The organism is Nocardia coffeae (assembly GCF_019890715.1).
In the GTDB taxonomy this organism is placed as follows: domain Bacteria; phylum Actinomycetota; class Actinomycetes; order Mycobacteriales; family Mycobacteriaceae; genus Nocardia; species Nocardia jiangxiensis.
The window spans coordinates 1-57,671 of sequence record NZ_JAINZY010000020.1; the positions used below are offsets into that span (position 1 = coordinate 1).

A 57,671-nucleotide genomic window follows, 5' to 3' on the forward strand; every position below is an offset into this window, starting at 1 on the left:
GTGATCGGCGCCGCCGATGAGGCGCCCGCCGCAGCTCCGGCCCCCGCACCCGCCCCGCCCGCTCCGGCCCCGCAGCCTGCCGCCCCCGCACCTCAGCCCGCCGCACCCGCACCGGCTCCCGCGGCCGCCGCTCCGGCCCCCGCCGCATCCGGCACCTCGGTGAAGATGCCCGAGCTGGGCGAGTCCGTCACCGAGGGCACCGTCACCCGCTGGCTCAAGCAGGTCGGCGATTCGGTCGAGGTCGACGAGCCACTGCTCGAGGTGTCCACCGACAAGGTCGACACCGAGATCCCCTCGCCCGTCGCGGGCACCCTGCTGGAGATCAGCGCGAACGAAGACGACGTGGTCGCCGTCGGCGGCCAGCTCGGCGTGATCGGCAGTGGCGTCCCGGCCGCGGCTCCCGCACCTGCTCCGGCGCCGGCACCCGCGCCGACTCCGCCCCCCGCACCTGCTCCGGCGCCTGCGCCCGCTCCGGCCCCTGCCCCGGCACCCGTCGCCGCAGCCCCGGCACCCGCCCCGGCACCGCAGCCCGTTGCCCCGGCCCCCGTCGCCACCGCCCCGGCGCCCGCCGCGGCCCCGGCCCACGCCGCGCCTTCCAGCGGCAACGGCGACGCCCCCTACGTGACCCCGCTGGTCCGCAAGCTCGCCGCGGAGAACAACGTCGACCTGGCTTCCGTCACGGGGTCCGGCGTCGGCGGACGGATCCGCAAGCAGGATGTGCTCGCAGCAGCCGAGGCGACCAAGGCCCCCGCGCCTGCCGCAGTGCCCGCAGCCGCCCCGGCCGCACCCGCGAGCGCGGCGCCCGCCGGGGTCCGCCCGCAGTTGCAGGCGTTGCGCGGCACCGTGCAGAAGGCCAGCCGCATCCGGCAGATCACCGCGACCAAGACGCGTGAATCGCTACAGACCACCGCACAGCTGACCCAGACCCACGAGGCCGACGTCACCAAGATCGCGGCACTGCGCGCCAAGGCCAAGACCGCTTTCGCCGATCGCGAGGGCGTCAACCTGACCTTCCTGCCGTTCTTCGCGAAGGCGGCCGTGGAGGCGCTGGGCGTGCACCCCAACGTCAACGCCTCCTACAACGAGGACACCAAGGAGATCACCTACCACTCCGCGGTGCACCTGGGTATCGCGGTGGACACCGACCAGGGTCTGCTGTCCCCGATCATCCACAACGCCAGCGACCTGTCGCTGGCCGGTCTGGCCCGCGCGATCGCCGATATCGCCAACCGCGCCCGCACCGGCGGCCTCAAGCCGGACGAGCTGGCCGGTGGCACCTTCACCATCACCAATATCGGCAGCCAGGGCGCCCTGTTCGACACCCCGATCCTGGTTCCGCCGCAGTCGGCGATGCTGGGTACCGGCGCGATCGTCAAGCGCCCCATCGTGATCGCCGACAACGGCAACGAGTTCATCGGCATCCGCTCGATGTGCTACCTGCCGCTGACCTACGATCACCGGCTCATCGACGGCGCCGATGCCGGACGCTTCCTCACCACCATCCGGCACCGGCTGGAGGAAGCGGCGTTCGAGGCGGACCTCGGTCTGTAACAAGAAAATTCGGTAACACCGCATGAGGGTTGTGATCGCCGGTTCGTCCGGTTCGATCGGAACGGCACTGGTGGCGGCGCTGCGCCGGGACGGACACGACGTGGTCCGGCTGGTGCGGCGCCCCGCCGCCGCGCGCGACGAGTTCAGCTGGGATCCGATTCGCGCCCAGGTGCCCGAGCGCGCCCTGCGGGGCTCGGACGCGGCGATCAACCTGTGCGGCGCGGGCGTCGGCCGACGACGCTGGAACGGCAGCTACAAACAGGAGCTGCGGGACAGCCGGATCACTCCGACCGACGTACTGGCCACGGCGGTCGCCGCCGCCGGGGTGCCGACGCTGATCAATGCCAGCGGCGTGCACTACTACGGCGGCGCGACCGGCGACCGGGTCGTCACCGAAACCTCCCCTGCGGGAACGGGTTTCCTGGGCACGCTGTGCCGTGACTGGGAGGCCGCGACCAAGCCCGCCGACGACGCGGGTGTGCGCGTGGTGCACATCCGCAGCGCTCTCGTGCTGTCCCGGCACGGCGGACTGCTGAAACTGCTCGAACCGCTGTACTCGCTCGGCCTGGGCGGACGCCTGGGCAACGGCCGTCAGTACGTACCGTGGATCTCCCTCGCCGACGAGATCGGCGCGATCGCCTTCGCGCTCACCCACGACACACTGCGCGGCCCGGTCAACATGGCCGGACCCGCGCCGGTCACCAACGCCGAATTCAGCCGGGCCCTGGCCCTCGCCCTGCACCGCCCTGCCCCGCTGGTGGTGCCGTCGGTCGCACTGCGGCTGCTGATCGGCGAGTTCGCCGAAGAGGCGATCCTGCACGGCCCCAGGGCCATCCCCACCGCGCTCGAAGAGGCGGGCTATCCCTTCCGGCATCACACCATCGGCCAAGCCTTGGCCTCGATCTTCGCCGACTGATCGCCGCGGCCTCGGCGAATATCACATCTCGACCACTCTGTCCCGAGGTCGACGCCGGTTACCGTGAGCTGGTGACGGAGAACCCATCGTCCGAGCCGCTGATCCGCGATGCGCGTGAGACGGATCTGCCGGAGATCTTGGCGATCCACAACAACGCGATCGCGGAGACCACCGCGATCTGGGATACCGAGCCGGTCGATCTGCCGGAGCGGCTGGCCTGGTGGCGGGCGCGCACCGCGGGCGGATTCCCGGTGCTGGTCGCCGAGATCGACGGCGCGGTGGCCGGATACGCCAGTTACGGACAGTGGCGGCCCAAGTCGGGATACCGCTTCACCGTGGAGAATTCGGTGTACGTGGCCGACCGGTTCCATCGCCGCGGACTGGCCACCGCACTGCTGACCGAGCTGCTGGCGCGTGCCGAACGCGCCGGAACCGTGCACGCGGTGATCGCCGCGATCGAATCCTCGAATACGACCTCGATCACGTTGCATGAGAAGTTCGGATTCCGCACCGTCGGGGTACTACCGGAAGTAGGTCATAAATTCGGCGGATGGATGGACCTGACATTGATGCAGCTCACATTGGGCACCACGGAGCTCGCGGGCGCGGGTCACGATAGCGTAACGTCCCGACGATGACTGAGCCCGCCAGCGCAGCCTTACGGGGCGAGCACGAGAACACCCCGGATCCGTTCGGTGACGGCGTAACCGAGACGTCCGCCCTGCCGGTGATCCCACCGGCCCGCCGACGCACCGACTCCGCCCGCATGGACGATGCGCCCATCGAGATCGACTACCTCGGCGTGGTCGAGTACGAGCGCGCGCGGGATATGCAGCGCGGCATCGCCGCCGAACGCGCCGCAGGTCAGGGCCGCGATCACCTTCTGCTCCTGGAACATCCGCCGGTCTACACCGCGGGCCGCCGCACCGAACCGCAGGACATGCCGACCGACGGCAGCCCCGTGGTGATGACCGATCGCGGCGGCAAGCTCACCTGGCACGGTCCCGGCCAGCTGGTCGGGTATCCGATCGTGCGACTGGCCGAACCGGTCGACGTGATCGACTACGTGCGCCGCCTCGAGGAGGCCCTCATCGCGGTCTGCACCGGCCTGGGACTGGTCTGCGGGCGGGTTCCCGGACGCTCCGGCGTGTGGGTTCCGGCGAACTCTCTGCAATCCGCGCGCAAGGTCGCGGCGATCGGCGTGCGCGTCGAACGCGGTGTCGCGCTGCACGGCATCTCGCTCAACTGTGATTCGCCGCTGGACGCCTACGACGTCATCGTGCCCTGCGGGATCCGCGACGCCGGGGTGACGACGCTGAGCCGCGAACTGGGCCGCGAGATCACCCTGGCCGAGGTGCTTCCGTCGGTGGCCGATTCGATCGCGCGCGCCCTGGACGGCCGACTGCCGATTTCCGATCACGATATTGCGCATGTCACACCGGCCGGAGCCGCACCGGGCGCTTGATCGGGCGGGCGTAGCATCGGTCGGGTGACCTCCGTCGACACCCCGACATCGACCGCTCCGACCGGCACCACCCCGCCCGGATCGGGTCCCGCCGCAACCCCGGCTCCCGCGCCGGGTGTGCCATTGGCCAACGGCCGCAAGCTGCTTCGTATCGAGGCGCGCAACGCCGAGACGCCGATCGAGCGCAAACCCGCGTGGATCCGCACCCGCGCCACGATGGGCCCGGAATACTCCGAGCTCAAGGGCCTGGTGAAACGTGAAGGGCTGCACACGGTCTGCGAGGAGGCGGGCTGCCCGAACATCTTCGAATGCTGGGAGGACCGCGAGGCCACCTTCCTGATCGGCGGCGAGCAGTGCACGCGCCGATGCGATTTCTGCCAGATCGATACCGGTAAGCCGGCCGAGCTGGACCGCGACGAGCCGCGCCGGGTGGCCGAGAGCGTGCAGGCGATGGGCCTGCGCTATTCCACGGTGACCGGTGTGGCCCGCGACGATCTGGACGACGGCGGAGCCTGGCTCTACGCGGAGACGGTGCGCGCGATCAAGCAGCTCAACCCGAATACCGGTGTGGAGCTGTTGATCCCGGACTTCAACGCCGATCCCGATCAGCTGGCCGAGGTGTTCGCCACCCGCCCCGAGGTGCTCGCGCACAACCTGGAGACGGTGCCGCGCATCTTCAAGCGGATCCGTCCCGCGTTCCGCTATGAGCGTTCGCTGGCGGTGCTGACCGCGGCCCGCGAGGCCGGTCTGGTGACCAAGTCGAATCTGATCCTGGGCATGGGCGAGACCCCCGAGGAGGTCACCCAGGCGATGCGCGATCTGCACGAGGCCGGGTGCGACATTCTGACCATCACCCAGTACCTGCGCCCCTCGCCGCGCCACCATCCGGTGGACCGCTGGGTCAAGCCCGAGGAGTTCGTGGAGCATTCCCGCGTCGCGACCGAGATCGGTTTCGCCGGCGTGATGGCAGGCCCCCTGGTCCGCTCCTCCTACCGCGCCGGCCGCCTCTACGCCCAGGCGATGGCCCACCACGGCCGCGAGATCGCCCCAGAGATGGCCCATCTGGCCACCGAAGGCTCCGCCTCCCAGGAAGCCACCTCGGTCCTGGCCCGCTTCGGCTCCTAGCCGACCCGTCCTCCGTGTCGAAACCGTGGACCACATCGTCGGCGTCCACGGTTGAGCTCACGACACGGGGGACGGATCACACCAGAGGCGTCACGACACCGGTACGAGGTCGCATATCTTCCACGGCGTGGCAGATGTGTCAAATTCTGCCCGTGCCTTTCTCGTCAGAGGCTCTTCGGAATCTTCGGACCGCTCTGCCCGTACCGTGACGACGGCGGTGGCATGCTTGTCGGAAGATTCTCGGACCTGCTCGACGGCGGTAACGCGAACCTTTCCGTATTGCCCGGCATACGCTCCCCCTGCGTAACGTTCTCCCGATTCGGTCATGGCGGCCAACTGATCGTGGATTTTTCCGCAGGTGAGATTCATCATCTCGGCGTACGCGGTATCGGGAGCAGCCGTTATCACGGCTTCGAGAGCCGGAGTGTAATCCGCGGGTTGCGCGGCAGCGTCGGTCACACTTGTGTTTTGGCGGGAATCAGAGTGCTTTGCTTCAGAGCAGGCACCAAGCGAAACCATCACAAAACAGGCCACCGAGACAGCGGCCGCGATGATTGGTAATGATCCACGCCGTTGTCGCCCACGGATTCCGACCGGATCCACGATATTTTCACAGTTCATTTCGAGCCTCGGCTTCTGCAACCCGGCGAGGAAGCTCATCGTCGAGCTGTCCCAGCAGCCATATGATTCGGCCGGGATCGCCAGTATGCAGGGAGTACGGAACTCCGTATATGTCGGACAAGAGATACCAGCCGGCCGCATCCGCCGCACTACGCCACGGGGAGAGCTTGTCCGGCCTGCCAGTGTCCTTCACGATCCCGAACGTCAACGGCGATTCGTCTGTCCGGTACACGAAATACATCCACGAACCGGCGGTCCATGCCGCAACCGGCTCTATCGCCACATCGCGGAGTGGATCCGGCGCGTTCGCAAGGCGGATCAATTCCGAAATAACCTGTTTCGCAAAGTCGGAACCGCTCGATGCACCCATGGATCTCGCATTCTCAGTTGATCGGTACGTTCGTATTCACCCAGCTCGGACAGAGCGTACCGGTTCCCCATTGATTCAGAGTGACACCGGAGCCGCCTTTTTCACAATACATCGTGATCAGCCCGAGCGGGTGACCATCGGGCTTCTCATCCTCGACATCGACAACGGCGCGAATCCAGACGGATTCACCGGTATTCCGGCAGGAAGTAGGAATCCCCAGAAATGATCCGCAGCGCCATCGCTGAATCTGGGTGCGATATATGCGCCTCATCTCCCCGGACTCCGGATCGATCTGATACGTCGAAGGGGTGTGTCGAATTATATCGTCGAATACGTTCGGGTTGGTGATGCCATGTTTATGAAACATCTTGTCGAACCCGAAGCCACTGTTCGTCGTCGGATCGTAGTATCCGCGCCGAAGCGGAACCTCATCACCGAACTGATCGTGCGAAGTCATGAGGATCTCGTTCAGCGCATAGCCGGAGTCGACGAGATGCGGGGCGGGAATGATGATCGGTACCGGTACACCGCTGTGCGCGGAACCGCCCGACGAGCAAGGGGCGTTGACCGCATGTCCGGGCAAGGCAGGCGGAACATAGCCGGGCACCGGGATGATCGCCTGACACGGATCCAGGACCGGAGGCGCAGACGGCGGTGTCAGCGCCGCGGCCGGCGGCGATGCCTGGGTTGTCGGCGATGGAGTGGCCGGGACGGCCGACTGCGGAGTCGGCGGCGCCGGTGGCGGAGGCCCCGGGACCGTAGGTTCCTCGATTTCGGGAAAATTTCCCCAACACGGCCAGCCGGGGTGCATCTGCTGCCACTGGTCACACGGAATGTAGGGGTTGATCGGCCTGGCGTCGGCAGTTCCACGGATCCCTGCCACCAGTCCGGCAGCGACAACCATCACCACGGCGACGAAACCGATCCCGAGGCGTTGCCGTACGAACCGCGGCGGCATCCTGTTCGGATACATCGGTCAACTCACAGGTAGATCGGATCGCCATACACGGCCAGCGAGTTGTCCGCGGTCGGGGTGGTGATCTTGATCTGCGCGTAGGACCGCAGACTGACCGGGCCCAGACAGCCATCGATCTTGATGTGCACCTGGTCGGCGGTGATCGAACCGTGGCGCCCGGTCAAAGCTTTTGTCCCGAAAGGGATGTCGGTGATCGTGCCGGGCTTGATGTACACCGTCGGCGACAGCATCGCACTACCGCCGATGCTGGAGAAGACGCCGATGCTCACGGTCGGCCCGATAGCCAGTCCGATGGCGGCACCGCTGGTCACGTCCGCCTGGCAACCGATCTGGTAGCCGAGGGTGATGCTGCCGGAATTCACCGGAGCGGAGCCGCTACCGCTTACATCGGCGGCCGCTTTGAGCGTGACGAATCCTTCACGGGTGAACAATGTGGCGGCGAGATTCGGGTATCTGTCGAGGTTTTCGTCGGTCTTCGTTATTCGAATGTGCCAGCCGTCGTCCGTAGTGGTCTCCCGGGACTTGTCGGCCAGCGGGTCCGCGGCAGCGGTGCCGGTGGCCACAACAGCAATCAGGACGGCGGCCAGCGCACCGGCAAGTCCTGTGATCACACCCCGAATATGCATCTGTTCCCCCACGCTCAGTTATGGACGAGCAACTTCGACAGGGCGAATGTGCCTGCGCCACAGGCGAATCCCCCCCACGAAGACTGATTTTCAGCTGCCCGACTCTATCACGACACCAGGGCTCGAGTCGATGGAACGACGAGCCATTCCGCACAGCGGCAAGGCGACACCTCGGTTTGCCGGTAAGCCGAAAGCTGTTGGGGTGCAGTGAAACTGCGTAAAAAACTCAATGTTCGGGCGGGAGAATCCGACGTCGCCGACATGAATGGCCCCGGCGGTGACCGACGGATGTGATCAGCGCACGGCCGCCACCGGTTCCGCCGGAGACTCGTCCGATCGCCCCAGTAGCGCGGTTCGCGAGGCGAGGCTGTCGGTCCGGTGCGACGAACGCGCAAGACCGCGCGCCCGGAAACCAGCGACACCGACCGCACGTACTTCGCGGAGGAAAGGGTGCGGTATCCCGATTGATCTGTCGAATGGGTGACACACGGTGGTCGCCGGTGGGAAGCTCTGATTAACCACACGTGTCGACTTCGGGAGCACAGATGGTCGAGAGAGCGAGCACACCGGCCGGGCCCACTGGGAAGGCGGTCACCGCCGACCGGCCCGAGGACATTCGCAATGTGGTGCTGGTCGGGCATCCGGGTTCCGGGAAGACGACGTTGGTGGAGGCGCTCGCCGTCGCCACCGGTGCGCTCACCCGGGCCGGCCGGGTCGAGGACGGCACCTGCGTCTCGGACTACGACGACATCGAACAACGCCAGCACCGGTCGGTGCAGCTGTCGGTGGTGCCGGTCGCCTGGGACGGGATCAAGGTCAATCTGGTGGACACACCAGGTTATGCCGATTTCGTCGGAGAGCTCAGGGCCGGTCTGCGAGCAGCGGATGCGGCCCTTTTCATCATCTCGGCCGCCGCGGGCGCGGACGGCATCGGCGGGCAGACGCTGGCGCTGTGGGAGGAGTGCGCGTCGGTCGGCATGCCGCGTGCGCTGGTGATCACCCATCTGGATGCCGCGCGCGCCGACTTCGACGACATGGCCCGCACCTGCCGCGAACGGCTCGGCGGCGGTGCGACCGAAAGCGTTCTGCCCCTGCACCTTCCGGTCTACGGACCGGCGGGCGCGGACGGGCACCGCCCGGTGACGGGTCTGATCGATCTGCTCACCCAGCAGGTGTTCGACTATTCCGCGGGCGAGCACACCCGCACCGAGGCCACACCGGAGCAGGCGGCGCTGATCGAGCAGGCGCGCGGGCAACTCATCGAGGGCATCATCGCCGAGAGCGAGGACGAGACCCTGATGAACCGCTACCTGGAGGGCGAGGAGATCGACCTGGACACGCTCGTCCCCGATCTGGAACGCGCGGTGGCGCGCGGTACCTTCCATCCGATCCTGCTCGCCGCGCCGCCGCCCGAGGGTGCGCGCGAGGGCCTGGGCATGGTCGAGGTGCTCGATCTGATCACCCGCGGATTCCCCACACCCGCAGAGCATTCGGTGGCGGCGGCGCGTCCGGGCAAGGGCTCGGCCCCCAAACCGCTGGCCTGCGATCCGGCCGCGCCGCTGGCCGCGGAGGTGATTCGCACGACGTCCGATCCGTACGTCGGCAGACTCTCGCTGGTGCGGGTGTTCGCGGGCACGCTGCGTCCGGACGACACGGTGCACGTCTGGGGTCACACCCCCGGCGGCAACGGCGAGCCCGAACCCGATCACGACGCGGACGAACGAGTGGGCGCGATCTCGGCCCCGTTCGGCAGGCAGCAGCGCCCGGTCGGGGAGGCCGTGGCCGGGGATATCGCCTGCGTCACCAAACTCGGACACGCCGAGACCGGAGATACCCTGTCCCAGAAGGATTCTCCGCTGCTGATCGAACCGTGGCCGATGCCCGAACCGCTGCTGCCGGTCGCGGTGCAGGCGCACAGCAAGGCCGACGAGGACAAACTCTCCCAGGGCCTGACCCGGCTCGTCGCCGAGGATCCGGCCCTGCATCTGGAACAGAACGGCCGGACCCATCAGCTGGTGCTGTGGTGCCTGGGCGAGGCGCACCGCGACGTCGCGCTGGAGCGGCTGCGGTCGCGGTTCGGGGTGCAGGTGGATCTGGTCGATCACCAGGTGGCGCTGCGGGAGACGTTCGCCTCCGGCGCGACCGGGCGCGGGCGGCACGTCAAACAGTCCGGCGGGCACGGCCAGTACGCGATCTGCGAGATCGAGGTGGATCCGCTGCCGGAGGGTTCGGGCATCGAGTTCGTGGACAAGGTGGTGGGCGGAGTCGTTCCGCGACAGTTCATTCCGTCGGTGGAGAAAGGGGTGCGCGCGCAGGCGGCCCGCGGTGTGGCGGCCGGATATCCGCTGGTGGACGTGCGGGTGACGTTGTTCGACGGTAAGGCGCATTCGGTCGACTCCTCCGACGCGGCCTTCCAGACCGCCGGTGCGCTGGCCCTGCGCGAGGCCGCCACCGCCGCCCGGCTGAATCTGCTCGAACCGATCGCCGAGGTGAACGTCACGGTCCCGGACGACCATGTCGGCACCGTCCTGAGCGATCTGTCCAGCCGCCGCGGCCGGGTACTGGGCACCGAACCGATCTCCGGTGCGCGCACGGTCATCCGCGCCGAGGTTCCCGAACTCGAACTGGACCGGTACGCCATCGATCTGCGCTCCCTCGCCCACGGCGCGGCGCAGTTCACTCGCGCCTACGTCCGGCACGAGGCGATGCCCGGCCAGCTGGCCGACTCGATCCGCAACCGGGCGCACGTCTCGACCTGAGCTCCGCACACTATTCTGAGAACCATGGCAGCAGGCAAGGGCGGCGCCAAGCCGTCGAAGGAAGCGAAGGCCGCGGAGAAGGCGGCGCGCAAGCAGGCCTCCAAGGAGCGGCGCAAGCAGCTCTGGCAGGTATTCCAGATGCAGCGCAAGGAAGACAAGCTGCTGCTGCCCCTGATGATCGGCGCCTTCGTCGGCATCACGGTGATCATGGTGGTCATCGGCCTGCTCGTGCACATGCAGTGGTACCTGCTGCCGATCGGCCTGGTGCTGGGTGGTCTGGTGGCGTTCATCATCTTCGGCCGCCGCGCCCAGAAGAACGCCTATGCCCGCATGGACGATCAGCCCGGCGCGGCCTGGTGGGTGCTGGACAATCTGCAGGGCAAGTGGCGGCCCACCCAGGCCGTCGCCGCCACCGCGCAGCTCGACGCGGTGCACCGGGTGATCGGCCTGCCCGGCGTCATCCTGGTCGCCGAGGGTTCCCCGCATCGGGTCAAATCGCTGCTGGCCCAGGAGAAGAAGAAGACCGCCCGCCTGGTCGGCGACACCCCGATCTACGACGTCGTGATCGGCAACGAGGAGGGTCAGATACCGCTCAAGACCCTGCAGCGCTACCTCACCAAACTCCCCCGCAATATCGACGCCAAGCGGATGGATCTCATCGAGGGCCGGCTGTCGGCCCTGGCTACCCGCGGCGGCCCGGCGCTGCCCAAGGGCCCGCTGCCCGGCGGCGCGAAGATGCGGGGTGTCCAGCGCACGGTCCGCCGCCGCAGCTGAGTCGGCCGGCTCCGAGACGACGAAGGCCCGCGTTCATTCGAACGCGGGCCTTCTGCTGTTCCGGATGCGCTCAGCGAGTGCGGGCCAGACCTGTTCCGGTGGCGCGGTCGTGCATGCCGCGGCCGTCCGAATCGGCGAACAGGGCGGGCACCACGAAGATGAGCAGCACCTGGCGAACCAGGGCGCGCACGAATCCGACCGCGGCGTCGAACCCCGGCGGCTTGGCCTGACCCGCGGCCGACCCGGATCTGCCCTCGGCCATGGCCTCGATCACATCGACACGCACCACGCGCATCCGCAGGAAGTACTGCCCCGGCGTGAACCCGAACAGCGTCACCGTGGCGACACCGAGCACGAACCACACCAGGAAGGTCGGCGTGGACAGGGCGCTGGTCACGGCCTCGAAGTTCGTCGGAGGCTGTTGACCGGCGGCGACGTGCGTGCGGGCGATGATGCGCGCGGGATCGGGCCGGACGATCAACGCCGCGATACCGGTCGCGATGATCCAGTCCACGAACATGGCCACGATGCGTCGCGACATCGGCGCCAGCGAGCCGACACCGGATTTCGGCAGTCCCAGCAGTTTGCCCGGATATTCGTCCGGCAGCGGATCCCCCGAGTCCGCCGCATTGGGCCCCGACAACCAGGAACCGGTGATACGTGCCATGCGAGAATCGTATCCCCGGCCCGCGAGGCCACTGTCGAGGGTGGTGCGCGGCCTACCTCGGCGGCTCGCCCGGATCGGCCCAGACCTCCATCGGAACGACCGTCTGGCTGCGCCCGGCCGCATCCAGCACGCGGCCCATCCGCTTGATGAACCGCAGCACGATCGACGTGCCCAGAATCGTCAGCCGCGGCGCCTCGACGGACAGCCGCGACTCCACCACCGGCACCTCGTGCACCGTGCGCAACGAGAAGCCGACGACGAGATTCGGCTCACCTCCGGACACCCGCATGCACACCCGCGCACCGGTGATGGCGAGCAGCGCCTCCACGGTGCGCCGATCGTTCGGATCCGCCCTGGCCCACACCCACATGCCGACCGGCCACCCCGACAGGGACAGCGCCATATCGCATCGCACCTGAAGCTGCCCGCCCGCGACCATTCCGTCCATCCTGCGGCGGACCGTGCTGATGCTCAGGCCGGTCTCCCGGGCGAGGTCCGACAGGGCGGCCCGGCCGTCCTGCCCCAGGCGCAGGACCAGGGTGCGATCCGTGGCGTCCAGGGGACGCGGGCGGGGTGGCCGCTCGGGCCAGGGGCGCACGCCCGCCGCCAGCCGCGCTCGCTGGGCGGCGTCCAGCACGTTCAACTGCCAGTGGTCACCCAGCCGGAAGGTCCGCGTGATCAGCAGCGTCCGGGTGGCGACGACGCCGGGCACCGCCGAGAGCGACTCCAGCAGCAAGCGCGAGAGCGCACCCAACCCGGGCACCGTGATCAGCAGTGACAGATCGTGACTGCCGCTGATGTGCTCGACGCTGAGCACATGCGGCCAGCGCGCCAGGCGCTGCGCGGTATCGTTCGCCGCCCCGGTCGCGCAGTCGACCAGCACGATGGCCTGACAGGCCTCGGGCAGACCGGACGCGCGACCGCTCACCCAGGCCGCGCGGCCTCGGCTCAGCCGCTGCCAGCGTCGTGCGATGGTCGCCGGGTCGACCTCCAGGGCGGCGCCGATCCGCTGCCACGAGGCCCGCGGAGCGATCTCCAGGCAATTGATCACCGCCAGATCCAGCTCGTCCAGAGCGATGGCAGAATCCTGCATCGGGACACCAATTTTCGAAATATCCGGCAGATTTACCGACTCTTCTGCTCCTATCGCCATCCTGTCACGATTCCGCACGACAGGAGGGTCCGGCGATGCCGACATCGACAGAAAGTCAAGCGCTGCAGGAAGATCTGGTGCGCCTACGTCGCCGGATCCACGGCGACCCGGAACTCGGACTCGACCTGCCCCGCACCCGGCGACGGGTGCTCGACGCGCTCGCGGGCCTACCGCTGGAAATCACCGTCGGGCGTGAAATCGGCTCTGTGACAGCGGTGCTGCGCGGCGGACGCGCGGGCCCGGCGGTCCTGCTGCGGGGAGATATGGACGCGCTGCCCCTGGCCGAACTCACCGGACTGGACTATGCCTCGCGCACCGAGACCATGCACGCCTGCGGGCACGATCTGCACACCGCGATGCTGGTCGGGGCGGCGCAGCTGCTCGCGCGACGTCGCGAAAGGCTCACGGGTGACGTGATTTTCATGTTCCAACCCGGTGAGGAAGGCCAGGACGGGGCCGCGCGGATGATCGAGGAGGGAGTACTCGAAGCAGCGGGCGCGCCGCCGATCGCCGCCTATGCGATCCACGTGATGTCGGCCCGCTTCCCGCACGGGACCTTCACCACCCGCCGCGGGGCCGTCCTCGCCGGGGGTGACCTGCTTCGTGTCACGGTACGCGGCACCGGCGGGCACGGCTCGGCGCCACACCTGGCCCGCGACCCGATTTCGGCCGCGGCCGCGATGATCGGCGCGCTGCCCGGCCTGCTCACTCGAACTGTCGCGCCACAGGACACCGCGGTGCTCACCATCGGGGCGATCCACGCGGGCAGTGCCGGAAACGTCATCCCCGGCAGCGCCGAATTCCGCGGCACACTGCGCTGGCACACCCCGCAGATCCGGGATGCGTTGCGCGCGAACCTGTCCGGAATGTGCCGCTCGATCGCGCACGCCTTCGGGGTCGAGGCCGAAACCCAGATCACGCCCTATGTCGGGGCCACCGTCAACGATGCCGCCGAGGCCGACTTCGCCGCCGGCGTCGCGGCCGATCTGCACGGTCCGCACCGCTGTCGGGAGCTGCCACAGCCCTTGTGCGCGGGCGAGGACTTCTCCAACGTTCTCGATCGCGTTCCCGGCGCGATGATCCTGCTCGGCGCCTGCCCGCCGGAGGCCGATCCGGCCACCGCCCCCGACATCCATTCTCCCTACGCGGTTTTCGACGACGCGATCCTGTCCGACGGCGCGAACTACCTCGCGGAACTGGCCTCCCGGCGACTGGATATCGCGGCAACGTCGAATGCCGTTGCCGCGCAGGCGCTCCCGGACGCGGTCCGATAAGGAGGAAATACCATGTCCACCAGCACATCCGCCGCTCCCGCACCGCCCACCTGGCGCACACTGCTGTCGACCGGGACCGGCAATGCGCTCGAATGGTTCGACTGGGCGATCTTCGGCACGTTCTCGCCGTTCTTCGCGCACCAGTTCTTCCCCGACGCGACGGGCATGCTCGCACTGCTGTCGGTGCTGGCAGTATTCGCGGTCGGATTCGTAATGCGGCCGATCGGCAGCCTGCTATTCGGGTGGTACGCCGACCGGAAGGGGCGGCGCGCCGCCCTGATCGGCTCGATCGCCCTGGCCTCGATCGGCAGTCTGCTCATCGGGATGTGCCCCACGCATGCCGCGATCGGCCTCGCCGCGCCGGGGATACTGGTGCTGGCCCGGCTGGCGCAGGGGCTCGGGCACGGCGGTGAAATGCCCGCGGTACAGACCTATCTGGCCGAATCCGCGCCGCCGGGGCGGCGCGGTCGGTGGGGCGCGTTCATCTACATCTCCGGCACCACCGGAATCATCGTCTCGACCGTGCTCGGGGCGATCGGTTCCGGCGTGCTGAGCAGAGCTCAGATGACCGCGTGGGGATGGCGGGTCCCGTTCCTGCTGGGCGGCCTCGTCGGCGCGTACACGCTGGTGATGCGGCTGCGGCTGGCGGAGAGCACGAGCTTCGCCCGCAACACCGCACCGCGGGCGCCGCTGTTGCGCGGACTGTGGACGCACCGGATCGGCTGCGCGCGGGCATTCGCCCTGACGCTCGGTGGCACCGTCACCTTCTACCTCTGGGTGATCGGCACCCCGGCACAGGAGGTGGCCGCACACCGGATTCCCGCCGCACAGGTGTTGTGGATCAGCGTGCTGGCCTCGGTCGCGATGATCGCGATGCTGCCGATGTACGGCGCCCTGGCCGATCGAATCGGACGGCGGCCGGTACTGCTGCTGGCCAATCTCGGCAGCGCCGCGACGATCTTCCCGCTCACCGCGTTGCTCGGCCGCGGGCCCTGGCAACTGGCTTCGGCGTTGATCGTGGCGATGATCTTCCTCGCGCCGTTCGCGGCGATCATCCCGGCCGTGTACGCCGAGTTGTTCCCGACCGGAATCCGCGCCACCGGCAGCGGGCTGGGCGCCGCGGTCGCCACGGCGATGTTCGGCGGCACCGCACCGTATCTGCAGACCTGGCTCACCGGTTCACATCACGCGACGCTGTTCGCGGGCTACGTCCTGATCCTGTCGCTGGCCAGCGCCGCGGTCGTGCTCGGTATGCCGGAGACCCGCGACGCCCCGATCGACTGACCTCGATGTTCACCAAGGAGAAACCAGCGACCGGACACAGAGATGTGTGCCACATTTTTCCCCAACCGGTGCACCCGCCCCCCACCCCGCGGTGGCAGGATGTTCCTGCTGGTCGAACGCGGCCGGGCGACAACTGTGCCACCCTCGGTACGCCGGGGAGGTGCACAGCCCGCCCAGCTGTACGTGTAACACTGGCGAAACACAGCCTTGATTGTCGGGAAACACCGCATCCATACCGTCAAGCAGCGATACCCAGCAATCGGTACGGGCTGGGAACCGATCCGTAAGGAGTAGCAAGTGGCGTTCAGCACGGCCGACGAGGTCATCAGTTACATCAAGGAGCAGGAGGTCGAATACGTCGATATTCGGTTCACCGACCTCCCCGGTGTGCAGCAGCACTTCTCGATCCCGGCGAAGGCGTTCACGGCCGATCTGGCCGAGGAGGGGCTGGCGTTCGACGGCTCCTCGGTGCGCGGTTTCCAGTCGATCGACGAGTCGGACATGCTACTCCTGCCCGACTTCAGCACCGCGCGCATCGACCCGTTCCGCGCCGCCAAGACGCTGAACCTCAACCATTTCGTGCACGACCCGTTCACCCGCGAGGCCTACAGCCGCGACCCGCGCAACATCGCCCGCAAGGCGGAGGAGTTCCTGCGCTCGACCGGCATCGCCGACACCGCGTTCTTCGGCGCCGAGGCGGAGTTCTACATCTTCGACTCGATCCGCTACGACTCGGCCATGAACGGCGCCTTCTACGAGATCGACTCGATCTCGGGCTCCTGGAACACCGGTGCGGAGTTCAACCCGGATGGCACCCCGAACCGTGGTTACAAGGTCCGCAACAAGGGCGGCTACTTCCCCGTCGCGCCGTACGACCACTACGTCGACCTGCGCGACAAGATCGCGACCAACCTGCAGAACGCCGGTTTCGAGCTCGAGCGCGGCCACCACGAGGTCGGCACCGCCGGTCAGGCCGAGATCAACTACAAGTTCAACACCCTGCTCTCGGCGGCCGATGACCTGCAGCTGTTCAAGTACATCGTCAAGAACACCGCGTGGCAGGAGGGCAAGAGCGTCACCTTCATGCCCAAGCCGCTGTTCGGCGACAACGGCTCGGGTATGCACGTGCACCAGTCGCTGTGGAAGGACGGCAAGCCGCTGTTCCACGACGAGGCCGGCTACGCGGGTCTGTCCGACCTGGCCCGCCACTACATCGGCGGCATCCTGTTCCACGCCCCGTCGCTGCTGGCGTTCACCAACCCGACGGTGAACTCCTACCACCGCCTGGTCCCGGGCTTCGAGGCCCCGATCAACCTGGTGTACTCGCAGCGCAACCGCTCCGCGGCCGTGCGCATCCCGGTCACCGGCAACAACCCGAAGGCCAAGCGCCTCGAGTTCCGCGCGCCGGACTCCTCGGGTAACCCGTACCTCGCCTTCGCCGCCATGATGATGGCCGGCCTGGACGGCATCAAGCGCAAGCTCGAGCCCGCCGCCCCGGTCGACAAGGACCTCTACGAGCTCCCGCCGGAGGAGGCCAAGAACATCGCCCAGGCCCCCACCAGCCTGGCCTCGGTCATCGACAAGCTCGAGGCCGACCACGACTACCTCACCGAGGGCAACGTCTTCACCGAGGACCTCGTCGAAACCTGGATCGACATCAAGCGCAACCAGGAGATCGCCCCGATCAACCTGCGCCCGCACCCCTACGAGTTCGAGCTGTACTACGACGTCTAAGTCGTTCTGAGGCTCTGACCTGCGGACGGAACACTATTCGTGGTCTTCCGTCCGCGGTTCGCCCGTAGTAGTTCGTAGCGAGTCCATCCGATCCGCGATCATTCACCGACCGCGATACGGGTGGACTCGTCTGCGTCGGGCCACGTGTTCGCGGCAGCCCGACGCCGATGTGACGGGTCAGCGCACGCCGAGGGCGGCGAGGATCATCGGCCGCGCCGTCGCGAGAGCCCGCGCCCAGTACGGCCAGGTGTGGGTTCCGTTGCCGATATCGATGCGGGCGGGGATGCCCAAGGCGTGCACGCGGTCACGGAAGATCTCGGCCGCGATCTGCGCGATCGACTCGAGCCCCATCCCGTTCACCGTGTCGCCGACCGCGCGCGAGGCGTCGGGCGGGCCGGGCACACCGTTGCCCGAGGAGATGTACATCGGCAGGCCGCGCAACGATTCGGCCTGGACGACGACGTCATTGAGCCGCCACGCCGGATCCCCGGGCGGACCCCACATATCGTCCACATCGAAATTGCCCTCGTTCCACATGGCCGCGCGCATCCCCTCGTTCCAGAGCGGATAGGTGGGATTGAGAAATCCGGAGAAGGACCCGGCGAACCGGAACTGATTCCGATGGTGCGCGGCCAGGATCAGGGCGGCGGCACCGCCCATGGAGGCGCCGACGATGGCGTCGTTCGTGCGCGACACGCCGTATCCGGCGAGGTAGGCGGGCAGCTCCCGGGTCAGGAAGGTCTCCCATTTGTAGGTGAACTTCTGATGGTTGGTACTGCTGGGCCGGTACCAGTCCGTATAGAAACTCGAATGACCGCCGACCGGGAACACCAGTGTGACGTTGTCACCCACGAATTGGCGCAGCGCGTCGGTGTCGCTCACCCACTGGCTGTGATCCGCCGGCGCGCGCAGCCCGTCGAGCAGGTACAGCGCGGCACTTCCGCCGTGCGCGGCCCACTGCACCTGAACCGGGATCGGCCCCATGCTGGACGGCACGAGCAGCTCCTGAAAACGCCCCGCCGGAGCGCGCGATTCCGCGATTCGAGCGGGTGCGGCATCGGCCGTCACCGCACCGAACGAGGACACCAGCACGGCCGCCACCACCGCGGCTCCCATCTTCCACATGGCCACCGACCCAAGATACCGCCTGCTCACGCCCACCGACCCTCGCTGGGAAGTGCGAGTCGCCATGCGAGAAACCGGCGAGTTGCGGTAAGCCTCAGGCAGATTCGAAGCCGTAATCCAACCGCGACAGTGTCGTGATCGAGTAGGTGACCCTCACCGGCGCCTGCTGTGCACACGAATTCGTCTGGGATCCCGCACTTTTCGATGACGCTGCCCCGGATCGAGCAGACGGCCGCAGCCGGAGGTCAACTCGATCCGAATCGGCCGGAACGTCTGCTCGCGGGCCGACACGACCGAATTCTGCTGGCGTCCAGCCTTTTCGGCACGTATTCCGCGCGGCGCAGTCGACGGCTCACAGGTGGGGGTGACAACCCAGGGAGGCGCTGTAGACCGCGGGACGGGCGCGGGAGGTGGCCAGGTTGCGGCGTTCCTCGCGGGTGAGATGGTGACGCCTCAGAGGGTAGTGCAGATGGGCGCGCAGTGTCGGCAGCAGGGGGCGACGGGCGGGGTTCGGGTGGGTCATCGCCATCACTCTCCCTTCTCTTTTTCCTGGTGAGAACTCCATTCTTCCACCAGGTCAGCATGATCAGGCGTCAATTTTTCGTGCGATCCGCGGCTGCGGCCGCAGCATCCTTGCCAGCACGACGAGATGATGAGAGACTTTTATAACAACCTTCTCATCACTGAGTGGGTCAGCCGCGCTGCCTGTGCGATCAAAGGAGATCCCGTGACCGCGTCCACACGTATCGAGCCCGCCGACCGCGAACTTCCGGCCCGTAGGCCGTTCACATCCCAGAGCCGGATGTGGGACGAGGTCGGGTTGGTCACCTTTCCGTTCACTTCGGGATCGGCGTTCCTGCTGCAGACGATGGAGCCGACGATCGCGGCGGTCGTCGACGAGCATTCGACCTTCCGCACCGATCCGATGGGCCGCGCCTTCCGCAGCATCGCCTCGGTGATGATGTGGATCTACGCCGGGGACGAGGCGCTGGCCGAGGCGGATCGACTGCGCAAGATGCACACCACGCTCAATACCGTTGACGCACAGGGTGTTCGGCATACCGCACTGTCGTCCGGACCGTGGGCCTGGGTGCTGCACACCGCGGTCTACGCCTATACCGAGGGCGCGAAGCCCTTCACCCGCACGCCGCTGAGCGAAGCGGACAAGCAGGAGTACTACCAGGAGGTCGTGCAGTTGATGCGCAACTTCTCGGTGGCGCCCAAGGAGATTCCGCCGACCTACAGCGAGTGGCTGGACTACTTCCACGACAAGCTGGAGAACCATCTGGCCGCGACCCCCGTCGCCTACGACTTCCTGAAGGTGAGCCGCCGGATCGCCCCGCCCTCCTTCCTGCCGCGCCCGCTCGCGCCGGTATGGCGGGCCGCGACGACGCCGGTGAGCCGCCTGCAGTACTTCTTCACCGTCGGCACCACCCCCGAGGTCGCGCGCGAGAAGCTGGGATTGAGCTGGTCGTCCACCGACGAGGCGACGCTGCGCGCCCTCGGCTGGCTGGTCGGGCGCACCGTACCGCTGCTGCCCGAACGCCTGCGCTACTTCCCCATCGCCTACGAGGCCCGCCGCCTCGAACGCGACCGCGCCCGCCTGCGCAAGAAGATCGACCTGCGCCCCATCTGATCCCCACGGGCCCGCCATGACACGCGATCGCCTGCGTGCCAACGATATCCGGGCGATCGACCGCAGAGCACGCCACGACCGGCCGGGTGTCATCGGCACCTGTTCACCTGTGCGCCGATGACACCCGGACGATCGATCAATCGTTCTGCACGCGCTCCCCGGCCGGTGCGGGAAAGAATCCCGACTCGACGAAGGCCGTGACGTACGCGTCCAGCACCGCGGAATCGACCGGCGGACAAGCGATCCCGTACCGTGCGAGCGCCGCGCGAGCGCGGGTGTCGTCGACAGGGATCGGGGAACCGCCGTAGTTGCCGCTGACCAGGGCCGCGCGCACCAGCGAATCGTCACCCGCGGCATCACGCGCGGCCGCCTCCTCGGCCAACCGGACGGCGATCTGCTCGACCGGAGCGATCTCGATCGGAATTCCGTTGCGGCTCAGGGCCCGGAAGATCTCGCCGATCTGCACCGCATCCCGGTTCACCAGGTGGAAGGCCGTGCCGTCGGCCGGTTCGGCCGCCAGCGCCACGATCGCCGCGACGACGTAGTTCACCGGAACCAGCGGCATCGCCGCATCACCGGTGTCCGGAGCCATCCCGAGGATGGCCGCGGCCCGGATCATATTCCAGAACGAGTCGTCGGCACTGTTCACACCGCTGCGCGGATCACCGGAGACCAGGCCGGGCCGGTAGATGCGCACCGGCACACCACGCTCACCGGCCTGCCGGACCAGCTGCTCGGCAACCCACTTACTGGCCACATACCCGTTGTCGGACACCTCCGCGACGCTCAGTTCGGTGTCCTCCGGACCCGTGAAATCCGGTGCCAGGGCAACCGGAATCACCGTATTGGCCGTGGAGATGTAGTGCACCGGCTTGATCCGGCCGTTCGTGGCCAGCCGCAGCACCTCCCGGGTACCGGACACGTTGGCCGCACGCAACCGCGCATAGGGCTCGATGTGGTTGACCCGCGCGCCGTTGTGGAAGATCACGTCGATCCGCTCGGCCAGCCGGGTGTAGCCCGCCTGGTCCAGCCCGAAGCGCGGTGCGGCCAGATCGCCTGCGACAGCGACGATCCGGGACCGGAACGACTCGTCCCAGAGCCGGTAGTGCTCCAGCGAACCACGGACTCGCTCGCCCGCCCGCTCGTCGTCCTCACCGCGCGCCAGGCACCACACCCGCGCGGATGTGCTGTCCAGCAGTTCGCGCAGCAGATGCGCACCTACGAAACCGGTTGCGCCGGTGAGCAGTACGTCCTGCGGCTCGCCCGCGCGCGCGGGAAGTACTCCGGCGCCGTCGATCTCCGAATCCAGTACCGCGTCGGCGGCCATCGAGGGCCGCGGATCGGTCACCGCGACCGCCGACTCGCCCGGATCGTCGATCCGGGCGGCGAGGGCACGCACGGTGGGCGCGGTGAACAACGCGGCCATCGGCACGTCGATGCCGAGCCGGCTGTTCAGCGCCCGCTGCAAAGTGAAGGCCAGCAGCGAACTGCCGCCCAGGGCGAAGAAATCGTCCTCGGCGCCCACTCGATCGACCTGCAGCACCTCGCCGAAGACCTCGGCGACCGATCGCTCGGTATCGGTTGCCGGCGCGACGAATTCGCGGGTCCGCAGCACCGGGCGCGGCAGGGCCTTGCGATCGGCCTTCCCGCTGGCGTTCATCGGCATGGCATCGAGCACCATCACCGACGAGGGCACCATGTACGAGGGCAGCACCTGGGTCAGCGACGCGCGCAGGGCGTCGACCGACAGATCCTCGACCGCCGGAACCACGTAGGCGACGAGTTGATCGCCGATCTCCGAGGGCGCCACCACCACGACCGTCTGCGCAACCGAGGGTTCGGCCAGCAGCGCGGTCTCGATCTCGCCCAGCTCGATGCGGTGGCCCCGGATCTTCGCCTGGAAGTCGCTGCGGCCCAGGTATTCCAGCACGCCATCGGGCCGACGACGGACCAGATCACCGGTCCGGTACATCCGCGATCCGGGCGGGCCGTACGGGTCGGCGACGAACCGGTCGGCGGACAGATCCGGTCGGCGCATATAACCGCGCGCCAATTGGGTTCCCGCCAAATACAATTCGCCGACCACACCGGCCGGCGTGAGCCGCAGCCGCGAATCGAGCACGTAGGTGCGCGTATTCCATTGCGCCACACCGATGGGCACCGTCGTGCGGTCGCTGGTGGACGCGGGGCGATAGGTCACCGAAACCGCGGCCTCGGTGGGGCCGTACAGATTGTGCAGCCCGGCCGAGGACAGCGCGGCGAATTCGGCGACGGTGCCGGGTGGCAGCGCCTCGCCGATGGCGAACACCGCCCGCAACGAGGCCACCTGCGCGGGCTGCGCGGCGGCCAGGAACACCTGCAGCACCGAGGGCACGAAGTCGGTGACCGTCACCCGATGCGTGGCGATCAACTCCGCCAGATAGCGCGGGTCGCGTTGTCCGGACGGCGCGGCCAGCACCACCCGCGCGCCCGCCCACAGCGGCACGAAGTAGCCCCACAGCGAGACGTCGAACGTCGTCGCCGTCTTCTGCAGATAGACGTCCTGCGGCGCGATCGAGTAGTGCTCGGCCATCCAGGCGGTCTGATTGGTGATCGCGCCGTGCGGCACCAGCACGCCCTTCGGACGGCCCGTCGACCCGGAGGTGAACAACACGTACGCCGGATGGTCCGCGCGCAGCGGAGCGCGCAGTTCGCCCGCGCCGACCGGTTCGGCGGAGTATTCCGACACCTCGAGCGTGTCGAGATCGACCCCGTCGGCGCCCGGCACGTCCGCGCCTCCGGTGCTCAGCACCAGCGCGGGCTCGGCGGTCTCCAGCACGTACGCGATCCGCCCGGCCGGATGTTCCAGGTCCAGCGGCAGATAGGCCCCACCGGCGGTCAGCACCGCGTACATCGCGACCATCAGTTCGGGAGAACGCGGAATCGCCAGCGCGACAACGGATTCCGGACCGATCCCCCGCCCGATCAGATATCGGGCCAGCCGGTTGACGCGCTCGTCGAACTCCCGGTAGGTCCACACCGTCTCGTCGTGCACCACGGCCACCGCATCCGGATCCGCCGCGACCGCGCGACGATATCCGCTCAACAGCAGCTCGTCGGGCACCCGATGCGCGGTATCGGCCGCATCGCTCAGCAGTGCCGCGCGCTCGGCCGCATCGATCACATCGACATCGCCCAGCACCGCTTCGGGATCGCGGGCCAGGGTGCCGAGCAGACCGACGAAACGATCCACGAATCCCTGCACGGTGTCGTGCTCGAACATGTCCGAGGCGTAGGTCACGATGCCGCCGATCCCCTGCGGCGCGCCCTGCGCATCGTAGGAGTCGCCGATCATCCAGTGCAGATCGAACTGCGAGACCTCCACGCCGATGTCCAGGCCCGCCACGGCCAGCCCCGGCATCTCCAGGGCCACCGGCGCGAGATTCTGGAACGACAGCGCGACCTGGTAGAGCGGATGCCGGGCCGGTGACCGCACCGGATCCAGCACGCCGACCAGCCGTTCGAACGGCACGTCCGCGTTGGCGAAGGCCCGGATGTCCTCGTCCCGCTGACGCGCCAGCAGTTCGGTGAACGTCGCACCGGCGGCGTAGCGGGTGCGGAAGACCAGCGTGTTGATGAACATGCCGATCAGGTCGTCCAGTGCCGCGTCACCGCGACCGGCGACCGGCGAACCGATCGCGATGTCGTCGGTGCCGGACAGGCGCGCCAGCAGCACCGCGAGCGCGGTGTGCACGGTCATGAACAGCGTCGCGCCGTGCGCCCGCGACAATTCCGCGAGAGCGCGGTGGGTCTCGGCGTCGATCCGAACCTCGACGCGGCCGCCGGTGTAGGAGCGCAGCAGCGGGCGCGGCCGATCCGAGGGCAGGTCGAGCTGGTCCGGCAGGCCGTCCAGCGCGGTACGCCAGTAGGAGATCTGCTGAGCGACAAGCGATTCCGGATCGTCCTCGGTACCCAGCACGGTGCGCTGCCAGATGCTGTAGTCCGCGTACTGCACCGGCAGCGGCTCCCACTGCGGAGCCTGCCCGGCGCTGCGCGTGGCGTACGCCAGCATCAGATCCCGGGCCAGCGGGCCGATCGAGGAGCCGTCGGCGGCAATGTGATTCACCACCACGGCCAGGACGTACTCGTGCTCGTCCGATTCGGTCGCACCCAGGTCGAACAGCGCGACCACGAGCGGCACCCGCACGGTGAGGTCGAATTCCGTGCGCGCGAGTTCGGCGACCGCCTCGACGATCCCGGACGGGTCCACCGGCTGCACCTGCAACGGCGGAACCGCCTGCGCCGCAGGAAGAATCACCTGCACCGGACCGTCGTCGGGCGTCGCGGGATCCGCACCGGAGGTATCGGTCCGCGCCGCGAGCGGATACACCGTGCGCAGAATCTCGTGGCGCGTCACCAGATCCCCGATGGCCGCGCGCAGCGCGTCCACGTCGAGGCTGCCGCGCAGACGTACCGCCATCGGCACGTTATAGGCCACCGACGCGGTATCGAACCGGTTGAGCAGCCACATTCCGCGCTGGGCCGGAGACAGCGGAATCCGTTCCGGCCGTGGCCCGGCCACCAGTGCCGGGCGGTCGTCGGCGACGGCGTGATCACCCAGGCGCGCCGCGAGCGCGGCCACCGTCGACGCCTCGAACAGCAGCCGCACCGGAACCCGGGTGTCCAGCGCCGCGCCGATGCGTGCCATCAGTCGGGTCGCGATCAGCGAGTTGCCGCCCAGTTCGAAGAAATCGTCGTCCGCGCCGACCGGCGTTGCGGGAGCGAGCAATTCGGTGAACGCCTCGCCGACCACCTCTTCCAGCCGCCCGGACGGAGCGCGGAACTCCCGGGTGTGCAGCTGCGGCGCGGGCAGCGCGGCACGGTCGAGCTTGCCGACCGGGGTGAGCGGAATCTCGTCGAGCACCATGACGGTGGTAGGCACCATATGAGCGGGCAGATGCCGCTCGGCGACCGCGATCAGTTCGTCCGCGTCCGCCACCGCACCGGCGGCCGCATGCACGTACGAGACGAGAATGGTTGCGCCGGTGGGCAGTTCATGCCCCATGGTGACGGCGAAGTCGATCCCGTCCTGCCCGGCCAGCACCGCGTCGATCTCACCGAGCTCGATCCGGAAGCCGCGGATCTTCACCTGGAAGTCGTTGCGGCCCAGGTACTCCAGTTCACCGTCGAAGGTGCGCCGGACCAGGTCACCGGTCCGGTACAGCCGGGAACCGCTGGGATCGAACGGATTCGCCACGAAGCGGGCCGCGGTGAGCGCGGGACGTTCGTGATAGCCGCGGGCCTGCTGCGCACCGGTGATGTACAGCTCGCCGACGGCCCGATCCGGCACCGGCGACAACCGCTCGTCCAGCACGTATTCGGTGATGGCCCGAATCGGCCCGCCGAGGGTGACCGTCTCGCCGGGCACCAGCGGGGAGCTGATGTTGGTCATGATGGTTGTCTCGGTGGGCCCGTACCCGTTGTAGAACTCGCGGGTGCGGCGGCCGCCGATCGGAATCGCCCAGCGCTGCACCAGATCCGGCGGGCACGCCTCACCACCGGCGATCACCACGCGCAGCTTGTCCAGCCCCTTGGGATCGACCGAGGCCAGCGCGGACGGGGTGATGAAGGCGTGGGTGACCCGTTCGCGGGCCAGCAACGCGGCCAGTTCCGCGCCGCCGTAGACGGTCGGCGCGGCGACCACCAGGGTGCCGCCGCCACCGAGGGCCAGCAGCAGTTCCAGAATCGACGCGTCGAACGACGGCGAGGCGAAATGCAGTGCGCGCGAACTGCTCGTCACCCGGTAACGCTCGCGCTGCTCCTCGCAGAAGCTCGCCAACCCGGCGTGCGTGACGACCACACCCTTGGGCAGACCGGTCGACCCCGAGGTGTAGATGACGTACGCCGGATGCGCCGCGCGCAGCGGCCGGCGCCGGTCCGCGTCGGTCACCGGATCGGCCGAACCCTCATCGATGAGCCGCTCGGTCTCGAGGTCGTCGAGGACCAGCCATTCCACCTGCTCGGGCAGATCGGCGCGCACCGACTCCACGGTCAGGCCCAGCACCGCATGCGAATCGGCCAGCATGTGCGCGACGCGATCGGCAGGGTAGTTGGGATCGACCGGCACGAATCCGGCGCCGGACTTGGCGATCGCCCACACCGCGAGCACCGATTCCGGCGAGCGCGGGATGCCGATCGCGACCAGATCCTCCGGGCCGATACCACGATCGATCAGGACGCGGGCCAACTGCGTCGAGCGCTCGTCCAGGTCGAGGTATTCGAGTTCGGACAACTGCTCGGTGGCATCGGCGAAGACCACCGCGACACCGTCCGGGTTGCTGTCCACGGCCGCGGCCATCAGGTCCGGCAGCGTGCGGCCCGGCTCCGATTCGACCGGCGGCGGGGTGACCGGCGCGGGCGGTACGACCGGGCCCCGGTCGCGTTCGGTCGCGTCCAGCAGGTCGACGTCGCCGACGAGCAGTTCCGGGGCCGCGGCGACCGCGGTGGCGAACCGTTCGAACCGCTGCGCGATAGCGGTGACCGTGGCCTCGTCGAAAATATCTGTGGCATAGGTGAATCCGGCCAGAAGCACATCGGGCGTGCCGTCCGGTGCGTAGCGCGGCTCCACGGTGACCAGCAGATCGAATTTGGCGTTGACCTGACCGGTGTCCAGCGCGGCCACGGTCAGACCGGGCAGTTCGAGCTCGGCCTGCTCCATGTTCTGGAAGGACAGCACGACCTGGAACAACGCGTCACCGGCCGTGGTGGGCTGGGTGGCCTCGACCACGCGCTCGAACGGGATGTCCGCATGTCCGAACGCCGACAGATCGGTCTCGCGCGCCCGGTCCACAAGTGCCGCGAACGGCGCTCCGCGATCCACCGGAAGGCGAAGGGTGAGCGTGTTGACGAACATGCCGACCAGATCGTCCAGTTCCGCCGCGCCCCGGCCCGCGATCGGCGTGCCGATCGCGATGTCCGAACCGCCCGCCTGCCGGGCCAGCAGCGCCGCCAGCGCCGCGTGCACCACCATGAACAGCGACGAATTGTGTTCGCGCGCAAGATCGGTCAGCCCGGCGTGCGCCTCCGCGGGTATCACGGCGTTGACCAGTGCGCCCCGCCCGGACGGACGCGGGGGCCGCGGCCGATCCAGCGGCAGCCGCGCAATCGCGGACGCTCCGGCCAACTGCTCGCGCCAGAACGCCATTTGTTTTGCGGCGATGGAGTTCTCGTCGTCATCGGTGCCGATGACCGACCGCTGCCAGAGGGCGAAATCCGCGTACTGCACCGGCAGCTGCGCCCAGCCCGGAACCGTCTGTGCCTGCCGCGCGACATAGGCGGTGACCAGATCGCGCGCCAGCGGCGCGAGCGAGGTTCCGTCGGCCGAAATGTGGTGCACCACAACGACGAACAGATGCTCGCGGGCCTCGGCATCGGAGAACAGCCGGATGCGCACGGGCGGATGTTCGGTGACGTCGAAGCCCGCGGACATCAGCCCGGCGATCCGGTCGTAGTCCTCGAGCGCGGCCGTCTCCACCACGAGTCCGTCCGGCAGCGTCCGGGCCACCGACAGGATCTCCTGATACGGCTCCCCTTCGGGGCCGTGTGCCGGGAATCGGGTGCGCAGCGCCTCGTGCCGGTCCAGCACGTCCAGGACGGCCAGTCGCAGCGCGGGCACATCCAGCGTGCCGGTCAGGCGGATCGCGAACGGCAGGTTGTAGGACGGGGATTCGGGGTCGATCTGGTTGATCACCCACATCCGCTGCTGCGCCAGCGACAGCGGGATCCGTTCCGGCCGCTGCGCCCGCACCAGCGGCGGGCGGCTCGCGGAGTCGCCGGAGCCCGGCACGATTCCGGCCGCCAGATCGGCCACGACGGGAGTGTCGAACAGCGCCGACACCGACACGCGCGCGTCCAGCGCCGCGGTCAGCCGGGCCACCACCTGGGCGGCGACCAGCGAATTACCGCCGAGGGCGAAGAAGTCGTCGTCGGCGCCCACCCGGTCGACGCCCAGCACGTCGGCGAAGATGCCCGCCACGATCTCCTCGACCGGCGTGGACGGCGCCCGGAAGTCCCGCACGGCCACGATCGGGCGCGGCAGCGCCTTGCGGTCCAGCTTGCCCGCGCTGCCCAGCGGGAACTCCGCCAGCTCCACGATCGCGGCCGGAACCATGTACGCGGGCAGCCTGCGCGCGACGGCGGTGCGCAGCGACTCCGCCTCGAGATGCGCGCCGGGCGCCGGGACCACGTAGCCGACCAGTTGATCGCCGAGGTCCGTGGACACCACCAGCACGGCCGCCTGGTTGACCGCGGGCTGTGCCAGCAGCGCCGCCTCGATATCGCCGAGTTCGATGCGCTGACCGCGCAACTTCACCTGGAAGTCGGTGCGGCCCAAGTACTTCAGGATTCCCGGCTGCTGCCAGGCCACCAGGTCGCCGGTGCGGTACATCCGCTCGCCGGGGCCGAACGGGTTGGCCACGAACCGATCCGCGGTCAGATCCGGGCGGCCCAGATAGCTGCGCGCCAGCTGATCACCGGCGAGGTAGAGCTCGCCGGTGACCCCGGCGGGCACCGGTCGCAGACGCGAATCCAGCACGTACACACGGGTGTTCCAGACCGGAGTACCGATCGGCACACCGCCCTGCTCGTCACCGGTGGCCGGCCACGTGGTGACCGCCACCGCGGCCTCGGTCGGCCCGTAGACGTTCAGCACCGGCTCGTCGCAGATCCGGCGCACCGCGGCCACGGTCTCCACCGGCAGCGCCTCGCCGCCGACCATGACGCGCCGCAGCGTCGGCACCGACCCGGGAGGTGTGTGCGCGGCGAAGACCGCGAGCATCGAGGGCACGAAGTCGGTGACGGTGACCTGCTGCGCCGCAATGGTTTCCGCGATGTATGTGGTGTCGCGATGCCCGTCGGGGGTGGCCATCACCAGGGTCGCGCCCAGGCGCAGCGGGATGAAATAGCCCCACATCGAGACGTCGAAGGTGAAGGTGGTCTTCTGCAGGTAGACGTCGTCGATGGTCAGCGGGTACTGCGACTGCATCCAGGCCAGGTGGTTGCCGACCGACCGGTGCGAGACCGCGACCCCCTTGGGCCGCCCGGTGGAGCCGGAGGTGAACAGCACGTACGCCAGGCTGTCCGGGCGCACGGGACGCAACAGTTCCGCGGCCGTGACCGGAGTCGCGGCGAATCCGTCCAGATCCACGGTATCGATGTGCAGCAACGGAATTCCGTCCGGCACCGCGACCGCGTCGCGGGACGTGGTGAGCACGCACACCGGCTGCGCGGCAGTCACCACCTGCTCCACACGATCGGCCGGATGATCCGGATCCACCGGCACCCAGGCACCGCCCGCGGCCAGTACCGCATACATGCCGACGACCTGCTCCAGTGAGCGCCGAACCGCGAGGCCGACCAGCGACTCCGCGCCGACGCCCCGCGAGATCAGCAGGCGTGCAAGGCGATTCACGCGCGCGTCGAATTCCGCGTAGGTCAGCTGGTCGCCCTCGTAGACCACCGCGACCCGATCGGGATGCGCCGCCGCCGCGCGCCGGTAGCCGTCGAGCATCGATTCCGGCGCCACCTCGTGCGCGGAGTCGTTCCAGTCCAACAGGATTCGATCCCGTTCGGCCTCGCCCAACATGATGTCGACATCGCCGACGAGCGCGGCCGGATCACCGGCCAGCGCGTCGATCGCCCGGACCAGCCGCGCCGCGAGGGTTTCCACCTCGTCGGCGGTGAATCGGCTGCTCAGGTATTTCCAGGTCAGCTCGAGGGTCGACTCCGCGGTCACCAGCAGGGTCAACGGATAGTGCGAATCGTCGCTGGCACCGATGCCGGTCACCGCGACGCCGTCGATGTCGGCCGCCGCGCCGATCGACTCCTTGTCGATCGGATAGGACTCGAACAGCAGCAGCGTGTCGAAATGCGCACCGGCGCCGGCGATCCGCTGGATATCGGCCAGGCCGACGTAATGGTGGTCGAGCAGTTCGACCTGCTCGCCCTGCAAGCGCCGCAGGAACTCGCCGACCGTCGTCCGCTCGTCGATACCGACCCGCACCGGCAGCGTATTGATGAACAGGCCCACCATCGACTCGATGCCCGGCAGATCCGCGGGACGACCCGAAACCGTGGCGCCGAACACCACGTCGGAGCGGCCGGTGAGCTTGCCGAGTACCAGACCCCAGCCCGCCTGCACCAGCGTGTTCACGGTGATGCCCAGCTCACCGGCTCGGGCCGCGATCCGGCGGGTGTGCTCGGCGTCGATCTCGACGAGCAGCCTGCCGCGGTCCTGGGTTTCGGCCGTGCGCGGCTGCGCGGCGAGCAACGTCGGCTCACTCACGCCTTCGAGCGCGCGCCCCCACACCCGTAGCGACGCCTCGAGATCCCGGCTCGCCAGGCGGCTCAGGAAGGTCCGGTACGACTCCACTCGCGGCAGCATCGACGCATCGCCCGAGGTGGCGTACAGCACCAGCAGATCCCGCATCAGCAGCGGCATCGACCAGCCGTCGAGCAGGATGTGGTGACTGGTGATCACCAGCTGCCAGCGCTCGGTCGCGTCGTCCGCGGCGCCGCGACGGTACAGGGTGAATCGCAGCAGCGGCGGCACGCTCATGTCGAAGTGGGCGGCGCGGTCCGCCAGGACCAGCCGCTCGAGTTCCGAATCCCGCTGTGCCTGTGGCAGATCCGTCAGGTCCACCTCGTGCCAGGGCACCTGCACCCGGTCCACGACCAGCTGTACGGCCAGGCCGGCGGTATCGGTGACGAACGCCGCCCGCAGATTCGGGTAGCGGTCGATGATCGCCTGTGCCGCGGTCCGCAGTCGTCCCGCATCCACCGCACCGGACAGGTCCACCCGCGCCTGACTGGTGTAGACGTCGACCGTCGTGCTGCTCAACAGGGCGTGGAACAGCATGCCGGACTGCAGCGGCGAGAGCGGCCACACGTCGGCCAGCGCGGGGTAGTTCCGCTCCCAGGTCTCGATATCGCTCTGGGTGGCGCGCACCAGCGGCAGATCCGACGGAGTGCGTCCGCCCGCGTCCGCCCGTCGTGCGTGCTGGGCCAGCGCGGTCAGTGCGGTGACCCACAGATCGGCGAGCCGCTGGACGCGCTCGGACGACAGCAGTCCGGCCGGGAAGGCGAACGATGCGCCCAGCTGCGGCCCGTCCGGGCCTTCGGTGACGATCGCGTTGATGTCGATCGCCCCGTTGGCGGGCATGTCGCGATCCAGGTCGGCATCGAAATCACCCAGATCGGCGGTCGGGGTCCAGTCCGATTCGGCGACCTGGGCCGCCGCGCCACCGGCCGCGATCCGGCCCAGATAGTTGAACGTGATCTGGCCGAGATCCGGTAGCCGCGTGGCGGTTTCGGGATTCGCGTAGCTCAGCAGCCCGAAGCCCAGGCCGCGACCCGGCACCGCCAGGTACTGCTCCTTGACCGCCTTGAGCACATCACCGGCGACCGCGCCGCCGTCGAACGCCGCGGCGACATCGATGCCCGCGAGATCGAGCCGGACGGGAAACGCACTGGTGAACCAGCCGACGGTATGCGACAGGTCCGCACCCGGGACGAAGTCCTCCTCGCGGCCGTGCCCTTCCAGGCGCACCAGTACCGAGCCGCCCACGTCGTCGCCGCGCCACGTGCTCACCGCCAGGGCCAACGCGGCGAGCAGAGCATCGTTGGCCCCGCCGCGGAACTTCGCGGGAATCGTGGTCAGCGCCGCCTCGGTCACCTCCGGCGGAACCGTCACCCGCACCCGTTCCACGGTGGCCAGGGTGTCGACGGCGGGATCGAAGGCACGATCGCCCAGCTGCGGATCGGACGCCTGCGAAATCTCCTGCCACAGCGGCAGTTCCGCGAGCACCTCCGGGCTGCGCGCCGCATCGGACAGGGCGTGCGCCCACCGCCGCATCGAGGTGCCGACCGCGGGCAGCGCGACCGCCTGACCCGCGGCGATCTGCATCCACGCCACCATCAGATCCGGAATGACGATGCGCCAGGACACTCCGTCGATCACGAAGTGGTGCGCCACCACGAGCAGGACGTCGGGTCGGCGCGCGGGCACCTGATCGTCCTGGAAGGCGAACCGGACGAACTGCACCATGGCCGCGCCCGCCGCATCCAACCGGCCCAGCGCCGCATCGAATTCCGCGCTCGCCCGGCGGGTGAGTTCGGCCTCGTCGATATCGGCCGGGAGATCCACCCGATGCACCAGTGCGGCGACGTCGACCGCGCCCGGGGCCAGCGCCTCGAACGTCCAGCCCTGCTCGGCATCTCCGCGCAGGCGGGAGCGCAGCACGTCGTGGTGCTCCAGGACGGCGGTCAGGGTGGCGAGCAGCGTCTCGTCGTCGAGCGCGGCGGGCAGCCGCAGCGTCATCGACTGCGAGTAGCGCCGATACGCCGGGCCCTTGGCCAGCGTCGCCGCCATCAGCGGCGTCAGCGGCATCTCCCCGACGCCGCCGCCGGGCAGCTCGGCGAGCTGCTCGCGCGCGGATTCGCCTACGGCGGAAGCGACTTCGGCCAGTCCGGCGACGGTGCGCTGATTGAACACGTCCTGCGCGGTGAAGGCCAGGCCGCGCGCCTTGGCCCGCGAGACCAGCTGAATCGACAGAATGGAATCGCCGCCGAGTCCGAAGAAGGAGTCGTCCAGACCCACTCGCTCGACGCCGAGCACCCCGGCGAACAGTTCCGCGATCAGGATTTCGTTCTCGGTGACCGGTGCGCGGAATTCCGCGGCCTCGAAGACCGGCTCGGGCAGCGCCGCACGGTCCAGCTTGCCGACCGGGGTGAGCGGAATCTCGTCCAGCACCATGATGAGGGTCGGAATCATGTACGCGGGCAACGATTCCCCGAGGAATTCGGCCAGCCGGTCGGTGTCGACGGCGGTTCCCGCGCGCGGCAGGACGTACGACACCAGCGCCTTGGATCCCGAGGACAGCGTGCGGTCCAGCGTGGCCGCGTAGTCGATGTCCGGATGTGCGGTCAGGGCGTTGTCGATCTCACCGAGTTCGATGCGCACGCCCCGGATCTTCACCTGGAAGTCGGTCCGGCCCAGATATTCGATCGTGCCGGATTCGGTGCGCCGCACCAGATCTCCGGTCCGGTACAGCCGCGCTGCCGACTTTCCGTTCTCGATGAACGGGCTGGCGACGAACCGCTCCGAGGTCAGGCCGGGACGGCCCAGATATCCCCGCGCCAGCGCCGGGCCCGACAGATACAGCTCACCGGTCGTGCCCGCCGGAACCGGCCGCAGCCGCGCGTCGAGCACGAAAGCACCCATCGCAGGCACCGAGGCGCCGATGGTGACCAGCTCGTCCGGATTCAGCGCGCCGGTCGCGGTCGCCAGGATCGTGGCCTCGGTCGGCCCGTAGCCGTTGAGGAACCTGCGCCCGTCGCGGGCCCAGCGGCCGACGAGTTCCGGGCCGAACCGGTCTCCGGCGACCATCACCGTCTCGAGGTCGTCGAGGCCGGTCGGATCCACCGACTCCAGCGCACCCGGGGTGATCAGCATGTGCGTCACGCGCTCGCGACGCAGCAACTCGGCCAGTTCGTGTCCGCCGAACACCTGCGGCGGCGAGACCACCAGCGTCGCGCCCGAGGAGAAGGTCAGCATCAGTTCCAGGACCGAGACGTCGAAGTTCGGCGAGCAGACGTGCGCCACCCGCGACTCGCGCCCCACCCCGAACGACTCCCGCATGGCCGTGACCAGGCTGCCGAGACCGCCGTGAGCGACGACCACGCCCTTGGGGCGACCCGTCGAGCCCGACGTATAGATGTAGTAGGCCGGATGCAGCTCGGTCACCGTGCGCACCCGATCGGCGTAGGAGACCGGGTGGGCGGGATGGGCGGCGATCCGCTCGGCGTGGTCCGGATCGTCCAGCTCGATCCACTCCGGGCCGTCGTCCCCGAAGGCCGCGCGGTGCGCGGCGGTGGTCAGCCCGAGTACCGCTCCGGAATCGGACAGGATGTGCTCGATGCGCTCGGCCGGATAGGCCGGGTCCACCGGAACGTATGCCGCGCCGGTCTTGGCGATCGCCCAGACGGCCAGCACCGATTCGATACCGCGCGCGATGCCGATCGCCACCGCGTCGTCCGCGCCGATCCCTCGGGCGATGAGCTCACGGGCCAGACGTGAGGACGATTCGTCCAGTTCGCGATAGGTCAGCTGCCGCACATCCGCGGGATCGCCGGAGGCACTGAACCGGATCGCGACGGTGTCGGCCGCGTACTCCACGGCAGCGGTGAGCAGGCTCGAGAAAAGCACACTCCCCCGCCGACGATTTCCGCGCGACTGCTGACGCCCTGTATTCGTTCTCACCGTGCCGTATCGTACCGGTCAGGTCGGGTCGCGTGCCGTCGTGGTTGCCCCGGCTCTTCGGCGTGCGGCAAGCCCTGGTTCGGGGCGGTTCGGTCCATATAGACACTCATCATCAGGAGTTGTCGCCGCGTTACACCGGCAAGTTCACCGAGTGGTGCCGCTCACGGGCTCACCGCGCGGTATCGCCCCTGCGCAGCCGTGCTCACCGATAAATTGAACATGTGCGGCCGGAGGCCGACCCAGCGGAAGGAGCGCGATGGTGCAGACCGATACCGGTGAGTTCGAGGGGCGCGGCGGCATGATCTTCTGGCAGGCCTGGGTCCCCGCGGACCGGGTGCGCGGGGTGATCGCACTCGTGCACGGGGTCGCCGAACACTCCGGAAGATACGAGCACGTCGGAAAGCGGCTGGCGGACAGCGGTTTCGCGGTCTATGCGCTCGATCACATCGGACACGGGCGTTCGGATGGCCGCAGGGCGAACATCGGCTCGATCGATGGTGCGGCCGACAACGTCGTGACAGTGCTGGATCTGGCCTCGGGGCGGTATCCCGGCGTGCCGCGTTTCGTCCTCGGCCACAGCATGGGCAGTCTGATCACCCTCTACCTGGCCACCCGCGCCCCACTGGACGTGGCCGGAGTCGCGATCTCCGCACCCCCGCTGGACATCTCCGCGGGCAGCGCCCTGCAGCGCGCCCTGGCTCCCGTACTGAGCCGATGGACGCCGAATCTCGGTGTACTACAGCTGGATTCGTCGATGATCAGCCGCGATCCCGAAGTCGTTCGCGCCTACGACGCCGACCCCCTGGTGTTCAGCGGCAAACTCCCCGCCCGCACCGGCGCGGAGATCCTGCGGGCCACCGAGACCGTCACCGCCCGGCTGGACCGGCTGACCGTGCCCACTCTGGTCCAACACGGCACCGAGGACGCCCTGGCCGCACCGTCCAGCGCGGACACCGTCGAACAGCGCGCGGGTGCGAAGGATCTCACCGTCATCCGCTATCCGGGCCTCTACCACGAGATCTTCAACGAACCCGAGCAGGACGCGGTACTCGGCGACCTGGTCGGGTGGTTGGAGAAGCATTTGACCGCCCGGTAGCATCCGGCCATGAGCACTCCCACCGAGGGCCGCGTCGCCTTCATCCGCGCCAGCTGGCATCGGCCCATCGTGACGCAGGCGTACGAAGGTTTCCTGGCCGAGTACCGCGACCTCGGCTTCGATCCGGCGGCCGTCGAGGTCTTCGACGTGCCCGGGGCGTTCGAGATCCCGCTGCACGCCCAGCGGCTGGCCCGTACCGGCCGTTACAGCGCGATCGTCGGCGCGGCCCTGGTCGTCGACGGCGGCATCTACCGGCACGACTTCGTCGCCTCGGCCGTCATCGACGGACTCATGCGGGTGCAGCTCGACAACGACGTGCCGGTGTTCTCGGTGGTGCTGACCCCGCACCACTTCCACGAGCACAGCGAGCACGTGAACTATTTCACCGAGCACTTCCTCACCAAGGGCGCCGAGGCCGCCCGCGCCCTGGCCACCACGCTCAGCTCGCTGCACACTCTGCCGGTGAACTGACTCGGCGGATTTCGGGCCTGTCCACGGCAACGGCCCGGTGACGCAACGGGTTCGCGGGTCAGCCGGTGCCCTCGGCGGTCACCGGTCCGGCGAGACGGTCGGCGCGGATGTTCAGATACCGTTGCCGGGGAAGGGTTTTGGCTCGATTCGCGGCACTGCGGTAGACCTCGCGCGCGGCGTCTCGATCACCGAGCAGCTCCAGCAGATGCGCTCGCACGGCATCGATCCGGTGATCGTCCGGCAGCCGCGGGGCGAGGCCGTCGACCAGGGCCAGCCCGGCCCGGGGACCACGGGACATCGCCACGGCGACAGCATGATTCAAGGCCACGACCGGATTGTCGCCGAGTGCGAGCAGCCGTTCGTAGAGCGCGGTGATCTGCGGCCAGTCGGTGTCGGCGTACTCGGCGGCCTCATCGTGCACGGCGGCGATCGCGGCCTGCAGCTGATACGGCCCGACCGGCCCGCGCGGCAGCGTCTCGGTGATCAGCGCGATGCCCTCGGCGATATCGCCCGCGCGCCACAGCGTTCGATCCTGATCGGCCATCGGAATCAGCTCGCCGCCCGCACCGACCCGCGCCGGCCGACGCGCGTCGGTGAGCAGCAGCAACGCCAGCAATCCCGCGGCCTCGCGGTCATCGGGCAGCAGACGATGCGTCAGACGGGCCAATCGGATTGCCTCGCTGGATAATTCGTCTCGATACAGCAGCGGGCCCGCGGTCGCCGAATAGCCCTCGGTGAAGATCAGGTACAGCACATGCAGCACGGCGGCCAGACGCTCGTCGCGCTCGGCGGCCGACGGAGGTGCGAACCGGACTCCGCTGTCCCGGATGGTCGTCTTGGCCCGGCTGATGCGCCGGGTCATGGTCGCCTCCGACACCAGGAACGCGCGGGCGATCTCCCCGGTGGACAGGCCGCCGACCGCCCGCAACGTCAACGCGATCTGCGACGGCGGTGACAATGCCGGATGGCAGCACATGAACAGCAGGATGAGCGTGTCATCGGCGTCGGCGGGCGCGCGATCCGCGGGCGGCGCCACCCGATCCCGCGCCGGCCGCCACCCCGCGACCACGTCCTCGCGCCGCCGTCGCGCCTGATCCCGGCGCAGCAGATCGGTCAGCCGCCGGGCCGCGACGGTGATCAGCCAGCTCAGCGGTTCCTCGGGAATGCCCTCGCGCGGCCACTGGGTCGCGGCGGCCAGCAGCGCCTCCTGCACCGCGTCCTCGGCGGTGTCGAAATGTCCGTAGCGCCGGACGATCGCACCGAGGACCTGCGGCGTGAGCTTACGCAGCAGGTCCTCGATATCGTTGCGGGAGTTCACAGCTCGTCGGCAGACTCCGCGATGGGACGGATGTCGGCATAGGCGTGGGCGACGGCCTGCGGCGGTCCCGGGCAATCCCGCAGCCGCTCGGCGATCTCGGTGGCGCGGTCGAAGCTGACGCACTCGACCACCCAGTATCCGGCCAGCACCTCCTCGGTCTCCGCGAACGGCCCGTCGGTGACGAACGGCGTCCCGTTGCGATTGCCGACTCGGCGGGTGTGCGCGGGCGCGGTCAGCCCGCGCGTCTCCACCAGTTCGCCGGACGCCTCCAGATCCTGATTGAACTTCGTCATGAACGCGTGCAACCCGGCGAAATCCTGCGGCGTCCAGGTGGACTCACCGGACCCGCCCATCCCGTCGTAGTCCCGCTGCGATCCGTAGCTCAGAATCATGTACTTCACGGCGGTCTCCTTCCGATCAGCACCCGTGTGGCGCTGTCAACAGGTACGTCGAAGCCGCTGTCCATTCTCGGACATCCCTTCGCCGATTCCTCGAATTGCCGCGAAATCGCCGCCGAGGGCGACGTCAGCCCCGCAACGCCCGGTAGGTCAGATTCAGGAAGTCCGCCCCCAGCGGGATCTGCCAGTCACCGGCCACGATGATGTTGCTGCTCTGCACGAACAACAGTGCGACCAGATCGTGCCGCGGATCGGCGATCCACCAGGTACCGAAGCCGCCCGGCCAGGACACCGCCCCAACTCCCGGACCGATGCCGTCCTGCCGGGTGCGGACCTGCACGCCGTATCCGAAACCTTGTTCCTCCCACATGGTTTGCCCCATCGGCGGGTTGAACGGCGGGTCGGCGTGCTGCGCGGGCGTGAGCCGATCACGCGCCATCGCGTCCACCGTGTCGCCGGTCAGGATCCGGGTTCCGTCGAGTTCGCCACGTCCGAGGATCATCCGGGCGAAACGCGCGTAGTCGTCGACGGTGGAGACCAGGCCCGCGCCACCGGACGCGAACCGCGGCCGCTGCGCCCACGCCGTGGTGTCCGGGTGATCGAGCACCTCACCCACACGCGAGTACAGGACGGTGAGACGTTCGCGGCCGGATTCGGGCACCACGAATCCGGTGTCCACCATGCCCAGCGGCTCGAAGATCCGTTCGGCCAGCACCGTCTCGAACGGCTGACCGGTGATCCGGCCGATCAGCACGCCCAGCACATCCGAGGCGGTGTGGTAGCGCCACAACTCGCCGGGCTGGGCGATCAGCGGCAGTTCGCCGAGTCGGCGCATCCACTCGTCCGGATCCGACGACTCGGCGGGGATGCCCAAGGCGCTGGCGACCGGATCGGCGGTGAGCGAGAACAGTTGCGGCGCAATGGCGGACCGTCCCCAGCCCAGCCCGAACCGATAGGTGAGCAGATCCTCCAGGGTGATCGGCCGGGACGCGGGCACGACGTCCTCCGGCGCGCCTTGCGGATCGCGCATGACCTTGCGATCGGCGAGCTCGGGCAGCCAGCGATCCACCGGATCGGACAGCCCGATCCGGCCCTGTTCGACGAGTTGCAGGGCGGCGACCGCGGTGACGGGTTTGGTCATCGACGCCATCCGGAACAGCGCGTCGCGCCGCATCGGTTGCCGCGCTTCGCGATCCCGCCAGCCCGCGGTGTCCACCTGAGCGAGTTCCCCACCTCGGTGGATCATCGCGACCAGACCCGCGACCTCACCGCGGTCGGCGTATCCCGTCAGCGTTCGGCTCAGCAGTGCCAGACCATCGGCCGAAAACCCGTTCGCCACAACAGTTCCTTTCCGTTCACCGTCGAGAGCGACAACCGGGTTCGCGCGCGGTTATTCCCGTCGGCGCAGCGCCAGCGCTCCCAGACCCGCGAGCACCATGTACACCCCGACCACCCACAATCCGGCGCGCTGGGTGCCGGTGAGATCCTTCAGCCAGCCGGTGATGTACGGGGCCGCGAATCCGCTGATGTTGCCCAGCGAGTTGATCAGGGCGATACCGCCCGCCGCGGCCGCGCCGGACAGGAAGGTGCTCGGCAACGCCCAGAAGGTGGGCAGCGCCGCGAGCACGCCCACCGCGCAGACGGTCACCGCGGTCATCGCCGCGAACGGGTTGCCCAGATAGAGCGCGGCGGGAATGGCCAGACCGCCGATGATGGACGGCAGCGCGACATGCCACCGCCGCTCCCCGGTCCGGTCGCCGTGCCTGCCCCACCACACCATCGCGACCGCGCCGATCACGTACGGCACCGCCGTGATCAGCCCGCGCTGCACCACCGAATAGTGCGTCCCGTACTGCTGCTGGAATCCGGCGATGATGGTCGGCAGGAAGAAGCCCAGCGCATACAGCCCGTAGGCGATTCCGCCGTAGATCGCGGCCAGGCCGAGGATGCGCGGATGGGTCAGCGCCCGGCGTAACGTCCAGTGCTCGCCGTGGGCCAGTTCGGCCTCCTCGCGCATGATTTCGCTTGCCAGCCACTCCCGTTCGGGTGCGTTCAGCCAGCCGGCCTGCTCGGGTCGATCGGTGAGATAGAACCAGGTGAGCACGGCCAGAATCAGCGCCGGGACACCCTCGACCAGGAACATGAACCGCCAGCCGCTCAGCCCGAAGATGCCGTCGCCGTACTGGATGACCAGGCTCGACAGCGTGGAGCCGACCGCCGTGGAGATCGGCACCGCCACCATGAACATCGCGACGATCCGAGCGCGATACCGCTGCGGGAACCAGTACGTCAGATACAGCAGGATGCCCGGGAAGAATCCGGCTTCGGCGACACCGAGCGCGAATCGCAGCACGATCAGCACGGTCGCGTTCGGCACGAACACCATCGCGGTCGCGATCACGCCCCAGCTGAGCATGATTCGCGCCATCCAGCGCCGCGCGCCGAACCGGTGCAGCGCCAGATTACTGGGCACCTCGAGCACCAGATAGCCGAGGAAGAAGATGCCCGAGGCGAAGCCGAACGCGGTCTCGGACAGCGCGAGATCATGTTTCATCCCGCTGGGACCGGCGAACCCGATGTTCACCCGGTCCAGATAGTTCACGAAATACAGCAGGCCCAGGAACGGCACCAGGCGCAGACCGACCTTGCGCAGCGTGGTCCGGGAGACATCGGTGGCTTCGAACACCTGCGTACTGTCGTGTCCGGATTGCCGGATGTCAAGGGGTGTTGCCGTGCGCGGTCATCCGGCCGGGTAGACCGCGATCTCGACGAGGTTGCCGTCCAGGTCACGGCAGTAGTGCGACACCATCTCGCCCAGCGCACCGGTCCTGACCACGGGCCCCTCGGTGATCTCCACCCCGCACGCGGTCAGATGCCCGTGCACCTCTTCGGGCGTCGCGGTGGTGATGAAGCACAGATCTCCCGCCCCGGCTGCGGCCACCACACCGGTCAGCCACGCCGGATCGTCCACGGCCAGGTCCACCGGCCGCAGATTGATCTTCTGCCTGCCGAACATCAGCGCGGTGCGCCCGGCCGGGCCGAACGTCTCCACCCGCATCCCCAGAACCCGCTCGTACCAGGCGGCGGTGGCCGCGACGTCCCGGCAGTTCAGGACGATGTGGTCGAAGCGTTCGACGTCAAATCCCATGCGCCGCACGCTACTCCACTCGAGCGGGTCGAGCCGGATCCGTCGCGGTGATCCTCGACTCCACGCTCCCGATATACGGAACCATGAGTTCCGTTATCTGATACATTCGGAACCGTGAGTTCCGGAACAGACGAACCCCGGCTCGGCAGACCCCTGTCCGCCGAGACCGATCGCGCCGTCCGGTCTGCCACACTCGCCCTCCTCGACGAGGTCGGATACGCGGGGCTGCGCGTGCAGGACGTGGCCACCCGCGCGGGAGTCGGCAAGGCCGCGCTCTACCGGCGCTGGCCGTCCAAAGCGGCGTTGGCGATGCATCATCTGATCGGCGATCTGGCGCCCCGGACCTATCGCGACACCGGCAGCCTGCGCGGCGACCTGCGGGAGGTGGCGGCCGATTTCGTCGCCCGGATGGCGAATCCTCGGGTGCAGGCCGTGCTGCCGGAGCTGTTCGCGGACCTGGTGCGCGAACAAGCGCTGCAGAGCGTCTTCGAGGAGGTCTGCATCCACCCCGAGCAGACCCTCATCCAGCGAACCGCCGAACGCGCGGTCGAACGCGGCGAACTCGCTTCCGTCCCGGATGTGCGCTGGGCACACGCGCAGTTCTCCGGACCGGTATTCGGGTGGTTGTACCTGCTCGGCGGCCACGGCGACGCCGCCTTGATCGACCGGGTCGCCGAGTCCGTGCACGCGACCTGGATCACCGAAGGGAAGAAGATATGAACGGCTGGTTGTGGGCGGGACAGATCATTCTGGCCGCCGCATTCATCCTCGGCGGCGGCGTGAAGATCGTCCTGCCGAAGGACAAGCTGCACCCGATGATGCCGTGGGTGCAGGACCTGTCCGCCAACGCCGTTCGCGGCATCGGCGCGATCGAGGTGATCGGCGGCGCCGGGGCCCTACTGCCCTGGGCGACCGGCATCGCCACGATCCTGACCCCGATCGCGGCGGTCGGGCTGGCGCTGGTCATGGTGGGCGGATTCATCACCCATGCCCGGCGTAGCGAATTCTCACGCACGCCATCCAATCTCGTGCTTTTCGTCATCGCCGTACTGGTGGCGATCGGCCGATTCTGACCTCGGGCGGCGGGCCGCGCCTGCGGCCCGCCCCCGCTCAGATCTGCTTGCGGTGCGGCACGAACTCGAGGGTCAGCAGCGCCACGGCGGTGAACACGATCTCGCGCCAGCGGATCAGCACGTAGCGCTGGTTGCCGAAGGAGTTGAACTTGCGCAGGAACCGGTACAGCGATTCGAGCCGGATCATCGGGTCCAGCACCCGGGCGAGCAGATACAACGCCTGACGCGAACGGGTGCGCTCCTTGTCGCTGTAGAGCTCCGGGAACGCGGCGAAGGCCAGCGAGATGCGGTGCACGCCGCGTTCGCGACCGTACGCGACCAGGTCCACGATCATGCGCTCGTCCAGGCCGTTCGGGGCGTCCTTGCGCCGCCACGGCACGTCCAGGCTCAATTCGCTGCCGCGGTTGGCCTCGCCGTACCGCTGGAAACCGACGACCCGGTCGTCGCTGTCCCGAGCGATCACCACCAGCATGCCCGGATGACGACCGTCCAGCAGATGGTCCAGGATCATCGAGAATCCGCGGGTCTGGCGGCCGTGATGCCATTCGTCGACGATCGCGAACAGGGTCTGCCGCAGCGCCTCGCTCAGCTCCCGCTCGGGAATGATCTCGGTGCTCACCCCGAAGTTGCGGGTGCGGCTCACCGCCTGGCGCAGGTTGCGGAATTTGCGGCCCAGCATGTCGAAGCCGTCGACCTCGACGACCACATCGCGTCCGATCGGAATCGAGTGCAGCCCACGGTGTTCCGCCGCCCGGGTGCGCCACAGCTCGGACACCTCCGGGCTCGCGCCCAGCACAGCGACCCGCCAGCCGTGCGCCATAGCGTATGCGGAGAATTCCGCGATCAACGTCCCGAAGACCGCGCGGTCGCCGACTGGATCGCCCGCCACGACCGCGATGCCGAATCGGGTGCGGTAACCGATGGCCGCGGCGGAGCTCGCGTCGAAGAAGTAGGACTTGGACGAGTGCAGCGCGAACGGCGCGAGCGGATCGCCCGCGGTCGCGTCGACCAGCGCCGCGACCCGCAGTTGATGTTCGGGCTGCGGCCGTGAGCCCTGCGGCAGCATCATGATGAATCCGGTCGAGGCCAGGAAGACGAAACCGACCGCCGGATGCTCCGCGCGATACGAGATGTTCGACATGCCGAGCACGATCACCGCGACGGTGACGTGCGGCAGCGTGATCGGCCGCCGCAGATGCAGCCCGCGCGCCACGAACAGCCCCGACAGCGAGGCCGCCACGAACCAGCCGCGATCCACGCCCTCGCGCGAGGCCCGGTCCGCCGCATACACCAGCACCACGCCGACCAGCAGCAGCACCACGATCAGCGGCAACCGCACCGCCCGGGTGGGAGTGAGGACGACTTGCCGGTAGGTGCGATAACCGGCGACTGCCGAGTTGAGGTCCGCCATGTCACAACCCCCGCTGGGGCAGGAATTCGAGCTGGTGGGCGTGTTGCACGTCCACGAACATCCTCGACATGGTGGTCCTCCCGATGGTCGCGTCCTCACGAACACACTATGCGGAACGCAGGTTCCGGGTCGCTGGACCCCATGGGTTCGGCGATGCGGCGGTCCGCACCGCCCGTCGATCCCGGTCATTCCCTCGGCTCGGCGCCCGCCCGCCGATCCGGACATGCCTCGGCGGCGCAGTTGCATGCGCGTCTATCAACCGATATCGCAAGAAACTTGTTCCCCGCAACAGGTTTATGTGTTGTCCCGCACTGCAATACGAACACGATTATAAAACAGCAAATAACGGGCAATCCACCCTTCTTCGCGCAGCCCACCTCCGCGCCCGGAGCCCGGCCATAAACCGGCTCCACCTGGTCTTTCAGCTAATTCTCAGGTAGCCGGCCCGACACCGAACAGAGACCCGACCGCCACCCGCACGCCACCTGCCGGGTACGCCGCCGCGCACTGCCCCGACCGACCGGGCAACGCGAGGGAAATTCAGCCCTGTGAACTTCCTCTCACAACTCTTGCGCGATATCGCCCTGCGCGGCCAGGAGGTCCTCGCCGTGGTCGTCGATCCATGCGCCCAGGGCTGCCATCGGCCCGGCGACCAGGCTGGATCCCAGATCGGTCAAGCCGTACTCGACGCGTGGCGGCGCCTGCGCGTACCGGCGGCGTTCGATCAGGCCGTGGCCGAGCAGGCGGTGCAGCGCCTGGCTGAGCGCGTTGTCACTGACGCCACCGATCCTCGCGCGCAGTTCCCGCCGACGCAGCGGCGCCTCGCGCAGCGCGACCAGCACGACCGGATCCCAGGTGTGGGCGAACAGATCGGTCGCCGCCCGCAACCGGCAATCCGCGACCAAGTCGTGGCAGTGCGGTTCGTAACTGCTCATCGTGCGATGATCCCCCGCCCGTTTCGCACCGATCGGTGTGTATCGATTTCTCTACCGTAGCCGCGGATCGGTAGCGAACGACATGAAGGAGTCATCGATGCGAATCGGAATTCTCGGTACGGGCACGCTGGCCGCCGCACTGGGCGGCCGCTGGGCGCGAGCCGGACACGAGATCGCCATCGCCGGGCGATCACTGACCAAGGCGCACACACTCGCCGACGGTCTGGGCCGCGACGTACGAGCGACCGCGGTACCGGAGGCGGTGATCGACGCCGATGCGGTCCTGCTCGCGGTGGCTTGGAGCGGCGTGCCGGACATCCTCCGCAGTGCGCAAGCATCCGCGGGCACACTGGCCGGTAGGACGCTGATCGATCCGACCAATGCCGTGCACCACGGCGTCGGCGTACTGCAGACTCCGGCCGACGGATCCGGTGCCCAACACATCGCCGAACTCGCGCCGGGCGCGCACGTGGTCAAGGGCTTCCACCTGTTTCCGGCCGAACAGTGGAGCGATCCGGCGAGCCCGGCGGTGACCGTCGCGATCTGCGGAGATCACCCGGATGCCCTGCGCACCACCGAAACTCTGATCCGGGACGCGGGCGCGGAAGCCGTCGTGCTGGGCGGACTCGACCGCGCCCGCCAGCTCGAGGAGGCCGCGGGATTCGTCATCGGCCTCGCCTTCCACGGCATCGATCCGCGCGCAGCGGTACCGCACATCCCGACCCGGGTCGCGGCAGCCTGATCCGACGCCGTCGAGCAGGCCCGAATCCTCACTCCCCGCCGAACACCCGCTCCACGACCGTCTTGGCACGCCGGGTCACACGCATGTAGTGGTCCAGGAATTCGCTGCCGTCGTCGTTGGGCCACCCCGCGACCCGGGCGACCGCCGAGAGCAGGCGGCCGGGGCCCGGCAGTTGGTCGGCGGATTTGCCGCGGACCAGGACCAGCGCATTGCGGGCCTTGGTCGCGGTGAGCCAGGCGTCGCGCAGCAGGGCGACGTCGGTGGAGTCCAGCAGATCGGCCTGCTCGATGGCGTCCAGCGATTGCAGGGTGGAGGTGTTGTGCAGGGAGTGGACCTCGTGCGCGTGACGCAACTGCATCAACTGCACGGTCCACTCGATATCGGCCAGACCGCCGCGACCGAGTTTGGTGTGCGTGGCCGGATTCGCGCCGCGCGGCAGGCGTTCGGAGTCGACCCGGGCCTTGATGCGGCGGATCTCGCGAACCGCATCGGCCGAGACGCCCCCGGCCGGATACCGCACCGCATCGATGACGTGCAGGAATCGCAGTCCGAGCTGCTGATCCCCGGCAACCTGATGGGCGCGCAGCAGTGCCTGCACCTCCCAGGGCTGGGCCCACTGCCGGTAGTAGGCGTCGTAGGCGGCCAGTGTGCGCACCAGTGCGCCGTTGCGGCCCTCGGGTCGCAGACCGGCGTCGACCTGCAGCGGCGGATCGGTACTGGGTGCGCCGAGCAGTCGCTGCACCTGGTCGGCGATCCCGATCGACCATTTCACCGCGACCGTCTCGTCCGCGCCGGGACGCGGATCGCAGACGAACAGCACATCCGCGTCCGAGCCGTAGCCCAGTTCCAGACCGCCGAGACGGCCCATGCCGATCACCGCGAAATCCGCCGGAGCCTCGTGCCCCATCTCGGCCTCGCTCGCGCGGATCACCGCGCGCAGTGACGCCTCCAGCACCGCCACCCACACCGAGGACAGCGCCGAACACACCTGCGGCACCTCGAGCATGCCCAGCACATCGGCCGAGGCGACCCGGGCCAGCTCGTGCCGACGCAGCGAACGAGCCGTTGCCACAGCACGTTTGGGTTCCTCGTAACGCGCCGCTCCAGACATGATCCCCCCACGTACATCCGCAGCCTTCGGGCTCAACAACAATGGTCCGCTCGGGCCGTCGGCGAACATCCGGATCGTCTCGGGCGCGTTGATCAGCAGATCGGGCAAGTAGGCCGAGGAACCCAGCACGATCATCAGCCGCTGCGCGATCGCGCCCTCGTCGCGCAACTCGCGCAGGAACCAGGTCTGATCGTCCAGGCCCTCGGACACCCGGCGATAGGCCAGCAGGCCCTGATCGGGATTGGACGTCTCACCCAGCCACTCCAGCAGCGTCGGCAGCAGCAGCGCCTGGATCCGGCCCTTGCGACCGATCTCGCCGGTCAACGCCTTGAGATGGCTCAGCGCGTTCTCCGGATCCGCATAACCCAGCGCCGCGAGCTGACGGACCGCGGCGGCGGGACTGAGCCGCAACGCATCGGCGTCCAGCCGCGCCACCGAGTCCAGCAGCGGCCGATAGAACAACTTGGCGTGCAGCCGACGCACCCGCACCGCATTGCGTTTGATCTCGCTGGCCAGCACGCCGACCGCGTCCTGCCGCCCGTCCGGGCGCATATGCGCCGCGCGAGCCAGCCAGCGCATACCCTCTTCGTCGTCGAACGCGGGCAGGGTGTGCGTGCGCTTGAGCCGCTGCAGTTGCAGACGATGCTCGAGCAGCCGCAGAAATTCGTACGACGCGGTGAGATTCGCGGCGTCGTCGCGGCCCACGTACCCGCGATCGGCCAGCGCGGTCAGCGCCTCCACCGTGCCCTGTGCGTGCAGCGACTCATCGGCCTTACCGTGCACCAGCTGCAACAACTGCACCGCGAACTCGACATCGCGCAGACTGCCGTGCCCCAGTTTGAGCTCACGCTCGCGCAGGTCCTCGGGAACCAGATCCTCCACCCGGCGGCGCATCGCCTGCACGTCGGCGACGAAATCGGGTCGTTCCGAAGCGGTCCAGACCATCGGCATCAGCGCGCTGCGGTACTGCTCGCCCAACGCGAGATCACCCGTGGCGGGACGATTCTTCAACAGCGCCTGGAACTCCCAGGTCCGCGCCCAGCGCTTGTAGTAGGCGACGTGCGCGTCCAGCGTGCGCACCAGCGCACCGGCCTTACCTTCGGGCCGCAGCGCGGCATCCACCTCGAAGAACGCGCTCGAGGCCACCGACATCATCTCCGCGGCCAACCGGCTCGCGGTGGCGTCGGCGGGTTCGGCGACGAAGATGACATCCACATCGGAGACGTAATTCAGTTCGCGCGCACCGCATTTGCCCATCGCGACCACCGCCAGCCGCACCGGCACCGGCTGCTCCGGGCACACCCGCGCCACCGCGACCGACAGCGCCGCGGTCAGCGCCGCATCGGCCAGATCGGTCAGCTGCCGCCCCACCTGCTGATACGGCAGCACCGGCTCGTTCTCCACGGTGGCGGCCAGATCGATCGCTGCCAGCAGCATCAGCTGATCGCGATATCGCTTGCGCAGCAACGCGACCGCCTCCGGCCCCGACACCTCGGCGCGATACAGCATCGGCCCGGCGTACTCCCCGGTCTCCGGAACCGCGCGCACCGCATCGAGCAGATCGGCGATCAACTCCTCGCGCGCGGGCAGCTCCGCACGCCGCAACAGCTGCCAGCATTCGGGATCGGCCACCAGATGATCGGCGAACGCACTGGACGAACCGATCAGCGAAAACAACCTGCCGCGCACGGCGGTATCGGTACGCAGAACCGAATCCAGTGCCGCCCAACGCGTTCCGAGCTGCTCACGCAACCGGATCAGGGTCAGCAGCGCCAGGTCGGCGTCGGGCGACCGGGACAGCGCCCACAACACGGGAATGCTTTCGACGTTGTCCCACGCCAACTCTCGCAGTGACTGCGCCGCGGTCGGCTCGAGAAGTCCGAGCCGACCGACGCCGGGCACTACGGGACGGGCGGTCGGTGGCCGTACCATGCTGCCAAAATTACACGGTCACACCACGCCACCGCCGTCGCATACCCAGGTTGGCGAGAAAATGTTCTCGCTTCGTGGCGCAGCCGCTACGACGGGCGAACTTCCCGCATCCGGGCCGGGCACGCGGCTACAGCCCGAGGTACTCCTTGAGTTCGAAGGGCGTCACCTGCGCGCGATAGCCGGCCCACTCCCGGCGCTTGTTGCGCAGGAAGAAATCGAACACGTGCTCACCGAGCGTCTCGGCGACCAGCTCGGAACGCTCCATCACCCGCAGCGCGTCCTCGAGGCTGGTCGGCAGCTCCTTGAAGCCCATCGCGCGACGCTCGGCCGCGGTCAGCGACCACACATCGTCCTCCGCCTCCGGCGGCAGATTGTAGCCCTTCTCGATCCCGCGCAGACCCGCGGCCAGCAACACCGCGAAGGTCAGGTACGGATTGCAGGCAGAATCGGGGCTGCGAACCTCGACCCGGCGCGAGGAGGACTTGTTCGGGGTGTACATCGGAACCCGAACCAGCGCAGAACGATTCGACCGGCCCCAGGACGCCGCGGTGGGCGCCTCACCGCCGTGCACGAGCCGCTTGTAGGAGTTCACCCACTGGTTGGTGACCGCGCTGATCTCCGGCGCGTGCTCGAGGATGCCCGCGATGAACGCCCGCGCGGTCTCGGACAGGTTGTTCGGATCGTCCGGGTCGGCGAAGGCGTTGGCCTCCCCCTCGAACAGGCTCAGATGCGTGTGCATGGCCGAGCCGGGATGCTCCGGGAACGGCTTGGGCATGAACGTCGCGCGCACGCCCTCGTCGATCGCCACCTCCTTGATCAGGTAGCGGAAGGTCATCACGTTGTCCGCCATCGAGAGCGCGTCGGCGTAGCGCAGGTCGATCTCCTGCTGGCCGGGCGCGCCCTCGTGATGGCTGAACTCCACCGAGATACCCATCGACTCCAGCGCGTCGATGGCATGCCGGCGGAAGTTCGGCGCGGAATCGTGCACCGCCTGATCGAAGAAGCCGCCGGTGTCCGCGGGAATCGGCGGGGTGCCGTCCTGCGGGCTGTCCTGCAGCAGGAAGAACTCGATCTCCGGATGTACGTAGCAGCTGAAGCCGAGATCACCGGCCTTGTTCAGCTGACGCCGCAGCACGTGGCGCGGATCGGCCCACGACGGCGAGCCGTCCGGCATCGCGATGTCGCAGAACATCCGGGCCGAATGCTGATGGCCCTTGCTCGTCGACCAGGGCAGTACCTGGAACGTGGACGGATCCGGTTTGGCGACCATATCGGCCTCCGAGACCCGGGCGAAGCCCTCGATGGCCGAACCGTCGAACCCGATGCCCTCCTCGAAGGCGCCCTCGAGCTCGGCCGGAGCGATCGCCACCGACTTCAGATACCCCAGCACATCGGTGAACCAGAGTCGCACGAACCGGATGTCCCGTTCCTCCAGTGTGCGCAGCACGAATTCCTTCTGGCGATCCATAAGCGCGAGCGTAAGCATCCGGCGTTAAATCCGTGTTACATGGCGAACAGTGTTCAATTGCGTCGCCGAACCGTGTCATCCACAGGTGAGGCCCTGAGCGGGCTCCTTCAGGTCGATCAGGTAGCTGGAGACCGCATCGTCCACGCACGGCACGCCGCCGGACAGGAACACCGTGTGCCTGGTGCCGCGGTTGGTGATCAGGTCCGCGCCGAGCTGCTGGGCCAGATCCACACCCGCCTGGTACGGGGTCGCCGGATCGTTGGTGGTGGAGATGACCACGGTCTTGGGCAGGCCCGGAATCGCGAGTTTGTGCGGATTCTCGGTGTTGGGAACCGGCCAGAACGCGCACATCTCCAGCGGCGCCTGGCTGGTGCCGTGCCCGTCGTCCAGGAACGGCGCGACCTTGCGGTACTCGGCGTCCTCCTGCGCGACCACGGCGCGATCCTTGATCGCCGGATCGTCGACGCAGTGGATGGCCAGGAACGCGTCCTGGGAATTGTCGTAGGTGCCGTCCTTGCTGCGGCCGTCGTACAGATCGGCCAGGCGCAGCAGCACATCACCCTGACCGTTGCGCAGCTGGATCAGTCCGGCGGTGAGCAGGTCCCAGTTGTCGCTGGCGTAGAGGGTGTTCTGCACGCCGGTGATCGCGTCGCCGTAGGTCAGCTGGCGGCTCTCCTTGGTGGGCGCCGGGTGGGCCCACAGCGGTGCGAGGAGTTTCTGGAACTGCGCGGTCGCCTGCGCCGGGTCGGTGCCCAGCGGACAGTCGGTCTTCTTCACGCAGCTCTGCACGTACATGTCGAAGGCCTTCTGGAAGCCCGCGGCCTGATCGATCGACTCCTGTTGCGGCTGCTGCTCCGGATCGACCGCGCCGTCCAGCACCATCGCGCGCACCTTGTCCGGGAACTTCTCCGCGTAGCTGTAGCCCAGGCGGGTGCCGTAGGAGTAGCCGACGTAGGTCAGCTTCGGATCGCCCAGCACGCCCCGGATGATGTCCATGTCCTGCACCACCTCGCGGGTGCCGACGTGGGCCAGGAAGTCGTTGCCGGTGCGCTGGGTGCAGTGCGTCGCGAACTGCTTGTCCTCGTTCTCCTGCGCGGCGATCCCGGCGGCGTTGTTCTCCTTGGGCGCTTCGGCGCGCTGCTCGTCCCACTCCTTGCCGGTCAGACATTTGATCAGCGGTGTCGAGTTGCCGGTGCCGCGCGGATCGAAGCCGATCCGGTCGAAACGCTGCGCCAGCGGGGTGTCCTGTCCCTGCTGCACCATCCAGAGGCCGGACTCGCCCGGTCCGCCGGGGTTGAACATCAGCGAACCGATCTTCTGGCCCGTCGCCTTGATCCGCGACACCGCGATCTGCGCGGTCGACCCGCCGGGATTGCCGTAGTCGACCGGGACGCTGACGTGCGTGCACTCGGCGGCCTTGGGCATTCGCTCGTCCGCACTGCCGAACCCGGCGCAGCTGCCCCACTTCGGGGTCTGCTCGTAGAACTTGTTCAACGCCGCCGCCGACGGCGTCGACGAGGTTTGCACGGACTGCTCCTTGGACGACGTGGAGCAGGCGGCAGCCACACAAACCAGGGCCAGCACCGCCGCGACACGACCGGATCGCAACAACGACATGACCACGATCCTTGCATCTCTACCTGTGTGATGAAGTCCATGGTGCAGCGCCCTTCGCCGGGTGTCGGCCCGGTGGCATGCTGAGGAGGTCACATCAACCCGGGGACCCACTGGGCCTCGAGGAACCGACGAAAGGGACGATGATGTCCACAACTGATGCGGAAACCCCTGCTTACGGCGCTGCGCCGCAGACTTCCCGGCGGAAGACGCGAGTGCAGCACCTGCAGCAGATGAAAGCCGCCGGGGACAAGTGGGCGATGCTCACCGCCTACGACTACTCCACGGCGAAACTGTTCGAAGAGGCCGGAATTCCCGTCCTGCTGGTCGGGGATTCGGCGGCGAACGTCGTCTACGGCTACGACACCACCGTGCCGATCACCGTGGACGAGCTGATTCCGTTGGTGCGCGGCGTGGTTCGCGGTGCGCCGCATGCGCTGGTGGTCGCGGATCTGCCGTTCGGCAGCTACGAGGGCTCGCCGCAGCAGGCCCTGGCCACCGCCATCCGGTTCATGAAGGAGGGCGGCGCGCACGCGGTGAAACTCGAAGGCGGCGAACGTGTTTCGGACACGATCGCCACTCTCGTGGCCGCCGGTATCCCGGTGATGGCGCATATCGGGTTCACCCCGCAGAGCGTCAACACCCTGGGCGGATTCCGGGTGCAGGGCCGCGGTGACGCCGCGGACCAGCTCGTCGCCGACGCGATCGCGGTACAGGAGGCCGGGGCGTTCTCGGTGGTCATGGAGATGGTGCCCGCCGAACTGGCCGGGCAGGTCACCCGCAAGCTGACCATCCCCACCGTCGGCATCGGCGCCGGCACGGACTGCGACGCCCAGGTACTGGTCTGGCAGGACATGGCCGCGTACACCAGCGGGAAGACGGCACGCTTCGTCAAGCACTTCGCCCAGGTCGGCGACCAGCTGCGCAGCGCCGCGGCCGACTACGCCGACGAGGTCCGCCGCGGGGTGTTCCCGGGCCCCGAGCACACCTTCTGATCCTTCGCCGACGGACCGGACAGTTCTCACACTGCCGAGAACTGTCCGGTCCGGACGGATCGACAGCGCACGCGGCAGGGTCCGCCAGGTTTCGCGATGCGTCTCGGGGGGAAATGTCGGGCTACCGCGTCGTCATCGGCACGGCATCCGCGCTCGGGCCGAAAGGTGCGGGGCGAGTGGATCATCCCGGTGATCGATGACGACGGCCGGTCACGGGCGAAGGATCCGCCCGACTGTCGGACCCGATGAAGGAGGGGGCGATCCATGGCCCAGAACGGCACGTATCTGTGTGACAACCAAGGTGATTCGGCCGCCGGTTTCGGACTGGGCTCGGGGGATCTGGGCATTCCGTTCCGATTGTCCGATGGGACATGGGGTTACGTGTTCGGTGACTGTTTCACCAACCAGGAGGCCACCGATCCGTACATCGGTAGCCCGGTCATGGTGTACCAGAACACATTCGACGGTTCGGGACAGACGCCGATCACGTTCACCGGAGCGCAGCCGAGTCCGACCGTCGCTCAGCTGTTCGGCTATCAGCACCGGGCGGACAACGGATTCGGTAACGAGGTCAGCCGGATTCCCAATGACGCAATAGCTTTGAGCCAGGACGGTCGCAACCGGCTGTTCATCCAGTACACCTCGGTCGCCCAATGGGTCGCACCGGGCAGCGCCGACGACGGCTCACTACAGGGCGGCGTCGCGTATTCCGACGACGGCGGCGCGAGCTGGCGCGATTTCGACCAGCACTGGCCGGGCAGCGCCAAGGGCGGCAACGGCAGTCCGGAACTGATGTGGAGCTTCGCCGGTGTCGACCCCGACGGGTACCTCTACATCTTCAGCAAGCCGTGGAACGGCAGCCACAACTACAGCGGCGACGGCGGCCGGATCCAGTTGTTCCGCTATCGGCCCGCGGATTTCTTCGACGGCAATCTCGCCGCGCGCGAGAACTGGGTCTATCAGGGTGACACCTGGCAGTGGCTACCGGCCGCCACCGCTGCGGCGACCTCGATCTTCGCCCCCGGCAACAACATCGGCGAGTTCTCGGTGAAGCGGATCGGCGAACTCTACGTGATGAGCTATTTCGACACCACCGACTACAGCATCCGCACCCGCACCGCCGCCCGCCCGGACCAGCCCTGGTCCGATCCCAAGACGCAGGTGGTCGGCGACCGCGGCTTGTCGCCGTCCCGGTGGCGGCGGCCGGTGCTGAAGAACCTGTACGGCGGCTACATTCATCCGGGCAGCCCCGATTCGTCGAACCTCACGTTGATCATCAGCGCCTGGGACGGCACCGCGGGCCACCGGCCCTACACCGCGACCCAGTGGTCCGGTCTGTCGGTCTGACCGACGGCCCGCGCGTTCCCCTCCCCCGGGAGCGGTGCGGTCGCGAAGGTGGTGTGCTGATCGCCGACGGTGGCAGACTCGATGCCGACGGATACGAATTTCGAACGAACGAACACGAGCAAAGGATGCAGATGTCGCAGAGCCGTTGGATGACTCGCGGGACGATCGGGTCCATGGGAATCGCGGCGGTGGTGTTGCTGATCGCCGGATGCGGGTCGAGTGGCACACCGGCACCGGCCGGCTCCAGCGGTCCGACCTCGTCCGCCTCGACCTCGGCCTCGGCCACGGCGACCACGTCCGCGGCCGTCAGCACCTCGCCGCAGGCCGACCCGGACGACCCGATCGCCCAGAAGCTCTGCGACGAAATCAAACCGCAGCTCTCGGACTGGCGAGTGCAGGGCCCCTCGCTCAGCGGCACGGCGCTCAACATCGCCGTGCACGAATGGGCGCTGCGCAACGGCGGGCTCGCCATGAGCGCCCGCGTCCTGGCCGACAAGCCGATGATCGATCGCATCACCACCAAAACCTGTCCCGACGTCCGCACCGAGGCCCTGCAGGCACTGAACCTGCCGAACTTCGCCTCGGGCATCCTGTTCTGATGCGCACCCTGTACCCGCCCCTGGAAGTCAACCGGCACGGCATGCTGGACGTCGGCGACGGCCAGCACCTGTACTGGGAGGAGAGCGGGAATCCGGACGGCAAACCGGTCGTCTTCCTGCACGGCGGCCCCGGCGGCGCGACCGTGCCGTTCCACCGGCAGTTCTTCGATCCGCAGGCATACCGGATCGTGCTGTTCGACCAGCGCGGCTGCGGCCGTTCCACACCGCACATCGCCGACGGCGCGAGCCTGCAGACCAACACCACCTGGAATCTGGTCGCCGATATCGAAAGGCTCCGAACCCATCTGGGCGTCGACCGTTGGCAGGTGTTCGGCGGATCGTGGGGTTCCACACTCGCCCTGGCCTATGCGCAGACCCATCCCGACCACGTCACCGAGCTCGTGCTGCGCGGGATATTCCTGTTGCGGCGCAAGGAGATCGACTGGTACTACAACGGCGCGGCCGGATACGTCTACCCGGACGAGTGGGAGAAGTTCCTGGCCCCGGTTCCGCCGGACGAGCGCGACGGTGATCTGGTGGGCGCCTACCACCGGCTGCTGCACTCCCCCGACGAGGCCGTCGCGACCGCCGCCGCGGTGGCATGGACCTCCTGGGAAAGCGCCACCAGTGCACTTCTGCCGCAACCGGATCGGGTCGCCGAGACCGCCGAACCGCGTTTCGCCCTGGCTTTCGCCCGCATCGAGAACCACTATTTCGTGAACGGCGGATTCTTCGACGAGGCGCAGTTGCTGCGCGATATCGACCGCATCGCCCACATTCCCGGCGTCATCGTGCAGGGCCGCCACGATATCGTCTGCCCCGCCGTGAGCGCCTGGGATCTGCATCGGGCCTGGCCGAGTTCGCGACTGCACATCGTGCCCGACGCCGGACATGCGGCCAGCGAGACCGGGATCGCCCATCACCTCGTCGAAGCCACCGACAAGTTCCGGGAGATCTGATGGCCAGCACCGCCGGTTCCGCCCTCACCACCGTCCTCGACGACGACGTCGAGCGGCTGTTGCGTGCCGAACCGGCGGTGCGCCGGGACGCACCGGACTCGGTGCACGCCATGCGGGTGTCCACCCGCAGGCTGCGCAGTGTGCTGCGGTCCTATCGCCGCCTGCTCGAACCCGGTCACGTCCGCGAGATACGGGACGAATTGCGGTGGCTGGCAGGAATTCTCGGCGTCGCCCGGGATGCGGAGGTGCGCGGTGAACGCTTCGCGGCCCTGCTCGAGGAGCATCGCGGCGACCAGGACACCGACAACCCGGACGACCCGGCCGCGGCCCTGCGCCGCACGGTGTCCGAACTGGTCGAGAACGAACGCGCCGCCTACACCGCCGCACACGCGGTGGTACTGACCGAACTCGACGGCGACCGCTACGCGAGCCTGCGCCAGGCACTGCTGGATCTGCGCAGCGCTCCCCCGCTGGTCGCGCGCCGCGCCGACGCCGAGGCGAGCCGGGCGTTCGGCAAGGTGCTGCACGCCGACTTCGACCAGCTGCGTTCGATGGTGGAGCAGGAAACCACGATGCACGCCGATCCGGCGATCAGCGAGGACGAGCGCATCGAACACCTGCACGAGATTCGCAAGTCCGCCAAGCGATTACGCTATTGCTCCGAGGCAGCTGCCGATGTCCTGGGCGGTCCCGCGGCCGAATTGGCGCTGCGCGCCAAGAAATTACAGTCCGTACTCGGCGACCATCGCGACGCCGTCGAGGCCATGGCGGCCATTCGCACCGCCGCGGCCCATTCCGGAACCCCCGATACCTCCCCCTTCGACCGCCTCTACGAATCCGAGGCCGTGGCGGCCCGCAAGGCGCTCGAACAATATTCCGCCGCAGCCGATTTCGTCCGGCAACGCGACAAGAGCCGATAACGTCCGAACCTTTCGGGCCGACCCGGGACCAGTGGTCCGAGGTCGGCCCGAATTCGGTGCGCGTCTACTGCAACGCCAACATCGAGCCGTTGAGCTGTTCCATCGGCCCGTAGACGGTGAACACGACCCGCCCGTCGGGATACTGCGACGACAGGTCCGCCGCGGAATCGAGTGCCTGACCGAACGACGCGGCGGACGGGTGCGGAAGGAATCCGATCGTCTGCCCGATGTGGGTCTGGTGCACCCACTGGGTATCACCCGGAGTGAGGTCGACCTGGACCCCACCGGGCAGCGGCGTGAGCGCGAACGCGGACGCGGACCCCGCTCCCATCACGGCCAGAACCGAAGCCGCCCCGGCAATCAACGCACCGGCCACCAACTTGCGAACTACACGCATATAAACAGAACCTGCTTTCCGACGTTCGTTGACACCCATTGATTTCACCGCCACCCCCGGCGGGGAAACATCCAACGCGAACACTTTATGACGTCAGTCACGGTCCGGCCAGTTCGGAGCGGATCGCCGCGCCAGACACGCCGATAACGATCGAATATCGGCCCGATCCGTCGGATTCGGGACAGTCCCGAATCACCCTTTCGCGCACCCGTTCGAACCACATGGCCTCGGGTGCCTGCGAGTTCGGCACATTCCCAGCCACTTCCGGCCGTGCGCGCCGCCTCCGATCCGATGCGCCCCACTCGTGCGGCGCGCCGTCACATACGGGACGGTCGGATCGGCGTGGCGCGCCTGGCGCGCCCCGGTCGGCCAGAGCGGATCGATATCACCGAACCGAAGAAAAGACCGCTCAGTTCTACCGGTCAGCGTGCTCGGAACGGCTATTCCACCCCTGATTCCAGCACCTTTCTGCACGGACGGCTCCGCACTGTTACTGTGGCGCAGGTATTCACGGGGCCGCCCAGTCTGCCCCGCTATGTCCGAATGCGACAACCGCACTGCCGACACATGAGGAGTTCCGCACCGTATGTCGTCCATCGTCTACGACTACCTGCTGCCGTTGCTCGGCCCCGAGCAGGCCACCCACTGGGCCCAGATCCTGGTGATCAGCCCGGCCGGCTGACGACACAGTCTGTCGAACCGACGTCGACGGCGGCCTCCCGTGCGGAGGCCGCCGTCGACGTTTTCCGGCTCGGCATTCCGGCCGCTCGGCACATTCAGTCGACTCGGCGCAGTCCGGCGATCAACAGTCCGACCAACCGCCGCGCGTCATATCCGGGCCGACCGCCGCCCGCGCACAGACCCCCGGCCCCGCGCATGAGTTCCAGAGCATTCTGACCGGGCAAAATCTCCCCCGAATCAACTGCGGCAGCGAGCAATTGGGCGCATATGGGTTCCAGCCGCTCGAGAAAGTACGCGTGCAGCGGATCGAAACAGGGATCCTCGGATTGCAGAACCGTGGCGAGCCCGTGTTTGGTGACCAGGAAATCGACGAAACGATCCATCCAATCTCGCAGCGCGACATGCGGAGTCGCACTGCTCGCCAATAGTTCCGGGCCCGCCTCGGCGAGCGCCTCGACCTGATGCCGGTACACCGCGATGATCAGATCGGCGCGCGTCGGGAAGTGTCGGTAGATCGTGGCCGTCCCGACTCCCGCCTCGGCCGCGATGTCACGAATCGGCGCCTCGACTCCCGAGGTGACGAAAACCGTCGCGGCAGCATCCAACAGCGCGGCCTCGTTCCGCCGTGCATCGGCCCGTTTGGGCTTGACCGAACCTCTGCCGTGTCGATCGTCATCACTCACGCGCGCCGTCCTCCATCACTC

Annotated in this window: 42 protein-coding genes; 21 read left to right on the forward strand and 21 right to left on the reverse strand. The window is 68.3% G+C overall.

From position 1 onward, the window contains the following. The 5 genes from sucB to lipA form a co-directional block, all read left to right on the forward strand. The coding region (sucB, locus tag K7711_RS42040) for a 2-oxoglutarate dehydrogenase, E2 component, dihydrolipoamide succinyltransferase (RefSeq protein ID WP_222977818.1) at window positions 1–1,551 on the forward strand (1,551 nt) is incomplete at its 5' end. Window positions 1,552–1,573: 22 nt separating this feature from the next. Continuing rightward, a complete protein-coding gene (locus tag K7711_RS42045) occupies window positions 1,574–2,467 on the forward strand; it encodes a TIGR01777 family oxidoreductase (RefSeq protein ID WP_222977819.1) in 894 nt (297 codons plus the stop codon). 71 nt (window positions 2,468–2,538) lie between these two features. Then, the gene (locus tag K7711_RS42050) at window positions 2,539–3,105 is read left to right on the forward strand and encodes a GNAT family N-acetyltransferase (RefSeq protein WP_308015194.1); all 567 of its coding nucleotides are present in this window, start codon (window positions 2,539–2,541) and stop codon (window positions 3,103–3,105) included. Next, on the forward strand, window positions 3,102–3,932 hold the full coding sequence (gene lipB / locus K7711_RS42055) for a lipoyl(octanoyl) transferase LipB (RefSeq protein ID WP_222977820.1): 831 nt from the start codon (window positions 3,102–3,104) through the stop codon (window positions 3,930–3,932). The genes K7711_RS42050 and lipB overlap by 4 nt, the downstream gene beginning before the upstream one ends. Before the next feature lie 24 nt (window positions 3,933–3,956). Continuing rightward, window positions 3,957–5,057, forward strand: a complete 1,101-nt coding sequence (gene lipA / locus K7711_RS42060) for a lipoyl synthase (RefSeq protein WP_051193690.1) — start codon at window positions 3,957–3,959, stop codon at window positions 5,055–5,057. Window positions 5,058–5,147: 90 nt separating this feature from the next. Here lipA and K7711_RS42065 read toward each other — a convergent pair whose 3' ends face one another. The 4 genes from K7711_RS42065 to K7711_RS42080 form a co-directional block, all read right to left on the reverse strand. After that, window positions 5,148–5,717 carry a hypothetical protein gene (locus tag K7711_RS42065; protein ID WP_222977821.1) on the reverse strand — a complete coding sequence of 190 codons (570 nt, stop codon included), beginning with the start codon at window positions 5,715–5,717 and terminating at the stop codon, window positions 5,148–5,150. Next, window positions 5,668–6,048 carry a hypothetical protein gene (locus K7711_RS42070; protein ID WP_222977822.1) on the reverse strand — a complete coding sequence of 127 codons (381 nt, stop codon included), beginning with the start codon at window positions 6,046–6,048 and terminating at the stop codon, window positions 5,668–5,670. The genes K7711_RS42065 and K7711_RS42070 overlap by 50 nt, the downstream gene beginning before the upstream one ends. Window positions 6,049–6,061: 13 nt before the next feature. Next, window positions 6,062–6,655: a hypothetical protein gene (locus K7711_RS42075; RefSeq protein ID WP_222977823.1), complete on the reverse strand. Its 594-nt coding sequence runs from the start codon at window positions 6,653–6,655 to the stop codon at window positions 6,062–6,064. Window positions 6,656–7,029: 374 nt separating this feature from the next. Further along, a complete protein-coding gene (locus K7711_RS42080) occupies window positions 7,030–7,635 on the reverse strand; it encodes an MspA family porin (RefSeq protein WP_308015195.1) in 606 nt (201 codons plus the stop codon). Between the two features lie 560 nt (window positions 7,636–8,195). Here K7711_RS42080 and K7711_RS42085 point away from each other — a divergent pair. Continuing rightward, complete coding sequence (locus K7711_RS42085) at window positions 8,196–10,409, forward strand: elongation factor G-like protein EF-G2 (RefSeq protein WP_222977825.1); 2,214 nt, start codon at window positions 8,196–8,198, stop codon at window positions 10,407–10,409. A gap of 24 nt (window positions 10,410–10,433) precedes the next feature. Continuing rightward, the gene (locus K7711_RS42090; RefSeq protein ID WP_222977827.1) at window positions 10,434–11,183 is read left to right on the forward strand and encodes a DUF4191 domain-containing protein; all 750 of its coding nucleotides are present in this window, start codon (window positions 10,434–10,436) and stop codon (window positions 11,181–11,183) included. 70 nt (window positions 11,184–11,253) lie between these two features. Here the strand turns inward: K7711_RS42090 and K7711_RS42095 are convergent, their stop codons facing one another. Both K7711_RS42095 and K7711_RS42100 read right to left on the reverse strand, forming a co-directional pair. Further along, entirely contained in the window at window positions 11,254–11,850 is a 597-nt protein-coding gene (locus K7711_RS42095) for an RDD family protein (protein WP_222977828.1), read from the reverse strand. Window positions 11,851–11,902: 52 nt separating this feature from the next. Beyond that, window positions 11,903–12,943 (reverse strand): Lrp/AsnC family transcriptional regulator, encoded by a 1,041-nt coding sequence (locus tag K7711_RS42100; RefSeq protein WP_222977829.1) that lies wholly within the window; start codon window positions 12,941–12,943, stop codon window positions 11,903–11,905. 95 nt (window positions 12,944–13,038) lie between these two features. Between K7711_RS42100 and K7711_RS42105 the strand changes: the two genes are divergently transcribed. The 3 genes from K7711_RS42105 to glnA all read left to right on the forward strand — a co-directional run bounded on the left by K7711_RS42105 (window position 13,039) and on the right by glnA (window position 17,295). Continuing rightward, entirely contained in the window at window positions 13,039–14,277 is a 1,239-nt protein-coding gene (locus K7711_RS42105) for a M20 metallopeptidase family protein (protein ID WP_222977830.1), read from the forward strand. A 12-nt stretch (window positions 14,278–14,289) separates the two neighbouring features. Further along, window positions 14,290–15,561: an MFS transporter gene (locus K7711_RS42110; protein ID WP_222977831.1), complete on the forward strand. Its 1,272-nt coding sequence runs from the start codon at window positions 14,290–14,292 to the stop codon at window positions 15,559–15,561. A 297-nt stretch (window positions 15,562–15,858) separates the two neighbouring features. Continuing rightward, window positions 15,859–17,295 (forward strand): type I glutamate--ammonia ligase, encoded by a 1,437-nt coding sequence (glnA, locus tag K7711_RS42115; protein WP_222977833.1) that lies wholly within the window; start codon window positions 15,859–15,861, stop codon window positions 17,293–17,295. Window positions 17,296–17,472: 177 nt separating this feature from the next. On the opposite strand, the gene K7711_RS42120 is transcribed toward glnA, so the two are convergent. Then, window positions 17,473–18,420 (reverse strand): alpha/beta hydrolase, encoded by a 948-nt coding sequence (locus K7711_RS42120; protein ID WP_222978041.1) that lies wholly within the window; start codon window positions 18,418–18,420, stop codon window positions 17,473–17,475. 352 nt (window positions 18,421–18,772) lie between these two features. Then, window positions 18,773–18,943, reverse strand: a complete 171-nt coding sequence (locus K7711_RS42125) for a hypothetical protein (protein ID WP_222978071.1) — start codon at window positions 18,941–18,943, stop codon at window positions 18,773–18,775. A 204-nt stretch (window positions 18,944–19,147) separates the two neighbouring features. Between K7711_RS42125 and K7711_RS42130 the strand changes: the two genes are divergently transcribed. Beyond that, window positions 19,148–20,056, forward strand: coding sequence for an oxygenase MpaB family protein (locus K7711_RS42130; protein ID WP_308015196.1), 909 nt, complete (start codon window positions 19,148–19,150; stop codon window positions 20,054–20,056). A gap of 136 nt (window positions 20,057–20,192) precedes the next feature. Here the strand turns inward: K7711_RS42130 and K7711_RS42135 are convergent, their stop codons facing one another. Then, on the reverse strand, window positions 20,193–34,352 hold the full coding sequence (locus K7711_RS42135; RefSeq protein WP_222977839.1) for a non-ribosomal peptide synthetase: 14,160 nt from the start codon (window positions 34,350–34,352) through the stop codon (window positions 20,193–20,195). A 256-nt stretch (window positions 34,353–34,608) separates the two neighbouring features. Between K7711_RS42135 and K7711_RS42140 the strand changes: the two genes are divergently transcribed. Together K7711_RS42140 and K7711_RS42145 are read left to right on the forward strand one after the other, a co-directional pair. Continuing rightward, window positions 34,609–35,448: an alpha/beta hydrolase gene (locus K7711_RS42140; protein WP_222977841.1), complete on the forward strand. Its 840-nt coding sequence runs from the start codon at window positions 34,609–34,611 to the stop codon at window positions 35,446–35,448. Between the two features lie 9 nt (window positions 35,449–35,457). Beyond that, window positions 35,458–35,919, forward strand: coding sequence for a 6,7-dimethyl-8-ribityllumazine synthase (locus tag K7711_RS42145; RefSeq protein ID WP_222977843.1), 462 nt, complete (start codon window positions 35,458–35,460; stop codon window positions 35,917–35,919). A 58-nt stretch (window positions 35,920–35,977) separates the two neighbouring features. Here the strand turns inward: K7711_RS42145 and K7711_RS42150 are convergent, their stop codons facing one another. The 5 genes from K7711_RS42150 to K7711_RS42170 all read right to left on the reverse strand — a co-directional run bounded on the left by K7711_RS42150 (window position 35,978) and on the right by K7711_RS42170 (window position 40,783). After that, window positions 35,978–37,237 carry an RNA polymerase sigma factor gene (locus K7711_RS42150; RefSeq protein ID WP_222977845.1) on the reverse strand — a complete coding sequence of 420 codons (1,260 nt, stop codon included), beginning with the start codon at window positions 37,235–37,237 and terminating at the stop codon, window positions 35,978–35,980. After that, on the reverse strand, window positions 37,234–37,629 hold the full coding sequence (locus K7711_RS42155) for a YciI family protein (RefSeq protein WP_235748670.1): 396 nt from the start codon (window positions 37,627–37,629) through the stop codon (window positions 37,234–37,236). The genes K7711_RS42150 and K7711_RS42155 overlap by 4 nt, the downstream gene beginning before the upstream one ends. 133 nt (window positions 37,630–37,762) lie before the next feature. Next, window positions 37,763–38,974 (reverse strand): serine hydrolase domain-containing protein, encoded by a 1,212-nt coding sequence (locus tag K7711_RS42160; protein ID WP_222977849.1) that lies wholly within the window; start codon window positions 38,972–38,974, stop codon window positions 37,763–37,765. Between the two features lie 51 nt (window positions 38,975–39,025). Continuing rightward, window positions 39,026–40,321, reverse strand: a complete 1,296-nt coding sequence (locus K7711_RS42165; protein ID WP_222977851.1) for an MFS transporter — start codon at window positions 40,319–40,321, stop codon at window positions 39,026–39,028. Window positions 40,322–40,375: 54 nt separating this feature from the next. After that, complete coding sequence (locus tag K7711_RS42170) at window positions 40,376–40,783, reverse strand: VOC family protein (protein ID WP_222977853.1); 408 nt, start codon at window positions 40,781–40,783, stop codon at window positions 40,376–40,378. Window positions 40,784–40,897: 114 nt separating this feature from the next. Between K7711_RS42170 and K7711_RS42175 the strand changes: the two genes are divergently transcribed. Further along, complete coding sequence (locus tag K7711_RS42175) at window positions 40,898–41,503, forward strand: TetR/AcrR family transcriptional regulator (protein ID WP_222977855.1); 606 nt, start codon at window positions 40,898–40,900, stop codon at window positions 41,501–41,503. Next, window positions 41,500–41,856 carry a DoxX family protein gene (locus tag K7711_RS42180; RefSeq protein ID WP_222977856.1) on the forward strand — a complete coding sequence of 119 codons (357 nt, stop codon included), beginning with the start codon at window positions 41,500–41,502 and terminating at the stop codon, window positions 41,854–41,856. The genes K7711_RS42175 and K7711_RS42180 overlap by 4 nt, the downstream gene beginning before the upstream one ends. A gap of 37 nt (window positions 41,857–41,893) precedes the next feature. Here K7711_RS42180 and K7711_RS42185 read toward each other — a convergent pair whose 3' ends face one another. Both K7711_RS42185 and K7711_RS42190 read right to left on the reverse strand, forming a co-directional pair. Then, window positions 41,894–43,267 carry a bifunctional lysylphosphatidylglycerol flippase/synthetase MprF gene (locus K7711_RS42185; RefSeq protein ID WP_222977859.1) on the reverse strand — a complete coding sequence of 458 codons (1,374 nt, stop codon included), beginning with the start codon at window positions 43,265–43,267 and terminating at the stop codon, window positions 41,894–41,896. Between the two features lie 560 nt (window positions 43,268–43,827). Further along, the gene (locus tag K7711_RS42190) at window positions 43,828–44,202 is read right to left on the reverse strand and encodes a winged helix-turn-helix transcriptional regulator (protein ID WP_222977861.1); all 375 of its coding nucleotides are present in this window, start codon (window positions 44,200–44,202) and stop codon (window positions 43,828–43,830) included. Between the two features lie 82 nt (window positions 44,203–44,284). Between K7711_RS42190 and K7711_RS42195 the strand changes: the two genes are divergently transcribed. Beyond that, window positions 44,285–44,944, forward strand: coding sequence for an NADPH-dependent F420 reductase (locus tag K7711_RS42195; RefSeq protein ID WP_268929747.1), 660 nt, complete (start codon window positions 44,285–44,287; stop codon window positions 44,942–44,944). A 28-nt stretch (window positions 44,945–44,972) separates the two neighbouring features. Here K7711_RS42195 and K7711_RS42200 read toward each other — a convergent pair whose 3' ends face one another. From K7711_RS42200 to K7711_RS42210, 3 genes are all read right to left on the reverse strand, one after another. After that, entirely contained in the window at window positions 44,973–47,987 is a 3,015-nt protein-coding gene (locus K7711_RS42200; RefSeq protein ID WP_222977864.1) for a bifunctional [glutamine synthetase] adenylyltransferase/[glutamine synthetase]-adenylyl-L-tyrosine phosphorylase, read from the reverse strand. A gap of 127 nt (window positions 47,988–48,114) precedes the next feature. Then, window positions 48,115–49,455, reverse strand: a complete 1,341-nt coding sequence (locus K7711_RS42205; protein WP_222977865.1) for a glutamine synthetase family protein — start codon at window positions 49,453–49,455, stop codon at window positions 48,115–48,117. Between the two features lie 75 nt (window positions 49,456–49,530). Further along, window positions 49,531–51,072, reverse strand: coding sequence for an alpha/beta hydrolase (locus K7711_RS42210; protein WP_222977866.1), 1,542 nt, complete (start codon window positions 51,070–51,072; stop codon window positions 49,531–49,533). Between the two features lie 143 nt (window positions 51,073–51,215). Here K7711_RS42210 and panB point away from each other — a divergent pair, with 143 nt between their 5' ends. The 5 genes from panB to K7711_RS42235 all read left to right on the forward strand — a co-directional run bounded on the left by panB (window position 51,216) and on the right by K7711_RS42235 (window position 55,889). After that, complete coding sequence (gene panB, locus K7711_RS42215; RefSeq protein WP_222977867.1) at window positions 51,216–52,064, forward strand: 3-methyl-2-oxobutanoate hydroxymethyltransferase; 849 nt, start codon at window positions 51,216–51,218, stop codon at window positions 52,062–52,064. A gap of 264 nt (window positions 52,065–52,328) precedes the next feature. Then, window positions 52,329–53,411 (forward strand): DUF4185 domain-containing protein, encoded by a 1,083-nt coding sequence (locus K7711_RS42220; protein ID WP_222977868.1) that lies wholly within the window; start codon window positions 52,329–52,331, stop codon window positions 53,409–53,411. 131 nt (window positions 53,412–53,542) lie between these two features. Continuing rightward, a complete protein-coding gene (locus K7711_RS48135; protein WP_235748655.1) occupies window positions 53,543–54,010 on the forward strand; it encodes a hypothetical protein in 468 nt (155 codons plus the stop codon). Beyond that, on the forward strand, window positions 54,010–54,969 hold the full coding sequence (gene pip, locus K7711_RS42230; protein WP_222977869.1) for a prolyl aminopeptidase: 960 nt from the start codon (window positions 54,010–54,012) through the stop codon (window positions 54,967–54,969). The genes K7711_RS48135 and pip overlap by 1 nt, the downstream gene beginning before the upstream one ends. Then, entirely contained in the window at window positions 54,969–55,889 is a 921-nt protein-coding gene (locus tag K7711_RS42235) for a CHAD domain-containing protein (RefSeq protein ID WP_222977871.1), read from the forward strand. The genes pip and K7711_RS42235 overlap by 1 nt, the downstream gene beginning before the upstream one ends. A gap of 64 nt (window positions 55,890–55,953) precedes the next feature. On the opposite strand, the gene K7711_RS42240 is transcribed toward K7711_RS42235, so the two are convergent. Both K7711_RS42240 and K7711_RS42245 read right to left on the reverse strand, forming a co-directional pair. Beyond that, complete coding sequence (locus K7711_RS42240; RefSeq protein WP_222977873.1) at window positions 55,954–56,286, reverse strand: hypothetical protein; 333 nt, start codon at window positions 56,284–56,286, stop codon at window positions 55,954–55,956. 776 nt (window positions 56,287–57,062) lie between these two features. Beyond that, window positions 57,063–57,650, reverse strand: a complete 588-nt coding sequence (locus K7711_RS42245) for a TetR/AcrR family transcriptional regulator (RefSeq protein ID WP_308015197.1) — start codon at window positions 57,648–57,650, stop codon at window positions 57,063–57,065. Window positions 57,651–57,671 lie beyond the last annotated feature (21 nt).

Coding starts and splice junctions, on each gene's coding strand:
- K7711_RS42045 (WP_222977819.1), top strand. CDS start 1,574: ATGAGGGTTGTGATCGCCGGTTCGTCCGGTTCGATCGGAACGGCACTG.
- lipB (WP_222977820.1), top strand. CDS start 3,102: ATGACTGAGCCCGCCAGCGCAGCCTTACGGGGCGAGCACGAGAACACC.
- K7711_RS42065 (WP_222977821.1), bottom strand. CDS start 5,717: ATGAGCTTCCTCGCCGGGTTGCAGAAGCCGAGGCTCGAAATGAACTGT.
- K7711_RS42070 (WP_222977822.1), bottom strand. CDS start 6,048: ATGGGTGCATCGAGCGGTTCCGACTTTGCGAAACAGGTTATTTCGGAA.
- K7711_RS42085 (WP_222977825.1), top strand. CDS start 8,196: ATGGTCGAGAGAGCGAGCACACCGGCCGGGCCCACTGGGAAGGCGGTC.
- K7711_RS42090 (WP_222977827.1), top strand. CDS start 10,434: ATGGCAGCAGGCAAGGGCGGCGCCAAGCCGTCGAAGGAAGCGAAGGCC.
- K7711_RS42095 (WP_222977828.1), bottom strand. CDS start 11,850: ATGGCACGTATCACCGGTTCCTGGTTGTCGGGGCCCAATGCGGCGGAC.
- K7711_RS42100 (WP_222977829.1), bottom strand. CDS start 12,943: ATGCAGGATTCTGCCATCGCTCTGGACGAGCTGGATCTGGCGGTGATC.
- K7711_RS42105 (WP_222977830.1), top strand. CDS start 13,039: ATGCCGACATCGACAGAAAGTCAAGCGCTGCAGGAAGATCTGGTGCGC.
- K7711_RS42110 (WP_222977831.1), top strand. CDS start 14,290: ATGTCCACCAGCACATCCGCCGCTCCCGCACCGCCCACCTGGCGCACA.
- K7711_RS42120 (WP_222978041.1), bottom strand. CDS start 18,420: ATGTGGAAGATGGGAGCCGCGGTGGTGGCGGCCGTGCTGGTGTCCTCG.
- K7711_RS42125 (WP_222978071.1), bottom strand. CDS start 18,943: ATGACCCACCCGAACCCCGCCCGTCGCCCCCTGCTGCCGACACTGCGC.
- K7711_RS42140 (WP_222977841.1), top strand. CDS start 34,609: ATGGTGCAGACCGATACCGGTGAGTTCGAGGGGCGCGGCGGCATGATC.
- K7711_RS42145 (WP_222977843.1), top strand. CDS start 35,458: ATGAGCACTCCCACCGAGGGCCGCGTCGCCTTCATCCGCGCCAGCTGG.
- K7711_RS42155 (WP_235748670.1), bottom strand. CDS start 37,629: ATGATTCTGAGCTACGGATCGCAGCGGGACTACGACGGGATGGGCGGG.
- K7711_RS42170 (WP_222977853.1), bottom strand. CDS start 40,783: ATGGGATTTGACGTCGAACGCTTCGACCACATCGTCCTGAACTGCCGG.
- K7711_RS42180 (WP_222977856.1), top strand. CDS start 41,500: ATGAACGGCTGGTTGTGGGCGGGACAGATCATTCTGGCCGCCGCATTC.
- K7711_RS42185 (WP_222977859.1), bottom strand. CDS start 43,267: ATGGCGGACCTCAACTCGGCAGTCGCCGGTTATCGCACCTACCGGCAA.
- K7711_RS42190 (WP_222977861.1), bottom strand. CDS start 44,202: ATGAGCAGTTACGAACCGCACTGCCACGACTTGGTCGCGGATTGCCGG.
- K7711_RS42195 (WP_268929747.1), top strand. CDS start 44,285: ATGAAGGAGTCATCGATGCGAATCGGAATTCTCGGTACGGGCACGCTG.
- K7711_RS42200 (WP_222977864.1), bottom strand. CDS start 47,987: ATGGTACGGCCACCGACCGCCCGTCCCGTAGTGCCCGGCGTCGGTCGG.
- K7711_RS42205 (WP_222977865.1), bottom strand. CDS start 49,455: ATGGATCGCCAGAAGGAATTCGTGCTGCGCACACTGGAGGAACGGGAC.
- K7711_RS42210 (WP_222977866.1), bottom strand. CDS start 51,072: ATGTCGTTGTTGCGATCCGGTCGTGTCGCGGCGGTGCTGGCCCTGGTT.
- panB (WP_222977867.1), top strand. CDS start 51,216: ATGTCCACAACTGATGCGGAAACCCCTGCTTACGGCGCTGCGCCGCAG.
- K7711_RS42220 (WP_222977868.1), top strand. CDS start 52,329: ATGGCCCAGAACGGCACGTATCTGTGTGACAACCAAGGTGATTCGGCC.
- K7711_RS48135 (WP_235748655.1), top strand. CDS start 53,543: ATGTCGCAGAGCCGTTGGATGACTCGCGGGACGATCGGGTCCATGGGA.
- pip (WP_222977869.1), top strand. CDS start 54,010: ATGCGCACCCTGTACCCGCCCCTGGAAGTCAACCGGCACGGCATGCTG.
- K7711_RS42235 (WP_222977871.1), top strand. CDS start 54,969: ATGGCCAGCACCGCCGGTTCCGCCCTCACCACCGTCCTCGACGACGAC.
- K7711_RS42240 (WP_222977873.1), bottom strand. CDS start 56,286: ATGCGTGTAGTTCGCAAGTTGGTGGCCGGTGCGTTGATTGCCGGGGCG.